We start from the raw sequence: 57,671 nt of genomic DNA on the forward strand, positions 1-57,671 counted from the left end.
CGCGCGCCGTGGCCGTGTTGACGTTCGGCATCATCGCGGGCTGCACGCACCCGGCGAGCATCAGCATCTTGCGCGCATGCTTGCGCGTGGGCGGCGCGAGCGGCTTTTCGGGCACCGGAATCTTCGCACGCAGCGTGCGCGGAAGCATGCCGCGCACTTGCTGCCCGAGCTTCATCGCGGGCGTGAAGAGCGTGCTGTTCGGCAGGAAGCTCGCGAGAAAACGGCGCTGGATGCGCTGGCGCATCGGCCGCTCGACCTTCTGCTCGACCACCTTGCGCCCGATCTCGACGAGCTTGCCGTACTGCACGCCGGACGGACATGTGGTCTCGCAGTTGCGGCACGTGAGACACCGGTCCAGATGCGTCTGCGTGCTGCGCGTGGCGGGCGCGCCCTCGAACATCTGCTTCATCAGATAGATGCGCCCGCGCGGTCCGTCGAGTTCGTCGCCGAGCAGTTGATACGTCGGGCAAGTCGCCGTGCAGAAGCCGCAGTGGACGCACTTGCGGAGAATCGCGTCGGCTTCGTCGCCATCGGCGGTGCCGCGGATGAAATCGGCGAGATTGGTTTGCATTGCGTGTTGCTCGGTTCGGCTAAAAATCGGGATAAAGCCGGGCGCGGTTGAAGATGCGCGCCGGATCGAACGCGGCCTTCAACCCGCGGTGAATCTTCATGAGCGGCGCGGGCAGCGGCGTGAACACGCCCGCGTTGCGGTCGTAGGCGGAGCCCGCGCGAAAGATCGTCGCGTGGCCGCCGGCCTGCTTCGCGCTGATGCGCACGGTCTGCGGATCGGTGTCGGTGATCCACCAGCGTTGCGCGCCGCCCCATTCCATGAGTTGCGCGCCCGGCAGATGCAGCGGCTCCGCAATCGACGGCAGCGCGAGCCGCCAGAGCGCCGAGCGCGGCTCGATCACGGCGAAGAACGGGTCCGTCTGTTCGCGCAGGCCGACCCAGAAGCGGTCCGCTTCGACCGCATCCACCACTTCGCCGCCGAGCGAATTGCGCGCGGTCTTCACGGCCGCTTCCGCGCCCGCGAGACGCAGCGCGAGCGTGCCGTCGCGCCACGCGCTGCCGCTGATCGGCAGCGGATGGCCGCCCCATTCGTTGAGCTTGCGCACGCCGTCGGTGGCGTGCATGTCGAATTTGAGCGTGGCTTCGGCGACGGGACGCGGCAGCACCTTGACCGACAATTCGAGAATGAGCCCGAGCGTGCCGAGCGATCCTGCGAGCAGCCGCGCGACGTCGTAGCCCGCGACGTTTTTCACCACTTGCCCGCCGAAGCGCAGCACTTGCCCGCGTCCGTTCAGCACGGCCGCGCCGAGCACGAAATCGCGCGCCGCGCCGGTCCACGCGCGGCGCGGTCCGGCAAGACCCGCCGCGATGCAGCCGCCGAGCGTCGCATTGCGGCCGAAGTGAGGAGGCTCGAAGGGCAGCATCTGGCCATGTTCTCGTAACGCAGCCTCTATTTCAGCAAGGGGTGTTCCGCTTTTCGCAGTAATGACGAGTTCGGCCGGATCGTACGAAATGATCCCGCGATAGGCGCGCGTGTCGAGAATCTCTCCCTGGAGCGTCTGGCCGTACCAGTCTTTCGTGCCGCCGCCGCGAATGCGCAGCGGCGCGCCGGTCTCGCTGGCCCGGGCGATCCGCTCCGACCAGGCGGCGACGATGTCGTCCTGTTCCATGGTGTCCCGCTCTTGTAATCCGCTTTTCGTATGGCTTGCGCTACGCCTGTCCGGTCGATTGTACCGGCCGCTTAACGCAGCCGTACCCGGACAAACGTGGATAGCGAAACGCGCGGCGAGCGCGGCGGCCGGTCAGAAGCGCGGCAGTTCGGGATGCGGCAGGAGGCCGCCGCGAATATGCATCTTCCCGTACTCGGCGCAGCGGGCGCGCGTGGGAATGGCCTTGTCGGGATTGAGCAGGCGCAACGGATCGAACGCGCGCTTGACCGCGTGAAACGCGTCGCGCTCTTCCGGCGAAAACTGCACGCACATCGAATTGATCTTCTCGATGCCCACGCCATGTTCGCCCGTCACCGTGCCGCCCAGTTCCACGCAGGTTTCGAGAATGTCGGAACCGAACGCTTCCGCGCGATGCCATTCGTCGAGATCGTTGCCGTTGAAGAGAATGAGCGGATGCATGTTGCCGTCGCCCGCATGGAACACGTTGATGCAGCGAAGCGCGTACTTCTTCTCCATTTCTTCGATGCGCGCGAGCAGCGGCCCGATGGCGCGGCGCGGCACCGTGCCGTCCATGCAGTAATAGTCGGGCGAAATGCGGCCTGCGGCGGGAAACGCGTTCTTGCGGCCGGACCAGAACTTGAGCCGCTCGGATTCGGAGCGCGAAATCTGGATGCGCGTCGCGCCGTGCTCGCGCAGCACGGCGGTCATGCGGACGATTTCCTCGGCGACTTCGTCGTAGGTGCCGTCGGATTCGCACAGCAGAATGGCGGCCGCGTCGAGGTCGTAGCCCGCGTTGACGAACTCTTCGACGGCGCGCGTCGCGGGCTTGTCCATCATTTCGAGACCGGCCGGGATGATGCCCGCCGCGATGATCGCCGCGACGGCGTTACCGCCTTTGACCACGTCGTCGAAGCTCGCCATGATGACCTGCGCAGTCTGCGGCTTCGGAATCAGCTTGACGGTGACTTCCGTGACGACGGCGAACATGCCCTCGCTGCCGATCAGCACCGCGAGCAGATCGAGCCCCGGCGCATCCGGCGCGAGCGAGCCGAATTCCACGATGTCGCCTTCCATCGTCACGGCGCGCACGCGCAGCACGTTATGCACGGTGAGGCCGTACTTCAGGCAATGCACGCCGCCCGAATTCTCGGAGACGTTTCCGCCGATGGTGCAGGCGATCTGCGACGACGGGTCCGGCGCGTAGTACAGCCCGTAAGGCGCGGCGGCTTCCGAGATCGCGAGATTGCGCACGCCGGGCTGCACGGTGGCCGTGCGCGCGTACGAATCCACTTCGATGATGCGCCGGAAGCGCGCCAGCGACAGCACGATGCCGTGGCGAATCGGCATGGCGCCGCCGGAGAGCCCGGTGCCCGCGCCGCGCGGCACGATCGGCACGCCTAGCCGCGCGCAGATCTGCACGACGCGCTGCACCTGCGCTTCCGTTTCAGGCAGTACGACCGCGAGCGGCAGACGCCGGTAGGCGGCGAGACCGTCGCATTCGTAGACGGACGTGTCCTCGTCGCGAAACAGCAGGCAATGCGTGGGCAGCACGGCCATGAGCGCCTGCACGACTTCGCGCTGACGCTCGGCGAGTTGTTCTTCCGTGAGCGCGGGCGCGTCCTCGTGCGGCAAATTCGGCGAGAATTCCGGCGCGGCGGCGTCGGAGAACTCGGGCTTGAGTTCGTCGGGTGCGTTCATGTCTCCTCCCGGCGCCTGAACATGACGGCGCGTATTCGATAAAAGTCTCTGACGCGGCGACACCCCATGTTGCGCGCTCGTGGCTTCTTCGTCCACCGGGCGCGCGGGATGCAGCGGCGCGCTTACCGCGTGAACGCGAAGATCTTGCCCGGATTCATCAAGTTTTTCGGATCGAGCGCGTGCTTGATGGACCGCATCACGTCGATGCCGTCTTCGCCGTGCTCGTCGATCATGAAATCCATTTTGTGCAGCCCGACGCCGTGCTCGCCCGTGCACGTTCCGCCGACTGCCAGCGCGCGCTCGACAATGCGGCGGTTCAGGCGCTCGGCTTCGTCGCGTTCCTCGGGCTTCGTGGGATCGAGCAGCATCGCGACGTGGAAATTGCCGTCGCCGACGTGTCCGACGATCGGGCACGGCAGCGACGAGCCGAGCAAGTCCTTCTCCGTCTCTTCGACGCATTCCGCCAGACGCGAAATCGGCACGCAGACATCGGTCGTCACGGCGCGGCAGCCGGGCTTCAGTTGCAGCATCGCGAAATAGGCGTTGTGACGCGCGGTCCACAGGCGGCTGCGGTCTTCGGGACGCGTCGCCCATTCGAAGCCGGTGCCATGGTTCTGCGCGGTGATCTCCTGCACGGTCTGCGCCTGTTCCTTGACGCCCGCTTCCGTGCCGTGGAATTCGAAGAACAGCATCGGCGATTCGCGCAGCGTCAGGTTCGAATGGCGATTGATGGCGCGCACCGCGAGCTTATCGACGAACTCGACGCGGGCGATCGGCACGCCCATCTGGATCGTTTCGATGACGGCGCGCACCGCGTCGCCCATCGACGGAAACGCGCAGACGGCCGCCGAGATGGCTTCGGGCTGCGGATAAAGCCGCACCGTGATCTCCGTGATGACGCCGAGCGTGCCTTCGGAGCCGACGAAAAGCCGCGTCAGGTCGTAACCCGCCGACGATTTGCGCGCGCGTGTGCCGGTATGGATGACGCGACCGTCGGCCAGCACGACGGTCAGCGCGAGGACGTTCTCGCGCATCGAGCCGTAGCGCACGGCGTTGGTGCCCGAGGCGCGCGTCGCCGACATGCCGCCGATGCTCGCGTCCGCGCCGGGGTCGATCGGGAAGAAGAGGCCGGTGTCCTTCAGCGCTTCGTTCAACTGCTTGCGCGAAATGCCGGGCTGCACGGTGGCGGTGAGGTCTTCCGCGTTGATCGAGACGACGCGGTTCATCGCGGACAAGTCGATCGAGACGCCGCCTTGCACTGCGAGCAGATGCCCTTCGAGCGACGATCCGTTGCCGTACGGAATGATCGGCACGTCGTACTCGGCGCACAGCCGGACGATGGCCTGTACCTCTTCCGTGCTGCGCGCAAACACGACAGCGTCGGGCAATTGCGGATCGAATGGGGATTCGTCGCGGCCGTGATGTTCGCGCACGGCCTGGCTCGTGCTGACCCGCTCGGTGAATTGTTGCTTGAGCGCGTCGAGCAGGGCGGCGGGAAACGGCCGGCGGATGGCATGCGGCAAGGCGGGGTGGTTCACGAGCGTCTCCGGCGGATTTTTGTCGATTTCGTGCTTCGGGCCGCATGCGTGCTGTTTGTCGGTTGCACGGCAGGGCGCCGAAATGCTGTCTTATTCTACGCGCGGGACGCTCGCGGCGCGCGGCGTCCCGGGCCAGGAGAGGACGCTGCCTATAATGCTTCGGCAGATTTTCGGCGCGATTCTGGATTCTCTATAACAAAGGAGCAGTGATGGGTAACCGCCTCAGCAAGATCGCGACGCGCACCGGCGACGATGGCACCACCGGACTCGGCGATGGCCGCCGCGTTTCGAAAGACGATGCGCGCATTGCGGCGATCGGCGATGTCGATGAACTGAATTCTTCGTTGGGCGTGTTGTTATGCGAGGCATTACCGCCAGATGTGCGCAACGCGCTCACGCAGGTTCAGAACGATTTATTCGATCTCGGCGGCGAATTGTCGATTCCGGGACATTCAATGATTTCGGATGCACATTTGGCAAGGTTGGATGCGTGGCTCGCGGATTACAACTCGACTTTGCCGCCGCTTAAGGAGTTCATTTTGCCGGGCGGGTCGAGAGCGGCGGCGTTGGCGCATGTTTGCCGCACGGTGTGTCGTAGGGCGGAGCGGGCGATTGTTGCTTTAGGACGTATCGAAGCCGATGCGATTAATGACGCGCCTGGAAGGTATGTTAATCGGTTGTCGGATTTGCTGTTCGTGTTGGCGCGGGTTTTGAATCGGGCGGATGGGGGGCAAGACATTCTTTGGAATCACGCACGAGATTGAGATCGCACGAGCCAAGCCGGCTTGAAACTTCGGCAGAGTCGCACCGATTGCGAAGCGGTGTCGACTCTGTTGGTCAAGATGCAATCAATTGCCGCCAACTCTCTTGAGTCGCCGCTGCTTCACCGCTTCCGCCAATCCTTCGAGCACGCCGACGCTTTCTTCCCACCCGATACAGGCATCAGTGACGCTTTGGCCGTAGGTCAGTTCACACCCTTCCTTCAAATCCTGCCGCCCGGCGACAAGATGCGATTCCACCATGACGCCGACAATCCGCTCATCGCCAGCCGCCAACTGCCGCCCGATATCCGCGCAAACCGGAATCTGATTCTCATGCTTCTTCGAGCTGTTCGCATGGCTGGCGTCGATCATCAATCGCGCCGCTAATCCGGCTTTTCCAATATCGCTGCAAGCGGCATCGACCGAAGCTGCATCGAAGTTCGGCGTTTTACCGCCTCGCAAAATAATATGGCAATCTTCATTGCCAGCGGTCGACACGATCGCCGAATGCCCGCCTTTGGTCACCGAAAGAAAATGATGCGGCTGCGAAGCGGCCTTGATCGCATCCACCGCGATTTTCACGTTGCCATCCGTGCCATTCTTGAAACCGACCGGACACGAAAGCCCCGAAGCCAATTCGCGATGCACTTGCGATTCGGTCGTCCGCGCGCCGATCGCGCCCCACGAAATCAGATCCGCGATGTATTGCGGGCTGATCATGTCGAGATATTCCGTCCCCGCCGGCAGCCCAAGCTCGTTGATATGCATGAGCAGTTCCCGCGCGGCCCGCAAACCGTCGTTGATCTTGAAGCTGTTATCCATATACGGATCATTAATCAGCCCTTTCCAGCCCACCGTCGTGCGCGGTTTTTCGAAATACACGCGCATCACGACTTCCAGTTCGCCCGCAAACCGCTTGCGCTGCTCGATCAAGCGCCGCGCATATTCCATCGCCGCCTTCGGGTCGTGAATTGAACACGGCCCGATGATGACGATCAGCCGGTCATCCATGCCATGCAGAATGCGATGCATCGACTGCCGCGCGTTGAAGATGAGATCGGACACCGGCTCCGTGCACGGAAATTCGCGGATCAAATGCGCGGGCGGGACGAGCTCCTTCAACTCACGGATACGAACGTCATCGGTATTGTGCGGGGGCATGGCGATTCACCAACGGCAATGTTCTGAGCAAAAAATGGAAGGCGAAAAAAAACCGCCAGACTCGCTGGCGGTTTTTCGGGAATTCGGTTTTGCGTATCTGCAACCTACGACTCACCCCTCTCGATCCGCCAGCGGCTTGAGATGCCAAAAGAAATAAAAATAAAACTTGGCGGACAGGGTGAGCACAGGACGCATGGCAAAAAGGTTGACCGTCTTTATAACCTCAAACGGGCGGCGCTGACAAGCGGCCGCGCGTCGAACGCGGGAAATCCGCATCGGCGGGTGCGAACCATTCCGGACGCGCCGGCGCCGATGCGGCAAAACTGCATCAAATCGTGCCGCCCACCGTCATTTTCTCGATGCGCAAAGTCGGCTGACCGACGCCCACCGGCACGCTCTGGCCTTCCTTGCCGCACACGCCCACGCCGCTGTCGAGCGACATGTCGTTGCCGATCATCGTCACGTATTTCAGCGATTCCGGACCGCTGCCGATCAGCGTCGCGCCCTTCACCGGGTACGTGATCTTGCCGTCCTCGATCATGTACGCCTCGGACGCCGAGAACACGAACTTGCCGTTGGTGATATCCACCTGACCGCCGCCGAAATTGACCGCGTACAGGCCGTTCTTGACCGACGCGAGAATCTCCTGCGGGTCCTTGTCGCCGTTGAGCATGTACGTATTCGTCATGCGCGGCATCGGCAGCGCGGCGTACGACTCGCGGCGCGCGTTGCCCGTCACCGGCATCTTCATCAGGCGCGCGTTGAGCGAGTCCTGAATGTAGCCCTTCAGAATGCCGTCTTCGATCAGCGTCGTGCACTGCGTCGGGTTGCCTTCGTCGTCGATATTGAGCGATCCGCGGCGATTCGGCAGCGTGCCGTCATCCACCACCGTCACGCCCTTCGCCGCCACCTGCTCGCCGATGCGGCCCGCGAACGCCGACGATCCCTTGCGGTTGAAATCGCCCTCCAGGCCGTGCCCGACGGCTTCGTGCAGCAGCACGCCGGGCCAGCCCGGCCCGAGCACGACCGTCATCGCGCCGGCCGGGGCAGGGCGGGCTTCCAGATTGACGAGCGCCGCATGCACGGCGTCATCGACGTACTTCGAGAGGATATCGTCCGTGAAATAGCCGTAATCGAAGCGACCGCCGCCGCCGCCCGTGCCGATCTCGCGCCGGCCGTTCTGCTCGGCGATCACCGTGACCGAGACGCGCACGAGCGGCCGCACGTCCGCCGCGAGCGCGCCGTCGCTGCGCGCGACAAGCACGACGTCGTATTCGCCCGCGAGCCCGGCCATCACCTGCGTGATGCGCGGATCGCGGCCGCGCGCCATCTGTTCGACGCGCTCCAGCAATTTGACCTTCGCGTTGGCATCGAGCGAATGCAGCGGATCGGCGGGGACGTACAGGTCGCGGCCCGAGACGCCCGTGAGCGTGCTCGCCGGCTTGATCTTGTGCTTGCCGCCGCCCGCCTTCGCGATGGCCCGCGTGGCGAACGCGGCCTGGCGGATGGAATCGGGCGAAAGATCGTCGGAATAGGCGAAAGCCGTGCGCTCGCCCGAGACGGCGCGCACGCCGACGCCCTGATCGATGCTGAAGCTGCCCGATTTGACGATGCCTTCCTCAAGACTCCACGCTTCGCTGCGCGTGGACTGGAAGTACAGATCCGCGTAATCGACGCGATGCGTGAAAATCTCCGCGAGCGTGCGCGTGATGAGACCCTCGTCGAGGCCGTACGGCGTCAGGAGAACGTCCTTCGCCGTGACCAGATTGCGGATGCCGGGTTCGATGATGTTCATGCGGTGCCTATTGCGTTGATGCAGCGTGTTCGGTGAATTTCGGACAATTCTACTGTCCGCGTCGTTCAGACCATGTGCGGGACCACTTCCGCGCGTTCAAGGCCGTCAAGAAGCCTATTTTCGAGATGCAGGGCGTTCGCGACGCGGGGCCATCGCGCACGAACGCCTAGGCGATCACCCGATGCCGGTACGCCGGCAGGCTCTGCCGCACGCTCGCGATGCGCTCGGGATCGATCGCGCCCGCGACGACGCCCGCGCCTTCCTCGCGCACGGCGACGATTTCGCCCCACGGGTCGATCAGCATGCTATGCCCCCACGTGCGGCGGCCGTTTTCGTGCTTGCCGCCTTGCGCGGCGGCGAGCACGTAGCACTGGTTCTCGATCGCCCGCGCCTTGAGCAGCGTCTCCCAGTGCGCACGGCCGGTGGTGTACGTGAACGCGGAAGGCACCACGATCAGCGCGCAGTCGCCCATCTTTCTGTACAGCTCGGGAAAGCGCAGGTCGTAGCAGACGGAGAGGCCCACGCGCCCGAACGGCGCTTGGAAGGTTCGCACGTCCGCGCCGGGCACGATGCTGCGCGCTTCGTCGAACGATTCCTCGCCCTTTTCGAAATTGAACAGATGAATCTTGTCGTAGCGCGCCACCTGCTCGCCGTCCGGGCCGAAGACGAGCGACGTATTCAGCACGCGCGACGCTTCCGGCGACTTCAGCGGCAGCGTCCCGCCGATCACCCACACGCCATGTTTGCGCGCGGCGTCCGACAAAAACTGCTGAATGGGGCCGTCGCCGGGCGTCTCGCGGATCGCGAGCTTGTCCGTGTCCTTGAAACCCATGAAGCAGAAGTACTCGGGCAGCAGCACCAGTTGCGCGCCGCCTTGCGCCGCCTCGGCGACGAGCCGTCCGGCCTCGGCCAGATTGCGGTCGCGATCCGGCGTGCTCACCATTTGCAGCGCGGCGACCTGGAACGGCCGCACGGTGCTTTCGCTCGATTGTTCGGTCATGTTCGTGGCGCTGGGTTGTCGCTGGTTTGTCGAGAGAGCCCTCCGCACGCTCCGACGAGCGCCTCGCTTTTATTGAGCGACTGACGGACGCGCGACGGCAGCGGGTGATTCGATCTTACCCTGATCGCCATGCAGGCGCTGAACGACCGGCTTGGTCCACGATCCGGTGATCGAATAGTCGACCGCGAAGGCTTTCTTGATCGACTGCGACAGCGCGAGATCGGCGGCGAGCGCGCCGAGACCGAGCAGCGGATTGATGACCGCCGCGCCCAACGCCACCGCGCCCGCGCCGACGGTCGGAATCACCTTGACGCGAAGGTCCTGCGTCTTCTTCGGCAGATCGACCGAGCCGTGCACCTGCACGCGGGCGGGCGGCGTGATCATCGAAAGATCGTCGGTGCGGCCGATGCCGTCCGCGATGCGCGCATTGCCTGTGAGTTTCTCGAACGGCAGCCCCTTGCCGACCACATCCTCGAAATGCAGCGTGAGCAGATTGGCGAGGCTGCGCAGGCTCAGAATGCCGAGCCACTTCGCGGCGGCCGGCGCGCGCAGAATCTGCCCGTGCCGCAGATCGACGGCCACCGTGCCGTCGAGCGTGGGCAGATCGACCGCGGTCGGACCGCCGTTCCAGCCCGCGTGACCGGATACCGAGCCGGTCGCGCCACTGACGGAGTGCGGCACACCGAAGCGGTCCAGGAACTGCCCGCCGTTCTTCACGTCCAGCCTGAAATCGACCGACGTGCGGCGGGGCGTGGCATCGCCGTCGCGTGGCGGCTCAGCGCCCGGCAGCGCGCGCCAGATGGCGTTCGCGGTGAAGGTCGCGTCCGGATTGGCGAGCTGCAACTTGTCGAGCGTCCAAATCGGCTCATCGGCGACTTCTTCGTTGTGCGCATCCACTTCGAGCCGGCCGAGATCGCGGCCCCGAAGAAGGAGCTGATTCACGATCACATCGATGGAGGGCAGGTTGCGCGGCGGCTTGCTCATCGTTTTCTCGCCGGGCGCGTTGTCCACTTTGTCGGGAATCGCCACTTTGTCGAGCCGGGCCTGCACCGCGCCGGGGCCGCCTTTGACCGCGCCGGGCGTAAACGCGACGCTGCCCGCCACCTGATCCGATGCGATGTTCGCGAGCCATTTCCGATCGCTCCATTCCTCGCGCGCGTCGATGGCGATGTGCTCCCAGCGCCGGTCGAGGAGCTTGAGCGCGCCGATGTGCAGCGCGGCGCGGGTCGGGACGAATTGGCGAACGGTGTCGCTCGCGGTCGCGGAGGGCGGGGGAGGCGTCGTTTGAGCCGGCGTCGCGTCCGCGAGCACCTTGCGCCACGCATCGGCGTCGAGCGTCTTCAGGTCCACGTCGGCGGTCACGCCTTCTGCCGGCAAGTCGGCGGGCTTGTTCACGGCGATCGCGCCGCGCACGGCTTGCAAGGTCGCGCGCATGTTCATCGGCGCGGCCGGATTTTCCGGATCGATCTTCACTTCCGCCCGGCCGATGCGCCGCAACTCGTAATGCGCCGCGAGCGGCCCGAGCGTGAGCCGCGCGTCGTGCAGATCCGACGCGGCCCCGGGCGCGGGCGCGAAGCTGAACGTGAACGGCATCGGCGCACCCTTCGCCTTGCCGAACGGCGCGGGCAAGTCGATGCCGACGCCCGTGAGATCCGCTTTCGCCTGCACGTCGGGCAGCGCGTTCTTCGCGCCGCGCACGTGCAGTTCATACGGCGCGGCGCCGTCGATGCGCGTCAGAAGCTGCGTCACCTGCGGCGTCATGCGTCCGTTGAAGCGCGCGGCGGCGTCGGTGCCGATGCGCCCGTTCACATCGAACGCGTAGCTGCCGTCGGGCCGCACGCCGCCTGTCGCGCGCACGTCGCCGCCGAGCAGTTGCGCCGTGAGCGAATCGAGCGTGACGGTCTTCGCCGCGAAGTCCGCGCGGCCGCGCAAATGCGTGAGCGGCGGCAGACTGGCATACGCGACTTCATTGTCGGCAAACGTCAGCGAGCCTTTGTACTCCGTGCGCAGCGGCGGGAGCGGCGGCGGCGGGCGGTAGCGCGGAATGCCGAGCGTGAGCGCGAGCGACGCGTTGCCCTTCGCGTCGAGCTTGCGCGTGGCGTGCTTCGCCATCAGGCCGAGCGAGCTGTTATCGACGTATTGCAGCATGTCGGCGAGCGGGCCGCGCGCCTGGCCGTCGATCCACAGCTTCGTCTCGCGGTTGCCCGTATCGTCGATACGGCCGATCACGCGCGACACCGCGACGCCCTTGTAATGCCCGCGATGAATGTCAAAGCCGAGCTTGTTTTGCGCGAGCGTGAAGGTGCCGTCGATGCCCTCGAACGCGGGCCAGAAATTCGGCAAGCCGTTAGCCATCTTGCGCGGCGGGAAGGGCGTCGGATCGAACTTGCCGCCGGTAAACGGCGCTTCGATGCGAAACACGCCGGCATCCGGAAATTTGGCGTACGGAAAGCGCGTGAGATCGCCGTGCACTTCAAGCGTGGCGTTGCGCGCGACGCCCGCCTGCAACGCGTGGCCGAGGTAGACGCGCACGCGCTCGTTGAGACTCGTCGGGAGGTAGCGCACGAGGTGCGTCGCATTCAGATGCGCGACCTTCGCTTTCAGATCGAGATTGCCGCGCCCGTGTCCCTGATTCCAGTATGCGGCGGTGACTTCGCCTTCGGCGTCGGCGTTCTTCACGCGCAGCGTGTCCAGATGAATGGCGAACGCGCGGCGCAGTTCGCCCGGCGCGATGGCGTCCGCAACGGTCCACGTCGCGTGGCCCTGCAGCGAATCGAAGATGAGGCGCGGGTCGTCGAACGCGCCCGGAATCGTCACGGCCGCGTTCTTCGTATCGATGCTGATGGTGCCTTGCGACTCGTTCGCGTCGACCGCGCCCCACAGGTTTTCGATGCCCGGAATGCCGGCGCGCGGGTGATTGTTGGCGGTCAGTCCCGGCGGCGGCTCCTGCGCCTGCACGCTGATGCCCTGCAACTCGCCCTTGAACGCATAGTGCAGCAGCTTCGCGTCGCCTTTTTCGCGCTGGCGCTTCACTTCTTCTTCGCTGCGCGGCGGCACGCGTTCAGTGTAGATCGTGAAATTGGCGATCTGCCCGCGCGGATTGAAGCGCACGAGCTCGTTCAGCACGCGCGCCGGAACCGGCAGCGCGCGCGTGAATTCAGCGAGGATGCCGAGATCGGCTTCATCGCCCGTCACGCGAAAGAGCAGGCCGACGTTGACCGCCGCCGGGCGATACGTTGCACTGAGCGTCCGCGAGGTCAAAAGGCGCGCGACCGGCGTGCCGTCTTCGAGCGCGGGCTGGCCGAGTTCGGCGCGCAGGTCGGAGAGATTGAGCGTGTACGCGCCGTCCTTCTTGTCGACGGTCCAGCCAAAGCGCGCCACCGGAAGATCGAGTCGCGGCTGCGTCGCCCGCACGCGCAGCGCGATGTTGCCGCCCGCGAGGTCGCCGTTCGCGCTCTGCAACCCCCCGCGCGCGAAGTTGACCCAGATGCGGTTCTCCACGCGGCCGTCGTAGATGGCGAACGGCATCTTCACGTAGCGCCCGAGCGTCGGCAGATCCAGCGGACCGGTCGACACGTACAGGCGGCCGGTCCAGTTCGCGGGCGCGCCCATCGCGCTGAAGGGTTCGTGGCGGAAGTCCGCGCGCAGGTCGAGCGGGCCGTGCAGCACGTCGCCGTCGGGCGGCGCGGCGAGCGCCACGCGATGACGCAGGCCGTCGTTCAGCACGGTGAGCCGCAGCCGCTTGAACGCGATCTCGGGCGCGCCGCGTTGGGCGTCGCGCCAACGCAGCGTGCCGTCGCGCAGCAGAATGTGCTCTTGTCCGAGCAGCCATGTGGTGAAAGCGTTGGAACCCGTGCGATGCGTCGGAACCGGAACGCCCGCGACCGTGACTTCGCCTTTGGCGTTGCGCGCGGCGATTACGTCGGGGCCATCGACGGTCAAATCAGCCAGTTTCGGCTTGAGCGCGACGAGCGAGCGCCACGCGATACTCGCGCTCGCGTGCGGCACCGCGAGCCCCGGCGAGCCGTCGGCGGCGTCGATGCGAAGATTGTCGATGTCGATGGTCGGCTGCATGCCCGACCATCGCGCGGACAGCCGGCCGATGCGCAACTGCGCGTGCATGCGCGTGGAGACGGCTTCTTCGATGCGCGGCCTGAACGAATCGATCTGCGGCAGCACGACATAGCGCAGGCCGAGATAAATGCACGCCACCGCGAAATACAGCACGGCCGCGATGACGAGAACGACTTTGAGAACGCGCGACAGAACGCGCTCGGCGTTGCCGCTGGGCTCGGCTTGTCCAACTTCGGTCGGGTCGACGGATCGTCTGCTGTCGGACATGCTGCGGCTGTTCGGCGATATGGTAGTTTTGCGTGTTCGACGCTGAAATGTAACACAGGGCAAGGCGCGGACATCTGCGGCGTGCGCGCGCCGAACCGCCCGCAAAGGCCCGCTGCGCAAGCCTTCCGGGCGCGCCGCGTGCGCCCGCCCGCGTGCCGAAACACTCGACGCAAAGCAACCTGCGAGCCTAACCATTCATGACCGATGTGACTCTGCGCAGTTCCGGCTACTCCACTTATGCAGCCCGCGCGTATGCCGCGCGCGTCGAACTGGCATCGAACGTGGCGGAGTGGGTGCAGTCGCCCGTCACGCGCGAGTGGATCGAAGCGCGTCTCGACGCGCACTGCGCGCGCTCCTCGTCGAACGGCTCGCTCGACGAAGCCGCGCTCAAGACGGCGCTGCGGCGTCTCCGAGTGGACGTGTTCTGCACCGTGATGGAGCGCGATCTGCGCGGCGCGGCCGATGTCGCCGAAGTCACCGGCGCGATGACCGATCTCGCCGAAGTCACCATTCAGCGCGCGCTCGCCGTGCTGACGGCGGACCTCGAAACGCTGTTCGGCGAACCGCGCGGGCCGAACGGCGAGCGGCTCACGCTCGGCGTCGTCGGCATGGGCAAGCTCGGCGGGCGCGAGTTGAACGCGTCGTCGGATATCGATCTGATCTTTGTCTACGAAGACGACGGCGAAACCGCCGGCGGCACGCGCGCGCCGCTCGCGACGCAGGAATTCTTCACGCGGCTCGGACGGCGGCTGATCGGCGCGCTCGCGGAAATCACGCAGGACGGCTACGTGTTTCGCGTCGACATGCGGCTGCGTCCGAACGGCGATTCGGGGCCGCTCGTGTGCAGTCTCGGCATGCTCGAAGAGTACTTTTACGTGCAAGGCCGCGAGTGGGAGCGCTACGCGTGGATCAAGGCGCGGCTCGTGTCCGAGCGCGAAAGCGAGTCCGCGCAGCGGCTCGCGAAGCAACTCGACGCGATCGCCACGCCGTTCGTCTACCGCCGCTATCTCGATTACGGCGTGATTGCGGCGATTCGCTCGCTGCATCAGCAGATTCGCCAGGAAGCGCGGCGGCGCGCGTCCATGCGACCGGACAAGGCCGACGATATCAAGCTCGGGCGCGGCGGCATCCGCGAAATCGAGTTCAGCGCGCAAGTGTTTCAGTTGATTCGCGGCGGTCAGGCAGCGGATTTTCGTATCCGGCCGACGCTCGCCGTGCTCGAACGCGCGGCGGCCAACGGGCTCATCGCGCCTGCGGTACGCGAAGCGCTCACCGACGCGTATCTCTTCCTGCGCACGGTCGAGCATCGTCTGCAATATCGCAACGACGCGCAGACGCACGCCATGCCCGTGGCCGACGAGGAGCGCGCGCTGCTGGCGTCGTCGCTCGGCTTTGCGGATTACGCCGCGCTCATGACCCGGCTCGACGCGCACCGCGAATTCGTCGAGCAGCAGTTCGACGCCATCTTCGCCGACAAGGTGAGCGGCGAGCGCGGCTGCGGCGTGGCGGACGATTCGGCGGCGTCGTGGATCTGGAGCAGCGCGCTCGCCGACGAATCCGCGCAGGACGAACTCACCGCGCGGCTCATGGAACTGGGTTTCGCGGACCCGGCGCCGGTGCTCGCGCGGCTGACGGGCGTGTGGAACTCGTCGCGGTATGCCGGGCTGCCGGAGCAAAGCCGTGGCCGGTTCGACATCGTCGCGCAGCGCGCGCTCGAAGCCGTGCAGTCCGTCGACGCGGCGCGCCGCGTGGACACCATCGCGCGTCTCTTCGATCTGCTCGAAGCGACGGCGAAGCGCGGCGCGTACCTCGCGTTGCTCACCGAATATCCGGCGGCGCTCGACCGCGTGCTCTCGGTGCTGTCGGGGTCGCGCTGGGCAGCGGGCTATCTCATCCGCCATCCGCAATTGCTCGACGAATTGCTCGACGACGAAGCGATTTCCAGCCCGTTCGACTGGCCCGAATTCCGGCGCGCGCTGAATGCGCGTCTCGCCGCCGCCGAGGACGCCGAGCATCAGATGGACTTGCTGCGCCACGCGCATCAGGCCGAAGTGTTCCGCATTTTGCTGCTGGATCTGGCCGGGCGGCTGACGGTCGAGCACGTGAGCGACCGCTTGTCCGAACTCGCGGACGCGGTGCTCGACGTGACCGTCGAAACCGTCTGGAAGCAGTTCCCGAAGCGGCATCGCGAGACGCCGCGGTTTTCGGTCATCGCGTATGGAAAGCTGGGCGGGAAGGAACTGGGCTACGCGTCGGATCTCGATCTGATCTTTCTCTACGACGACCCCGACGACGCCGCGTCCGACATCTACGCGATGTTCGCGCGCCGCCTGATTACATGGCTCACGGCGGCGACGGGCGCGGGCACGCTGTTCGACGTCGACTTGCGGCTGCGGCCGAACGGCGAGTCCGGCCTGTTGGTCACGAGCCTCGATTCGTTTCGCCGCTATCAGCTACGCGAGGGCGACGCGGCCAATACCGCGTGGGTCTGGGAGCATCAGGCGCTGTCGCGGGCGCGGTTCAGCGCGGGCGATGCCGACATCGGCGCGCAATTCGAAGCGATTCGCGCCGACGTGCTGGTGATGGAGCGCGATGCGGCCGCGCTCGCGCTCGAAATCGTCGCCATGCGCGAGCGCGTGGCGGCGGGGCATCCGAATCGCAGCGATCTGTTCGACCTGAAGCACGATCGCGGCGGCATGGTCGATATCGAGTTCATCGTGCAGTACTGGGTGTTGCTGCATGCGCGCACTCACCGTGAATTTCTGCGCAACGCGGGGAACATCACGCTGCTGAAGATCGCGGCGCGGAGCGGCCTCATTTCGGAGCCCGATGCTGAGACGATCGGCGCGGCGTACCGGTATTACCGCAAGCTCCAGCACACGCTGCGGCTCGACGGCATGGAGAAGGCGCGCGTCGATCCGGCTGTCGTGCGGGCGGAGCGTGAAGCGGTGACGGGGCTCTGGCGGCGCGTTTTTGGTGATGGGATGTGAGCGGCGGGTGTTTGGCGCGTGACAGGCGACGGGATATAAACCGCGCATGCGTGGCGGAATGTGGGCGGCGCGTGCGAGGCCGGTGTCCGGCGTGTCCGGAAGCAGGAGCGCACGCCGCGGCTCGACCGCACCGAGAAATCGCGCGTCGACCCGGCTGGCGTGGGCGTCCTGCGTGAAGCGGTGACGGCGCCTAGCGGCGCGTGTTCGGCGACGCGATGTGAGGGGCGCCTCGTTGGCGCGCGTTCGGACTCGTTCAGCGGTGAGTGCCGGCGATGTCCGCCGCGCGTGTTCGGTGACGGAATGTTGGCGGCCCGTGCTTGGCACGAGAGAGGCGCGCGAGGAGCCTCTGCTTGACACTAAGATGCGTGCGTGGCGGGCGAGTGGCGGCGCAATGTGCGCCGCGCGTGCCTGGCGCGCGGGCGGCGCGTGAGCGGCAGGCGAAAAGCGCGCTTCCGCTCGCTAGATTCACGCCGCCAGCATTTCCTTCGCGTGCTTGCGCGTCGTCGCGGTGATTTCGATACCGCCGAGCATCCGCGCCACTTCCTCGATGCGCTTCGCCTTGTCGAGCGGCGTCACGGTGCTGACGGTGCCGCCGGCATCGTCGGACGACTTCGCCACCTGGAAGTGCTGGTCGCCGCGCGCGGCCACTTGCGGCAAGTGCGTGACGCACAGCACCTGACGGTCGCGCCCGAGCTGATGCAGCAGCCGTCCGACGACTTCCGCGACGCCGCCGCCGATGCCCGTGTCCACTTCGTCGAAAATGAGCGTGGGCGTCGGGCTCGCGGTACTCGCGATCACCGCGAGCGCGAGGCTGATACGCGCCAGTTCGCCGCCCGAGGCAACCTTCGCAAGCGGCCGCAACGCGACGCCCGCGTGACCGGCAACGCGAAACTCGATCTGCTCAAGCCCGTTCGCGCCGCCTTCCGCAAGCGGCACGAGCGCGACTTCGAAGCTGCCGCCCGCCATCGACAATTCCTGCATGCCTTCGGTGACCGCTTTCGAGAGCGACTTCGCCGCCTTCGCGCGCGCCTTCGAGAGCACGTTCGCTTCGGCGAGATACGCGTCTTTCGCTTTCGCGGCGGCGGCGTTCAGCGCGTCGAGATCCGCGGCGGCGTCGAGTTCGGCGAGCTGACGGCGGCGCGTTTCGTGTTCTTCCGGCAGGGCTTCGGGCTGAAGGCGGAACTTGCGCGCCGTCGAATGAAGCTGATCCATGCGCTTTTCGACTTGCGCGAGCCGGTCCGGGTCGAGCTCCAGCCGCTGCGCATAGTGCGACAGCGAGTACGACGCCTCCTGCAACTGGATCTCGGCCGGTTCGAGCGAGGCGAGCACGTCGTTCAGCGCCGGGTCGATGTCGGCGAGAGACCGCAGCTTCGAGATGATTGCGCCGAGTTGCGAGATCATCGCGTCATCGGATTCGGACAGTTCGCCGAGCGCGTTCTGCACGCCGTCGATCAGACTTGCCGAATGCGACAGCCGACGGTGCTCCGCGCTCACTTCCTCCCATTCGCCCGGCTGCGGCGCGAGCTTGTCGAATTCGCTGAGTTGCCAGGCAAGGCGTTCGCGTTCCAGTTGCAGTTCGCGGTCGCGGCTTTGCGCGGCATCGACGGCTTGCTGCGCTTCGCGCCAAGCTCGCCACGCGCGATTCACGGCGGCCGCCGTATCCACGAGACCGGCGTGTGTGTCGAACAATTCGCGCTGAGCGTCGGGCCGCATCAATAACTGATGCGCGTGCTGGCCGTGGATATCCACGAGCATTTCGCCCACTTCGCGCAACTGCGTGAGCGTCGCCGGCGTGCCGTTGATGAATGCGCGCGAGCGGCCGCTCGAATCGATCACGCGGCGCAGCATCACCGTGTCGCCGTCTTGCGAAAGCGCGTGCTCGTCGAGCCAGCGAACCACTTGGGCGTGCGTGCCGAACTCGGCGGTGATGTCCGCGCGCTGCTCGCCGGTGCGCACGACGCTCGCATCGGCGCGCGCGCCGAGCGTGAGGGCGAGGGCGTCGATCAGAATCGATTTGCCCGCGCCGGTTTCACCCGAAAAGACCGTGAAGCCCGAATCGAATTCGATGTCGAGCGCGGCGACGATGACGAAGTCTCGAATGGAGAGATGACGGAGCATGGACGCTTCGGGAAGGGTTCGGCAAAGTTGTGCGGTCAGACAGACGAGTCCTGCGAGGGATGCTCGTTCCAGTGCAGTTTCTTGCGCAGCGTGGCGTACGTGCTGTAGCCGACCGGATGCAGCACCGGCACGGTATGCCGGGAGCGCCGCACCTCGATGGCGTCGTTCAGTTCGACGGCGGTGAACGACTGCATGTCGAAATTCACGTTGACGTCGCGCCCGCCGATGATCTGGATGGTGACCTTGGAGTCGTCCGGCAGCACGATCGGACGATTCGAAAGCGAATGCGGCGCGATCGGCACGAGCACGAAGCCTTGAAGTTGCGGATGCAGAATCGGCCCGGCGGAAGAAAGCGCGTACGCCGTGGAGCCGGTCGGCGTGGCGACGATCAGCCCGTCGGAGCGCTGGTTGTACATGAAGTGGCCGTCCACCGAGACGCGCAACTCCGCCATGCCCGAGAAGCCGCTGCGATTCACGACCACGTCGTTGAACGCGAGCGCGTGATAGATCGGCTTGTCGTTGCGCACGATGCGCGCTTCGAGCAGGCTGCGCTCCTCGCGTTCGAACTGCCCCGCGAGCATTTGCGGCACGCGTTCGCGCATTTCCTTGAGCGGAATGTCCGTGATGAAGCCGAGCCGTCCGTGATTCACCCCGATGAGCGGCGTTCTATACGGCGCGAGTTGACGGCCCACGCCGAGCATGGTGCCGTCGCCGCCGAGAACGACGGCCACATCCGCCCGCGCGCCGATCTCCGCGATGGACAGCGCGGGATAGTCGGTCACGCCGACATCCTTCGCGGTGCCGGCTTCGAACACCACGTCGAAGCCCTGGTTCGCAATGTGCTCCGCGAGCGATCGCAGCGGGGCCTCGATGCCGGGCGTGTTGGTTCGCCCGACCAGGGCGACGGTCTTGAATTGGCCAATTTCCATGCCGGCATTACACCATAGGTAGGAGGCGAAAAGAACCGGGGCCGCTCGGTCTCAGGCAGCCCCGGTTTGTCGCTAGAATGGAGCGGACATTGAACGATCGGCGCGCCGCCGAACGCGGCCCGGAACGGCGCGAGCCCGCGGCGGCAGCCGTCGCCGCGCTTTGACACGTTGCGTTAAACTTTGCCCATGCTAGACCCACGTGCACAAACCCTCCTGAAAACGTTGATCGAGCGTTACATCGCCGAAGGTCAGCCGGTCGGTTCGCGCACGTTATCACGTCACTCCGGCCTCGAACTGAGTCCTGCCACCATCCGCAACGTGATGTCGGACCTCGAGGACCTCGGCCTCGTCGCGAGCCCGCATACGTCGGCGGGGCGCATTCCGACGCCGCGGGGCTATCGCCTGTTCGTCGATACCATGCTGACGGTCGAAGCCCCGCAGGACGAGGCGATGACCACGGCCGTCAAGACGCGCCTGCAAGGCGAGGAGCCGCAGAAGATCGTCGCGGCGGCGGCGAGCGTGTTGTCCAGTCTGTCCTCGTTCGCAGGCGTGATCCTCACGCCGCGCCGCAGTCACATGTTCAAGCAGATCGAGTTCATGCGGCTGTCGGACAAGCGCATTCTGCTCATCATCGTGACGCCGGAAGGCGACGTGCAAAACCGCATGATGGCCACGCAGCGCGACTACTCGCCCTCGCAACTCACCGAAGCCTCCAATTACATCAACGCGCATTTCGCGGGCCTGTCCTTCGACGAAGTGCGCCGCCGGCTGCGCGAGGAAATCGACCAGTTGCGCGGCGACATGACCACGCTGATGCAAGCGGCGGTCGTCGCGAGCACGGCCGAGACCGATCCCGGCGAGACCGTGCTGATTTCCGGCGAGCGCAACCTGCTCGAAGTCGCGGACCTTTCGTCCGACATGGCGCGGCTGCGCAAACTCTTCGACCTCTTCGACCAAAAGACGAGCCTCCTGCAATTGCTGGATGTATCGAGTCACGCGCAAGGCGTGCAGATTTTCATCGGCGGGGAATCGAATCTTGTGCCGATCGAGGAGATGAGCGTCGTCACCGCGCCGTACGAAGTGAACGGCAAGATAGTCGGCACGCTCGGCGTGATCGGCCCGACGCGCATGGCCTACAACCGCGTGATTCCCATCGTCGATATCACGGCGCGCCTGCTGTCGATGTCGCTCAGCCAGCAATAGCACGCCTTTGCAGGCATCTTGCCGCGCCGCCGGACGCGCCGCCACTAGGCCGTTCGGCCGATGCAGCGTGCTGGAACGCGCCGCTATAATGGCCGTCACCTTTCGATGACTTCTGGCCGCCTTGCCCTATGCGTTTCGACCTCGAGTTGCCCTCGCAGCCCAGCGCCTCGCATCGCGTCGCGGTGTTGCTGATCAATCTCGGCACGCCGGACGCGCCCACGCCGCGAGCGGTGCGCAAATATCTCGCGCAGTTCTTGAGCGATCCGCGCGTCGTCGAAATTCCCTCGTTCGTCTGGCAAATCATTCTGCGCGGCATCATCCTGCCGTTTCGCGGGCGGGCATCCGCCAAGAAATACGCGCAGGTGTGGATGCCCGAAGGCTCGCCGTTGCGCGTCTATACGGAACGGCAGGTCGAAGGCTTGCGGCGGCTTTTTGCGGCGAACGACTATCACGTCATCGTCGATTACGCGATGCGCTACGGTACGCCGGGCATCGGCGCCATGCTGAATCAGCTGAAGCTCGAAGGCGCCGATCGCATCCTGCTCGTGCCGATGTATCCGCAGTATTCGTCGTCGACCACGGCAACCGCTTTCGACGACGCCTTCACCGCGCTCAAGCGCGTGCGCAATCAGCCGGAGATCCGCACCATCCGTCATTACGCGGACCATCCCGCGTATATCGCGGCGCTCGCCGAGCAGGTGCGTGACTACTGGCGGCTGCACGGCCAGCCGGACTTCGCCTCGGGCGACAAGCTCGTGCTGAGTTTTCACGGCGTGCCCAAGCGGACCATGGACCTCGGCGACCCGTACCACGACCAATGCCAGTTGACCGGCTCGCTGCTCGCCTCCGCGCTGGGGCTCACGCCGGTGGAATGCCGCGTGACGTTCCAGTCGCGCTTCGGCCGCGCGGAGTGGCTTCAGCCGTACACCGCGCCGACGCTCGCGGAACTGGGCGCGGGCGGTGTCGCGCGCGTGGACGTGTTCTGCCCCGGCTTCACGGCGGATTGCCTGGAGACCATCGAGGAAATTGGCATGGAAGTGCGAGACGAATTCCTGAAGGCGGGCGGCAAGGAGTTCCACCGCATTGCCTGCCTGAACGCGTCGCCGGCGTGGATCAAGGCGTTAGGCGAGATCGCGGCACAACATCTGCAAGGATGGCCTGTACAGGCCACGCAACCGGTGACGGTGGCGGCCTGAAACCGCTCATCGCACGAGAATCACCATGAATTACAAGATCACGACGGAACCGGGCGCGCGCCTGCGCATCGACAAATGGCTGTGGGCCGCGCGTTTCTTCAAGACGCGCTCGCTCGCGAGCGACGCAGTGGAGAAAGGCCACGTGAGGATCGGCGGCGCGAACGTGAAGCCGTCGAAGGACGTGCGCGTGGGCGATATTGTGGAAATCGATATCGAGCGGCTCGTCTGGCAGGTGCAGGTGCTCGGCCTGTGCGACGTGCGCGGGCCCGCTCCGGTAGCGCAGACGCTCTACGCGGAGACGGACGAAGGCCGCACCAGGCGGCTTGCGGAAGCGGAACGGCGCAAGACGTTTCGCGAGCCGGCCGCCGGCATGCAGGGCAGGCCGACGAAGCGCGACCGCCGCATCATCGACAGATTTTCAGGTTCGGATTGAAGAATTCTTCGACCGTCGCGTGAACGCCGCCGTACTCGGTGGTGCGGGCGGTCAGGGCGCCGGACATGCAGATGGTCGTAGTCCCCGCGACGAGCACCAGGGCGACCACCGCGATGGCAAAGGTCAGTTTCATGGTACCCCCGGGAAACGGGAACGGCGGCTGGACGACCGCGCGAGGATCAGGAAATTGGCGACGCGTAAGCGGTTTGAAGCAATCGTAGGATTAGGGTAAACGTGCGTCCTGCGGTGCTTGATCGAAGTGTAGGTGAGCCGCTGCATTCCCTCAATCTCAATTTACGCGATGCGGCGAAACGTCCGTTACCGCTTATTTCGCGCGCGCCGTGACTGGCACACTGACGTTCAATTTTGATCTGACAAACCCTTGAAAACTTTTCCGCTGCCCCAATTTCGGCAGCTAGCGCGAGGAAGCGCGTCGGCCGCTCGATGGCCGGCGGCATTCCCGATCCATCCAATTACGGTAATGACACTCAGCGACATGGAAAACACGCAAGAGAATTCAGCGAGCCAGAACCCCACGCCCGCCGACGAAAACGCGCGCCAGGCCGCCGACTCCAATCAGGCAGGCACACAGGCCGCTGCTTCCGACGGCAACGCCGCGCCGGAAGCTGCCACGAACAGCACGAACGCCACCGAAGCCGCACTTGCCGAGGCGCAAGCCCGCGTGGCCGCGCTGCAGGAAGAATTCCTGCGCGCGAAGGCGGAAACGGAAAACGTACGCCGCCGCGGCCAGGAAGACGTCGCCAAGGCGCACAAGTTCGCCATCGAAAACTTCGCGGAAAATCTGCTGCCGGTGCTCGACAGCCTCGAAGCCGCGCTCGCGGATCAGTCCACAGATGTCGCCAAGGTGCGCGAAGGCGTCGAACTGACGCTGCGCCAGTTGACCGGCGCGCTCGAAAAGGGCCGCGTCGTCGCGCTGAATCCGGTCGGCGAGAAGTTCGACCCGCATCGTCATCAGGCCATCTCGATGGTGCCGGCGGATCAGGAGCCGAACACCATCGTTGCAGTGCTGCAGAAGGGCTACATCATCGCCGATCGCGTGCTGCGTCCGGCGCTCGTCACCGTCGCTGCGCCGAAGTAAGCCCGCGAGGTTCGCGATCATGGCCAACGTGCCCGTCGATTCGACCGCTTTTTCCGTCTTCGACATGCAGGAACTGGACGCCGCCGGCTTCGACGCCGGGCTGGCGTCGGCGGGCGACGAACTGGCCGTCGTGTTCTTCTGGGGCCTCGACTGCTTCAACTGCGAGATCGCGAAGAAAGCGATGCTCGCGCAGCCCGACGCCATTCGCGCGCTCGGGCTGAAGTGGTTTCACAGCAATGTGTACGAGCATCGCGAGCTGGGCCGCCGGTTCATGTTGCATGGCGTGCCCACTTGGTTCTTCTTTCATCGCGGCAAGCGGCTCGGCCGCGCGACCGGCTGGCATGGTCTTGCGCAATTCGAGGCAGCGGTCGCGGCGGCGCGCGAGAAAATCCGCGCGGCGGCAGCAAAGGAATGACGCGAGCCGGAGCGCAAAAAAGTTATAGACCGCATTGCATTCAGGGTCTTGAAAACGAAACCGGCGCTCTTATCTTGCGTACAGGTATGAATTTTGGGCGTTCGGCCCGTTGAATCGGCCGCAAAAGCCGGCGTTCCCCGGCCGCAGCGCCAAAGCGATCAAAGCTAGGAGAGTATAAAAATGGGCAAAATCATCGGCATCGACCTCGGCACCACGAACTCGTGCGTGGCGCTGATGGAAGGCAATCAGGTCAAGGTCATCGAGAACTCGGAAGGCGCGCGCACCACGCCGTCGATCATCGCGTACATGGATGACAACGAGATTCTCGTCGGCGCGCCTGCCAAGCGCCAATCGGTCACGAATCCGCGCAACACGCTGTACGCAGTCAAGCGCCTGATCGGCCGCCGCTTCGAAGAGAAGGAAGTGCAGAAGGACATCGGCCTGATGCCCTACAAGATCGTCAAGGCCGACAACGGCGACGCATGGGTCGAAGCGCACGGCCAGAAGCTCGCGCCGCCGCAAATCTCTGCCGAAGTGCTGCGCAAGATGAAGAAGACCGCTGAAGACTATCTCGGCGAGCCGGTGACGGAAGCCGTCATCACGGTTCCGGCGTACTTCAACGACAGCCAGCGTCAGGCAACCAAGGACGCGGGCCGCATCGCCGGTCTGGAAGTCAAGCGCATCATCAATGAGCCGACGGCAGCCGCGCTCGCGTTCGGCCTCGACAAGGCTGAAAAGGGCGACCGCAAGATCGCCGTGTTCGACCTGGGCGGCGGCACGTTCGACATCTCGATCATCGAAATCGCGGATGTGGACGGCGAAATGCAGTTCGAAGTGCTCTCGACGAACGGCGACACGTTCCTGGGCGGCGAAGACTTCGACCAGCGCATCATCGATTACATCATCGGCGAGTTCAAGAAGGAGCAGGGCGTCGATCTGTCGAAGGACGTGCTCGCGCTGCAACGCCTGAAGGAAGCGGCTGAAAAGGCGAAGATCGAACTGTCGTCCACGGCGCAGACCGAAATCAACCTGCCGTACATCACGGCGGACGCTTCCGGTCCGAAGCACCTGAACCTGAAGATCACCCGCGCGAAGCTCGAAGCACTCGTGGAAGACCTGATCGAGCGCACGATGGAACCGTGCCGCATCGCGATCAAGGACGCGGGCGTGAAGGTCGGCGAAATCGACGACGTGATTCTCGTCGGCGGCATGACGCGCATGCCGAAGGTGCAGGAAAAGGTGAAGGAGTTCTTCGGCAAGGAACCGCGCCGTGACGTGAACCCGGACGAAGCCGTGGCCGTGGGCGCCGCGATTCAGGGTCAGGTTCTGTCGGGCGACCGCAAGGACGTGCTGCTGCTCGACGTGACTCCGCTCTCGCTCGGCATCGAGACGCTCGGCGGCGTGATGACGAAGATGATCAACAAGAACACGACCATCCCGACGAAGCACTCGCAAGTGTATTCGACGGCGGACGACAACCAGGGCGCCGTGACGATCAAGGTGTTCCAGGGCGAGCGCGAGATGGCCGCGGGCAACAAGCTGCTCGGCGAGTTCAACCTCGAAGGCATTCCGCCCGCACCGCGCGGCGTGCCGCAGATCGAAGTGACCTTCGACATCGACGCGAACGGCATTCTGCACGTCGGCGCGAAGGACAAGGCGACCGGCAAGGAAAACAAGATCACCATCAAGGCGAACTCGGGTCTGACGGACGCTGAAATCGACAAGATGGTGAAGGACGCCGAAGCCAACGCCGAGGAAGATCACAAGCTGCGCGAACTGGCCGATGCCCGCAATCAGGGCGACGCGCTGGTCCACAGCACGAAGAAGGCGGTTGCCGAGTACGGCGACAAGGTCGACGCTTCGGAGAAGGAAAAGATCGAAGCCGCGCTGAAGGACCTCGAAGAGGCGCTGAAGAACACGTCGAGCGACAAGGCGACGATCGAAGCGAAGATCGAGGCGCTCGCTACCGCGTCGCAGAAGCTCGGCGAAAAGATGTACGCCGACATGCAGGCGCAGCAAGGCGCGGCGGGTGCGGCCGCCGGTGCGGCCGGCGCGGAAGCGGTATCGGCTGGCACGAGCCAGCAGCATGACGATGTCGTCGACGCCGACTTCAAGGAAGTGAAGAAGGACTAAGCCGCAGAGCGCGTGGATGGCAACGTTCACGCGCTCGCGGTCTTTTCGCGGGCAGTTTCGCGCGAGAAGACCGCGGCAGGACGCGTTGAGCGTCTGACGTGAAACGCGCCTGGCGAGCCGAACGGCTCGACCGGGCACTATGTTTTTTTGGGGCGTCTTGCTGAGAGCCGGTTTTCGGCGAGGCGTCAGAGGTTACGCGCGGGCCGTTTGGTCCGGAGCATTCGAGAGGAACCGTCGCGGTCACTCCGCGGCGGCATGGAACCGACATGGCGAAACGGGATTACTACGACGTTCTGGGCGTTGCGAAGAACGCGAGCGACGACGAGATCAAGAAGGCGTATCGCAAGCTCGCGATGAAGTATCACCCTGACCGCAACCCGGACAACAAGAAGGCGGAAGAGAACTTCAAGGAGGCGAAGGAAGCCTACGAGATGCTCTCCGACCAGCAAAAGCGCGCCGCGTACGATCAATACGGTCACGCGGGCGTCGATCCGAACATGGCGGGCGCGGGCGCGCAAGGTTTCGGCGGCTTTGCCGATGCGTTCGGCGATATCTTCGGCGACATCTTCGGGCAGGCCGCGGGCGGCGCGGCGCGCGGCGGTCGCGGCGGTCCGCAGGTGTATCGCGGCGCGGACTTGCGCTACAGCATGGAGATCACGCTGGAGCAGGCCGCGCACGGTTACGACACGCAAATCCGCGTGCCGAGCTGGGTCAACTGCAATGTCTGCCACGGCTCGGGCGCGAAGCCCGGCACGAAGCCGGAAACCTGCCCGACGTGTCACGGCCAGGGCCAGGTTCGGATGTCGCAAGGCTTCTTCAGCATCCAGCAGACGTGTCCGAAGTGTCACGGCAGCGGCACCTACGTTCCCGACCCGTGCGGCAACTGCCACGGCGCGGGCAAGGTGAAGGAAACGAAGACGCTGGAAGTGAAGATCCCGGCGGGCATCGACGACGGCATGCGCATCCGTTCGGCGGGCAACGGCGAGCCGGGCATCAACGGCGGGCCGAGCGGCGACTTGTACGTGGAAATCCACATCAAGCAGCACTCGGTGTTCGAGCGCGACGGCGACGACCTGCACTGCCAGATGCCGATTCCGTTCACCACGGCGGCGCTCGGCGGCGAGATCGAAGTGCCGACGCTGGCGGGACGCGCGAGCTTCACCGTGCCCGAAGGCACGCAGTCGGGCAAGACGTTCCGACTGCGCGGCAAGGGCATCAAGGGCTTGCGTTCGAGCATTGCGGGCGATCTCTACGTGCACGTGCAGGTGGAAACGCCGGTCAAGCTCACCGAGCAGCAGCGCGATCTGCTGAAGCAGTTCGAGAAGTCACTGACGGAAGGCGGGGCGCGGCATAGCCCGCAGAGCAAAAGCTGGTTCGACCGCGTGAAGAGCTTCTTCGACTGATGCAGTCGATGGTGCAGGCAGGGCAGTGGCGCACGATACGAGCATTGCCATGAAGATCAAAGCACGCAGCGCGGTGTTCGCGCTGCTCGACGATTGCGACGCGACCGCCGAAAGGCGGTCGAGTCGTTTGTACGCGGACTTTTCGCACGAGCATGTGTGCGAGGATGGGCGCGAACTCGATGCTGCTTGCGCCGCCATCGAACGCGATCTGACAAGCGGACTGCACGCAGTCGTCGTCGCGGATTACGAGTTCGGGCGCAACCTTCAGTTCGGCAGCATCGGACGCGGCGGCGACCACGCGCTGCGTGTGCTCATGTTCCGCTCGTGCGCGCCGCTTTCACGCGACGAGGCGAGCGAATGGCTCGCGTCGCAGGATGCCGGAAGCGCCGAGCCGTCGGTGGCGGGCGTCGGCGGCATCGAGCCGAGCATCACGCGCGACGCATTCGATCGTGCGATTGCTGCCATCAAGCACGCGCTGGAAGAAGGAGAGTCGTATCAGGTCAACTACACGTTCCGGCTGAACTTCGATGTGTTCGGCTCGCCGCTCGCGCTGTATCGACGGCTGCGAGAGCGGCAGCCAGTCAGGTACGGCGCTTTGATCGCGATGCCGGACGGGCGCGCGGTCGTGTCATGTTCGCCGGAACTGTTTGTCGAGAAGCATGGCGACGTGCTGCGCGCGAAGCCGATGAAAGGCACCGCGCCGCGCGACTCGGACCCCGCCGCCTTGCGCTGCGATCCGAAGAATCGCGCGGAGAACGTGATGATCGTCGACTTGCTGCGCAACGACATCTCGCGTGTCGCGGCGACGGGTTCCGTGCATGTGCCGGCGCTTTTCACCGTGGAGCCGTATGCGTCCGTGTGGCAGATGACCTCGACGGTCGAGGCGCGCGTGTCGCCCGGCACGTCGTTCGCGGCAATCGTGCGGGCGCTCTTTCCGTGCGGATCGATTACCGGCGCGCCGAAGTACCGCACGATGCAACTCATCGATCAGATCGAAAGCACGCCGCGCGGGCTTTATACCGGCGCGATCGGCTGGCTCGACAGCACCGGCGACTTCTGCCTCTCCGTCGCCATTCGCACGCTGGTGATCGATGCGGCGCAGAACGGCGGCGTGCTCGGCATCGGCGCGGGCATCGTGCTGGACAGCAGCGCCGAGAACGAGTACGAGGAGTGTCTTCTCAAAGCGCGGTTTCTGACCGGCGCGGACCCCGGTTTCGAGCTCTTCGAGACGACGTACGCCATGCGGGACGAAGGCGTGCGTCACTACTCGCGTCACGTTGCGCGACTCGAAGCGAGCGCAGCCTATTTGGGCTTCCCCTTCGACAAGCGCACTCTGGATGCCCAAGTCGCGCAGCAATGCGCGAGCTTCGAAGCGGGCAAGCCTTATCGATTGCGAGTTGCGCTCGACAAGGGCGGACGCCTTACGCTGACGAGTGCGCCGCTCGCGCCGTTGTCGTCGAATACGGTGGATGTGCTTCTCGCCGCGGACCGAGGCTTCGCGCCTCAATCATCCGGCGATGTATTGCTTCGCCACAAAACGACGCGCCGCGCCGACTACGACCACGCATGGAAAGCCGCCGAAGCCGAAGGCGCGTTCGACATGCTGTTCACGAACGAGCGCGGCGAGTTGAACGAAGGCGGCCGTTCGACCGTGTTCCTGAAGCTGGACGGAAAGTGGTGGACGCCGCCCTTAAGCGCAGGCGTGCTGCCGGGCGTCATGCGGGCGGTGCTGATGGAAGAGCTCGGCGCGTCGGAACGCACGCTGACCGTGCGAGACGTCGACCGCGCCGAAGGCTTGCTTCTCAGCAATGCGCTCCGCGGCGCGGTCAAGGCGCAGCTCAAACGCTAAAGCGGATCACCACTCGGCGACGCTGCCATCCGCGTGACGCCACACCGGATTGCGCCAGCGGTGCCCGACCTTCGCCATCTCGCGCACCTTCTCCTCGTTGACTTCGATGCCGAGTCCCGGCCCTTGCGGAATCGACACCATGCCGTCGTCGTACTTGAAGACCTCGGGATTCCTGATGTAGTCGAGCAGATCGTTGCCCGTGTTGTAGTGAATGCCGAGACTCTGTTCCTGGATGAACGCGTTGTAGCTCACGGCATCGATTTGCAGGCAGGTCGCGAGCGCAATCGGTCCGAGCGGGCAATGCAGCGCGAGCGCGACATCGTAGGCTTCCGCCATCGACGCGATCTTGCGGCATTCCGTCAGCCCGCCCGCGTGCGACGCGTCGGGCTGGATGATATCGACATAGCCGCCCGCGAGAATGTGCTTGAAGTCCCAGCGCGAATACAGCCGCTCGCCGAGCGCAATGGGCGTGCTCGTCTGATTGACGATATCGCGCAGCGCCTCGACGTTCTCGGAGAGCACCGGCTCCTCGATGAACATCAGCTTGAACGGATCGAGTTCTCTCGCCAGCACCTTGGCCATCGGCTTGTGCACGCGGCCATGAAAGTCCACGCCGATGCCCACGTTCGGGCCGACCGCCTCGCGCACCGCGCGCACGTTGTCGATCACGCCTTGCACCTTGTCGAACGTGTCGATCATCTGCAATTCTTCGGAGCCGTTCATCTTCACGGCCTTGAAGCCACGCTCGACGACGGCGCGCGCGTTGTTCGCGACATCGCTCGGACGATCGCCGCCGATCCACGAATACACCTTGATCTTGTCGCGCACCTGGCCGCCGAGCAGCGCGTGGATCGGCACGCCGTGATGCTTGCCGAGAATGTCCCACAGCGCCTGATCGACGCCCGCAATCGCGCTCATGCCGATCGGGCCGCCGCGATAGAAGCCCGCGCGATACATCACTTGCCACAAGTCTTCGATATGGCGCGGGTCTTTGCCGATCAGATAGTCCGCGAGTTCGTCCACGGCGGCGGCCACCGTGTGCGCGCGGCCTTCAACGACGGGCTCGCCCCAGCCGGTAATGCCTTCGTCGGTTTCGATCTTGAGGAAGCACCAGCGCGGCGGAACGATAAAGGTTTCGAGTTTCGTGATTTTCATGTGAGCGTCTCCTGCAAGGGTCTCCATAGTAGCAAAAAGCAGCGTGTCTGGTCGTATTAATAGTACTATTGGCGGCAGACGCGCTTGGGGCGTCGAAGGCGTTCGAGCATAATCACGCCCGAATCAACGAGACGAAGAGGAGTGGATCATTCACCGCGATTTGCATGGCCGCGTGGCGCACGAACTGGGCATGGCCATTCTGCGAGGCGACTTCCCGCCCGGCTCGCCGTTGCCGCGCGAAGCGGATCTCATCGAACGCTTCGGCGTGAGCCGCACCGTGCTGCGCGAGGCGCTGCGCACGCTGACATCGAAAGGACTCGTCGAATCGCGGCCGAAGGTGGGCACGCGGGTGCGCCCGAAGGACGCGTGGAATCTGCTCGACGCCGACATGCTGGACTGGTATTCGCGCGTCGCGCCGCCCATGCTATTTGCGTTGAAGCTCCAGGAAATGCGCGAAATGATCGAGCCGTATGCGGCCGCGCTCGCCGCCGGCAACCACGAGCCGAGCACGCTGGAACGGTTGGAACGCGCGCATCGCGCGATGACGGAGGCGCGTAACGTCGACGAATGGGTGCGCGCCGACCTCGACTTTCACTTATGCGTGCTGGCCGCGTGCAGCAACGAGTTGCTGGTGCCGCTGGGCGCGTTGATCGCGCGCACGCTCGAAGGCCAGTTGCGCCTGAATGCGAAGCGCGCCGACGTGTTCAACGCGTCGCTGGCCGAACATACGGCCGTGTTCGATGCCATCGCCGCTCGCGACGCCGCTGCCGCGCGGCGGGCGATGGCCGATCTGCTCGGCGTGACACGCGACCGTATCGAAGGCTGACGGCAGGCGAAAAAAAACGCGCGGCGACGAGAATCGCAGCGCGCTTGCTTTGCCGGTTGAATCAGCGATCAGGAATGCTTTTCGATCAGCTCGACCTTGTAGCCATCCGGATCTTCCACGAAGGCGATCACCGTCTTGCCGCCCTTCACGGGACCGGCTTCGCGCGTGACCTTGCCGCCCGCTTCGCGAATGCGGTCGCACGCCTCGGCAGCGTTATCCACTTCGAGCGCGATATGGCCGTAAGCCGTGCCCATCTCGTACTTCTCGACGCCCCAGTTGTACGTCAGTTCCAGCACGCTGTTCTCGCTCTCGTCGCCGTAACCGACGAATGCGAGCGTGTACTTGTATTCCGGGTTCTCGCTCTGACGCAGCACTTTCATGCCGAGAATACGCGTATAGAAATCGATGGAACGCTGCAGGTCGCCGACGCGCAGCATCGTGTGGAGGAGTCGCATGGTGGGGGTCCTGTTGTGATGAACGGCGGCGCAAAGCCGCGATTGCGGGTATGCGAAATTGTACCGTTCGCTCAGACCGCGTGCTTACAGCGTCGGCAGCAGGTCCGGCGGATGGTGCTTCAACGTATGCCGCGCCTCGCGGAACTCCGGAAAGATGGATTCGACGGTGCGCCAGAAACGCGGGCTGTGGTTCATCTCGCGCAAATGCGCAAGCTCATGCGCGACCACGTAATCGATGATCGACATCGGAAAGTGAATGAGCCGCCAGTTGAGGCGAATCTTGCCGTCGCTCGAACAACTGCCCCAGCGCGTCGCCGCCGACGACAACGCATACGCGCGAAATTCGACGCCCAGCTTCTGCGCATACACCGCGAGCCGCTCGCCGAAGATGCGCTTCGCTTCGCTTTGCAGCCAGCTTTGCACGCGGTCCTTGATCTGCTGCGCGTCGGCGAGCGCGGGCAGGGCGAGCGCGAGCACGTTGGTCTCGGCATCGAAGGAAAGCGCGCTCGCGGCCGCGTTCAGCGACACGCGAATCGTCTTGCCGAGAAACGGGAACTCCGCGCCGTCTTTCCATTCGATGCGCGGCAGCGCGCGTTCCTCGACGCGCGTTTGCCACTCGGCCAGCTTGCGCAAAATCCAGCTTTGCTTGTCGACGATGGCGCTTTCGATATCCGCGATCGTCACCCAGCGCGGCGCGGTGATGGTGAGTCCGGTCGCGTCGATGCAAAAGCCGATGGTGCGACGCGCCGACCGCTTGAAGCGGTAATCCAGCGCGCGCGCGCCGAGCACGATGCGCCGCAGCCGCACGCCTTCGGGCAGCGGCGCGGGCTTGGTCGAATCGGGAGACGGAAGCTCGCCGCGCAGCGGCGCGGGCGCGCCGGCGGGCGCATGCTCGAACGGAAGATCGAGTTGCAGTGTATCGAGCGCGACGGCGGGGCGCTGTCGCGAGGGAGTCTTCTGCATCGGCTCGGCTTTGCGCTCGCGGCGCAGGAATGACGACAGGAACGAATAAGGCACGCCGCGGCTCTGACTTTCGAGTGCGAGGCCGCGTCAGCGGCCCGCGCCCGCAGCGCCGGCTCGATGCGGCTCGTCGCCCGGCGCGGCATAAGCGAGCGGATCGATACGGCGCATCTCCGTTTCGATCCAGCTCTCGACGCGCGCATTCACTTCTTCGGGCGTGAGTCCGGCGGTATCGATGGGCTTGCCGATCGACACCGTGACTATACCCGGATATTTCATGAACGAATTGCGCGGCCAGACGTGCCCCGCGTTATGCGCGATGGGCACGACAGGCGCGCCCGTGGCCACCGCGAAGCGCGCGCCGCCCGTCTTGTACTTGCCTTGCGCGCCGACGCGCGTGCGCGTGCCTTCCGGGAACATGATGACCCACGCGCCTTCGTCCATGCGCGCGCGGCCTTGCCGCGTCACCGAAGCGAATGCGTCGCGGCCCTGCGAACGGTCGATGTGCACCATCTTCAAGAGACCGAGCGCCCAGCCGAAAAACGGCACGTACAGCAGCTCGCGCTTGAACACATAGCAGAGCGGGCGCGGCATCAACGCGGGAAACGCGAGCGTTTCCCAAGCGGATTGATGCTTCGACAGCAGCACGGCGGGACCATTCGGCAGATTCTCCATGCCTTCCAGGGTGTAGCGAATGCCGACGAGATACCGCAGCACGACGATTGTCGACTTGCACCAGCCCGCCGCCATCCAGTAGCGGTTGTGCGCGCGCATGAACGGAAACGCGATGAAGCAGGCGGTCGCATACGGCACCGTGTACACGACGAAGTACAGCATCAGCAGCAGAGAACGGATGAAGCGCATGAAGTCCCGAGAGTGCGTGACAAAGAGCGGTCAGTCGTGGTGCCGCGCGAGAAAGTCGAGCGCGAACGCGCGCAAGTCCTTGTGAACTCGCGTGCCTTCGGGCAGGTTGCCTTGCGCGAGCGTTTTCTCGCCCTTGCCGGTCAGCACGAGATGCACCGGAAAGCCGAGCGCCGCGCCCGCCTGAAGATCGCGCAGGGCATCGCCGACGACGGGCGTGTCTTCCGGATCGATCTCGAAACGGTCGATGATCTGCTGCAGCATGCCGGGCTTCGGCTTTCTGCAATCGCACTCGTCTTCGGCCGTATGCGGACAGAAGAAAATCGCGTCGATGCGCCCGCCGACCGCCGCCGCCGCGCGGTTCATCTTCTGGTGCATGGCGTTGAGCGCGGCCATGTCGAAGAGACCGCGTCCGATGCCCGACTGGTTCGACGCGATCGCCACGCGGTAGCCCGCCTGATTCAGCCGCGCGATGGCTTCCAGACTGCCGGGAATGGCGACCCATTCGTCCGGCGACTTGATGAACGCGTCCGAATCGACGTTGATGACGCCGTCGCGGTCCAGAATCACGAGTCGTCTATTCATGACTTACGCCGCGAGCTTGGAGATGTCGGCCACGCAGTTCATCTGCTGATGCAGCGCGCCGAGCAGGGCGAGGCGGTTGTTTCTGAGCGCCGCGTCTTCTGCGTTCACCATCACGTCGTTGAAGAACATATCGACGCTCTCGCGCAGCGCGGCAAGCGCGCTCAACGCTTCCGTGTAGTTGCGCGCGGCGAGCTGGCTTTGCACGCGCGGCGTCACGCTTTGAATCTGCGCGTACAGATTCTTCTCGGCCGGCTCGACGAGCAACTCCGGATTCACCGACGAAGGCGCGCCTTGCTCCGACTTCTTCAGAATGTTCGTGATGCGCTTGTTGGCCGCCGCGAGCGATGCCGCTTCCGGCAGCGCCGTGAATTCACGCACGGCGTCGAGACGCGCGACGATATCGTCGAGTCGCGTTGGATTCAGGCTGAGAACGGCCTCGATGTCATTGGCTTCGAAGCCGCGTTCGCGCAACAGGCCACGCAGGCGATCCAGGAAGAACGCATACACGGCTTCCGTCGAATCCGCGACTTGCGGCATGCCAGCGAACTGGCGCTGCGCAGCGGCGACGAGATCGCGCAGGTCGACCGGCAGCTTCCTTTCGAGCAGAATGCGCAGCACGCCGAGCGCATGACGGCGCAGCGCGAACGGGTCCTTTTCGCCCGTCGGCGCGAGGCCGATGCCCCAGATGCCGACGATGGTTTCGAGCTTGTCCGCGAGCGCGACCGCCGAGCCCACGCCCGTGGACGGCGTGTCGTCGCCGGAGAAGCGCGGCTGATAATGCTCCGAGCACGCGAGCGCGACTTCTTCCGGCTCGCCGTCGTGACGCGCGTAGTACGTGCCCATCGTGCCTTGCAGTTCGGGGAACTCGCCGACCATGTCGGTCAGCAGGTCCGCCTTCGCGAGACGCGCGGCGCGGCGCGTGAGCGCGGCATCGACGCCGATCATCGGCGCGATTTCGCCCGCAAGCGCTTCGAGACGCTGCACGCGTTCGAGCGTCGAGCCGAGCTTGTTGTGATAGACCACGTTTGCAAGCAGCGGCACGCGCTCTTCGAGGCGCTTCTTCTTGTCCTGCGTGAAGAAGAACTTCGCATCCGCGAGACGCGGACGCACCACGCGCTCGTTGCCTTCGATAATCTCGGCGGGCGTTTGCGTATCGATATTCGACACGATCAGAAAACGCGAGCGCAGCTTGCCGTTCTGGTCCGTGAGTGCGAAATACTTCTGGTTCGTCTGCATCGTGAGGATCAGACATTCCTGCGGCACTTGCAGGAATTCCTCGTCGAAGCGGCACTGATACACGACCGGCCATTCGACCAGCGCGTTCACTTCGTCGAGCAGCGATTCGGGCATCACCACGCGATCTTCGCCCGCAAACGCCTGCAATTGCGTGCGGATGGATTCGCGGCGGTCATCGAAATTCGCGACCACATGCGCCTTCGTGCGCAGCGTTTCGGCGTAGTCGTCGGCGCTCGGAATGGCGATGAAACCCTGCGACAGGAAGCGATGGCCGATAGTCGTATCGCCCGCATCGACGCCGAGCGCGCTCACCGGCACGACGTCGCGGCCGTGCATGGCGACAAGGCGCTGCACCGGACGCACGAATTGCACGTTGGTGCCGTCCGGGCGCTGGTACGTCATGACCTTCGGAATCGGCAGCTTGGTCAGCGTTTCGTCGAGCGCGGCTTGCAGACCGTCGGCGAGCGTCGCGCCGGGCGCGGCGTAGCGCAAGAAGAAGGCTTCCGCTTTGCCGTCCTGCGCGCGTTCGAGTTCAGCGAGCGGGAAGTCGGGGAAACCGAGCGCGGCGAGTTTCTTCGCGAGCGGCGGCGTGGGATTGCCTTCCTTGTCGAGCGCGACCGAGACCGGCAGCACTTTTTCGCGGACCTGCTTCTCGGGCGCGACATCGCGCACGTTTCGGATCAACACGGCGAGGCGGCGGGGCGTTGCGTACTGCTCGAACGATACGGCGCCTTCGATCAGGTCGCGGGCGGCAAGCCGTTCGACGATGCCTTCAGCGAACGCGGTGCCGAGACGCGCGAGGGCTTTCGGCGGAAGTTCTTCGGTGAGCAGCTCGACGAGCAGGGAAGCGTGATTGGATTGCGTCATTGTTCTGTCTTGCCTCGTCAGACCTGATCGTTGTTGCGCGTATCGCCCGGCGGCGCGCTTTCCACCTTCAGCGGCGGCGCCCAGGCCGGGCGCGCGGCTTCCTGCTGATCGGTGACGAGTTCGGCGGCGGCGTGCACCGGATTGCCGAGCATCGGGAAACCGAGACTTTCGCGGGAATCGTAATAAGCCTGCGCGACGAGACGCGAGAGCGCCCGAATGCGGCCGATATACGCCGCGCGCTCGGTCACGGAGATCGCGCCGCGCGCATCGAGCAGATTGAACGTATGGCCGGCCTTCAGCACGAGTTCATACGCCGGCAGCGCGAGCTTCGCCTCGATCATCTTCTTGGCTTCGGCTTCGTAGCTGTTGAAGAAGGTGAAGAGCAGATCGACGTTCGCGTGCTCGAAGTTGTAGGTGGACTGCTCGACTTCGTTCTGGTGATAGACGTCGCCGTAGGTCAGGCGGCGCAGCACCTTGCCGTTCGGGCCGTCTTCTTCCCACTCGGTCCAGACGAGGTCGTACACGTTCTCCACTTTCTGCAAATACATGGCGAGGCGTTCGAGACCATACGTAATCTCGCCGAGCACGGGCTTGCAGTCGAGGCCGCCTACCTGCTGGAAGTACGTGAACTGCGTCACTTCCATGCCGTTGAGCCACACTTCCCAGCCGAGTCCCCATGCGCCGAGCGTCGGGTTCTCCCAGTCGTCCTCGACGAAGCGCACGTCGTTCTGTTTCAGATCGAAGCCGAGGGCTTCCAGCGAGCCGAGATACAGATCGAGGATGTTCTCAGGCGCGGGCTTGAGCACGACCTGATACTGATAGTAGTGCTGCAGGCGGTTGGGGTTCTCGCCGTAGCGGCCGTCTTTCGGGCGGCGCGACGGCTGCACGTAGGCCGCGCGCCACGGCTCGGGACCGATCGCGCGCAGAAAGGTGTGCACGTGCGAGGTGCCCGCGCCGACTTCCATGTCGATGGGCTGGAGAAGCGCGCAGCCCTTGTCGTTCCAATAGGACTGCAGCGTCAGGATGATTTGCTGAAAGGTGAGCATGGTTGCCTTTGATACGGACCGGGCGCGCGCCGATAAAACGCGCGGCTCCGAGGCTCGGCCGAAGTGCTAAAACCTTGAATTTTAGCTGGAACGGGGGGCCGGCGGGACTTTTTGGGAAGCAGGGCGCTTGACCGGGCTGCGCGCCTGTGCGTCATTGCAGCCCGTGTTGCGCGCATGAGCAGCGTTGCGATCCACGCGTCAGACCCGGCGTTTCTTCCCCGGCGCAAACGCGAACCCGACCGCCAGCAACAGCAGCGACACCACGATCACCGTCGCATTACCGCTCGTCACATACGGCGTGCGCCCTGACGTGCCCTGCACGCGCGCTTCGAGCACGCCGGTGGTAAACGTCGGCAGTCGCGACACGACATCGCCATTGGCCGCGATCACGGCGGTCATGCCCGTGTTCGTCGCGCGCAGCGTCGGCCGGCCGGTTTCGATCGAACGCATGCGCGCGATCTGCAAATGCTGATCGAGCGCGATGGTGTTGCCGAACCACGCGAGATTCGTCGAGTTGACGAGAATGCCCGCGGGCGTTTCCTGTTCGCGCAGCGTGCGCGCAATCTCTTCGCCGAAGATGTCCTCGTAGCAAACATCGACGGCGACCGGCTGGTTATGCACGAAGAACGGCTTCTGCGTGACAGGACCGCGCGCGAGGTCGCCGAGCGGAATGCCCATCAGATTCACGAACCAGTGAAAGCCGAGCGGCACGAATTCACCGAACGGCACGAGATGATGCTTGTCGTAACGGTAGACGTCGTTGATGCCCGGCGTGATGCCGAAGAGGCTGTTCGTGAAATCGGTCGGGCGTCCGTCCGGCTGAATCGTGACGCCGATCGCGCCGAACAGAATCGACGAGTTCGTGCTGTCCGCGAAACTGCGGATCGCGCTCGCGAATGCCGGCGGCACCTGAACGGCCAGCACCGGCAGCGCGGTCTCCGGCGTGACGATCAGGTCGGCCGGCTTCTCGGTGATGAGCCGCTTATACAGCGCGAGCGATTCGTCGACGCCCGCCTGCTCGAACTTCATCTCCTGTTTCACATTGCCTTGAAGCAGACGCACGTTGAGCGGCGCGTTCGCAGGCGTGGTCCATTGCACGAGCGACAGCAGCATGCCCGCGACGATCAGCGCGAGCGCCGTCAATGCGGGCGCCAGCGCGCGCCGCCGCATCCCGGGAAAGGCGTACACCGCCTGCACGATGCACGCGGCCACGAACGCGAGCACCCACGCGACGCCATACACGCCGGCGAGCGGGCCGAAGCCGGCGAGCGGGCCGTCCACCTGTGCATAGCCGCTCGCGAGCCACGGAAAGCCGGTGAATACCAATCCGCGCAGCCATTCGCCGAGCGCCCAGGCGCTTGCGAACGCGAATGCGCCGTGCCAGGTGGGCGCGTAGCGAGGCGATGCGTCGATCTCGCGGACGGTGGCGGCGTCTTCATCGCCGAAGCGGGCGCGTCCCGCGACGAGCGACCAGACGAGGCTCGACAACGCCGGATACACCGCGAGATAAAGCGAAAACAGCGCGACCGCCGCGGCGGCGAGCGGCGCGGCCATGCCGCCGTAGTCGTGCATGCTCACATACAGCCACCAGACGCCCGTGACGAAGTTGCCGAAGCCGAAGGCCCAGCCCGTTGCCGCCGCGCTTTTCCAGCCGTTCGTGCGCGAAAGCCACGCAAAAAAGCACGCGAAGATGACGAGTTCGATCCAGCCGCCGTGCGGCGTCGGCGCGAAAGACAGCGTGTTCGCCGCGCCGAGCACGGCCGCGACAAGGTAATGCCAGAACGGAAGCGCACGCGTTGCAGCCGAAGCGGACACGTCGCGTTGACGAGAGAAGGAGCGAAACGGCGAATCGGCCATGGATTGCTAGGTCGGCGAAAGCGAAAGGGTGATTTTTGAAGCGGCGGGCAGCGCGCGGGCCGCAGATCAGTCGCGCAGCTCGCTCTCGTCGTCGCCGGGCTGACGCGGCTGCTGCGTGAGATTGGGCACGCGCCGCACGAGCAGCACGTGAACCTGGCGGGCGTCGCCGCGAAGAATCTCGAACACGAAGTCGTCGATACGCACCTTCTCGCCACGATGCGGCACGCGCCCGAACCGGTGCGTGACGAGCCCGCCGATGGTGTCCACTTCCTCGTCGGAGAAGTCGGTGCCGAATTCTTCGTTGAACTGTTGAATGCCCGTCAGCGCGCGCACGCGGAACTTGCCGTCCGGCGACGCGATGATATTGCCGGTTTCCTCGTCGAAGTCGTATTCGTCCTCGATGTCGCCGACGATCTGCTCAAGCACGTCCTCGATGGTGATGAGGCCCGCGACGCCGCCGTATTCATCGACGACGATCGCAATGTGATTGCGGTTCACGCGGAAGTCGTGCAGCAGCACGTTCAGGCGTTTCGACTCGGGGATGAACACGGCGGGGCGCAGCATGCCGCGCACGTCGAACTCTTCTTCGGCGTAGTAGCGCAGCAGGTCTTTCGCGAGCAGCACGCCGATGATGTTGTCGCGGTTGCCCTCATACACCGGATAGCGCGAGTGCGCTTTTTCCAGCACGAAGGGAATGAATTCGACGGGGGTTTCCGCGATGTTGATGGCGTCCATCTGGGCGCGCGGAATCATGATGTCGCGGGCGCAGAGGTCGGACACCTGAAAGACGCCTTCGATCATCGAAAGCGAATCGGCGTCGAGCAGGTTGCGCTCGTGGGCGTCCTGCAGCACTTCGAGAAGCTCGTCGCGCGACTCGGGTTCGTGCGAGATGAAATCGGTCAGACGCTCGAGCAGCGAGCGCTTTTCCTGCGGTTTGTCGGCGTGGCGTCGACTGGGATAGGGTTCGTTCATAGCGGAGCGCCCGGGAAGACCCGGGCGCGAATTAACAGAAACTTAAGCATACACCAAGGTAAAACGCAGCCTGCGTGGTGCGGCGCGCTTAGCGAAACGCTCCACGATGCTAGCCGATCGATATGCAAAAAAGGTGTCAGGCGGGCATCGTTAGCCATTCGGCCGACCCCTTCGTGGAACGCCGCGATGGTCATTGCGTTGCCTGACAACGTCGGAGCAGCGCCTCGAGCGCGCGGTCCGGCATGCCGCATTCGCGCAGGGCTTCGACCGTGCGGCTCACGTAATCGAGCGTGGTGCCGTATCGGCCGCTCGCGCAGCCGAACACCGTGCGGATGACCGGATCGGCCAGCTTGCCCGTGTACGACGTGGCGTCGCGGCGCATGACGAACGCGAGCGCCTGCACGCGTCGTCCGTCGATGAGCGTGCACGGCAGCCATGCCGGACGATACGAGGCCATCGACATCTCGCGTCGCCACAGCACGTCGAGATGTGCTTCCGTGTCCGGCCCGCCGAGGCGGAACGCCATGCCGGTGCAGGAGCCGCCGCGATCGAGCGCGAGCACGAGGCCCGGCTGCTCCGGCGTGCCGCGATTCACGCGCGACCACAGATACAGCCCGCGATGATAGCCATGCACTTTGCCGCGCACTGCTTCGAGCGTCGGCAGACCGGGATTCCAGATGAGCGAGCCATAGCCGAAGAGCCACAGGTCCGACGCGCGGTCCCAATGCGAAAGCGCCGCTTCGCGCGATGCGGCGAGTTCCTCATCGGTGAGAAGCGGCGTGTCGAGTAGCGCGGGCGGATAGTCCGGGCAAGGCTGCGGCGGATCGACCGGCGGGCTCTCAATAGTGGGCGTGGACTCGGGTGTCTTGTCGTTCACGGTGCGGACGGGGCAGCGGATCGGCGGAAGTCAGACCAATGGCGCGTAGGGATCGGGGAAGCCGAGAGACTGCATGATATCCGTCTCGATGGATTCCATCTCTTGCGCTTCGCTTTCGACCTCGTGGTCGTAACCCTGCGCATGCAGCGTGCCGTGCACGATCAGATGCGCGTAGTGCGCGGCGAGCGGCTTGCCTTGGTCGCTCGCCTCGCGTTCGACCACCGGACAGCACAAAATCAGATCCCCCGAGACGGGATCGTCTTCGGATTCCGCATACGCGAAGGTCAGCACGTTCGTCGCGTAATCCTTCTGCCGATACGTGCGATTCAACATGCGGCCTTCTTCTTCGTCGACGAAGCGGACCGTCAACTCGGCGTCGGCAAAGAGCGACGCCTTGATCCAGCGGGCGACCGTCGCGCGGGGCAGCAGCGCCTTGTGCGACGGAAACGCCTTTGCAGCCGGGAACTGCAGGTTCAGCGTGAGGCTCGGCTTCATGCAGGTTTTTGCGACTGCTGCGCCGCGCGCGCTGCCTCGGCGAGCGCGGCGTCTTTTTGCGACTGCGCGTCGTAAGCCTCGACGATGCGCGCGACGAGCGGATGCCGCACCACGTCTGCCGACGTGAAATGCGTGATGGCGATGCCGCGCACTTCCGACAGCACGTGCTGCGCTTCGATCAACCCGCTCTTGTGGCCGCGCGGCAGGTCCACCTGCGTCGTGTCGCCGGTCACGACCGCCTTCGAGCCAAAGCCGATACGCGTGAGGAACATCTTCATCTGCTCGGGCGTGGTGTTCTGCGCCTCGTCCAGAATGATGAACGCGTGGTTCAGCGTGCGGCCGCGCATGTAGGCGAGCGGCGCGATCTCGATCATCTGGCGCTCGAACATCTTCGCGGTCTTGTCGAAGCCCAGCAGATCGTAGAGCGCGTCGTAGAGCGGGCGCAGGTACGGATCGACCTTTTGCGCGAGATCGCCGGGCAGAAAGCCGAGCCGCTCGCCTGCCTCGACGGCCGGACGCGTCAGCACGATGCGCTTGACCTGATCGCGCTCCAGCGCATCCACGGCGCAGGCGACGGCGAGATACGTCTTGCCCGTACCCGCCGGCCCGATGCCGAACGTCACGTCGTGCGCGACGATCTGCTTCAGATATTGGCGCTGCATGGGCGTTCGGCCACGCAGGTCGGCACGGCGTGTGTACAGCGTCGGGCCGTGGTCTTCGTCCTCGCCGAGATCCATCGTGGCGCTGGGCTCGTCGAACGGGTGATCGGGGTCGCCGCGGAAACGCGGGTCATTTTGACCGTCTTCGTCGCCGTTCCGGCCGGCTTCTTTCGCTAGCCGCGCCGCATGGCTTGCCTCGACGAGCGCGAGTTGAATATCGTCGACGGAAATCGGATCGCGCGCGCGGTTGTAGAAGTTTTCGAGCGCTGCGAGCGCCACTTTGGCGCCCCGGCCACGAATCGAAATCTTGTGCCCGCGTCGCGACAGCGTCACGTCGAGCGCCTGTTCGATCTGTCGGAGATTTTCGTCGAGCGGGCCACAGAGGTTCGCGAGCCGCGCGTTGTCCTCGCGTGGAGCGGTGAATTCGAGATGCTGCTGGGGAGCGTTCTTCAAGGCGGGGTGGGTGTCCTGTCCGGTCTCGTAGGATTAATTGGCAAGCTCGGGGGCGGCCGTCTCGGGTGCGAGCACGAGCGCGCCGCGCAGCGAATGCGGATACGCGTGATTGATCTCGACGTCGATCATCTGACCGATGAGTCGCGCATGCGAAGCGAGCGGCGCCGGGAAATTCACGACGCGGTTGTTCGCCGAACGTCCGGCGAGTTCACCGGGGTCTTTGCGCGACGGGCCCTCGACCAGGATGCGCTGCACCGTGCCGACCATCGAATTGCTGATTCTCACGACGTTTTCCTCGATCGTCGCCTGCAAATGCTGCAAGCGCCTGAGCTTGACCTCGCGGGGCGTGTCGTCATGCAGGTTTGCAGCCGGCGTGCCTGGTCGCGGGCTGTAAATGAACGAGAAGCTCGTGTCGTAACTCATTTCCTCGACGAGCGCCATCATCTTCGCAAAATCGTCCTCGGTTTCGCCGGGGAAGCCAACGATAAAGTCCGTCGACAGCGACAAATCCGGGCGAATCGCCCGCAGTCGCCGGATGACCGACTTGTATTCGAGCACGGTGTAGCCGCGTTTCATCGCCATCAGAATGCGGTCGGAGCCGTGCTGCACCGGCAAATGAAGGTGCGAAACCAGCTTCGGCACCTTCGCGTAGGTGTCGATGAGGCGCTGCGTGAATTCCTTCGGGTGCGAAGTCGTGTACCGAATGCGTTCAATGCCCGGTACGTCCGCGACGTACTCGATGAGCGTCGCAAAGTCGGCGATTTCGTGCGCCCCGGCCGTCAATGCGCCCCGGTAGGCGTTCACGTTCTGGCCGAGAAGCGTCACTTCGCGCACGCCTTGATCGGCGAGGCCGGCGATTTCGGTCAGCACGTCGTCGAGCGGGCGCGACACTTCCTCGCCTCGCGTGTAAGGCACGACGCAATAGCTGCAGTATTTGCTGCACCCTTCCATGATCGAGACGAACGCGCTCGGGCCCTCGACGCGCGCCGGCGGCAGATGATCGAACTTTTCGATTTCCGGAAAGCTGATGTCGACCTGCGCGCGTCCTGTGGCGCGCCGCTTGTCGATCATGGCCGGCAAGCGATGCAGCGTTTGCGGTCCGAAGACGATGTCGACGTAAGGCGCGCGCGCCACGATCGACGCGCCTTCCTGACTCGCGACGCAACCGCCGACGCCGATCAGCAGGTTCGGATTCGCTTCCTTCAGTTCGCGCACGCGGCCGAGGTCAGAGAACACTTTTTCCTGCGCCTTCTCGCGCACAGAGCATGTATTGAAGAGAATGACGTCCGCGTCTTCGGGCGTGTCGGTCTTGACGAGTCCTTCCGCGGCACCGAGCACGTCGACCATTTTGTCGGAGTCGTACTCGTTCATCTGGCAGCCGAAGGTCTTTACGTAAACTTTCTTGGTCATGAATGGTCGCCGGTCGCAGTGGTTAACCTGGGGGCGTTTTGAGAACGGATGGAATTGAGCGGTTTTGCGCGAAACTGCGCGCCTTTCGCTTGACGTTAGCCGCATATTATAGCCCGCAGCGCCCTCGGACGCTCGCCCGCCGGTAGAGCGGTGCCGCGCTGCGGTCAGGCGGTCGGCTTGCATCAGGCATCCGCCCAGGCCTTCGCCGCAGCGACCGCTCGCCGCCATCCAGCGAGACGAGGCTCGACATGGGACGCCGGCATCGACGGTGTGAACCGCCGGTCCAGCTGCCATTGCGCTTTCAGTTCTCCGACGTCCTTCCAGTAGCCCACCGCGAGCCCGGCCAGATAGGCTGCGCCGAGCGCGGTGGTTTCCGCGACGCGCGGGCGCACCGTATCGACGCCCAGCGTGTCGGCCTGGAACTGCATCAGCAAGTCGTTGGCGCACGCGCCCCCGTCCACACGCAATTGCGCGATGGGCAGGCCCGAGTCTGCTTCCATAGCTCGCAACACGTCGAGCGATTGATAGGCGATGGATTCGAGCGCCGCCCGCGCGATGTGGCTCGACGTTGTGCCGCGCGTGACGCCGAACAACGTTCCGCGCGCACGCGCGTTCCAGTGCGGCGCGCCGAGCCCGGCGAAAGCAGGGACGAGATACACGCCGTCGCTGTCAGGCACGGCGCGCGCCAGCGCTTCGACCTCGCTCGCGCGCCGGATGAGCCCGAGTCCGTCCCGCAGCCATTGCACGACTGCGCCAGCGATGAAGATGCTGCCTTCGAGCGCATAGTCGACGCGATCCCCGATTTGCCACGCAATCGTCGTCACGAGGTTGTTGCGAGACTCGATCGGTTTGTCGCCCGTATTCATGACAAGGAAGCAGCCCGTGCCGTACGTGTTTTTCACCATGCCGCTTTCCGTGCACATCTGGCCGAAGAGCGCGGCGTGCTGATCGCCCGCGATGGACGCGATCGGGATTTCGGCGGCGAGCAGACTGCCGTGCGTTGATCCGTACACCTCCGATGACGCGCGCACTTCCGGAAGCATGCTGCGCGGAATGTCGAAGGCGTCGAGTAGTTCGTCGTCCCAGCGGCGCGCGTGTATGTCGAAGAGCATGGTGCGCGACGCGTTCGTGATATCGGTGATGTGCATGCCCCGGCGCGTGAAGTTCCAGACGAGCCAGCTGTCCACGGTTCCGAACGCAAGCCGTCCCTGCCTGGCTTTGTCCCGCGCGCCTTCGACGTTATCCAGAATCCAGCGGATTTTCGTTGCGGAGAAATAGGCGTCGATAGGCAGGCCGGTTTTCGCGCGGACCATCGGCTCGAGGCCGCGCGCCTTCAGTTCATCGCAGAGCGCGGCGGTGCGGCGGTCCTGCCAGACGATCGCGTTGTACACCGGCTTGCCGCTCTCGCGATCCCAGACGATGGTGGTCTCGCGCTGGTTGGTGATACCCAGCGCCGCGATGGACGATGCGCTCAGTCCCGCGCGCGTCACGGCTTCGGCCGCGACGCCCGCCTGCGTCGACCAGATTTCCTGCGGATCGTGCTCGACCCAGCCGGCACGAGGATAGATCTGCTGAAATTCCTTCTGAGCGACGGACACGATATTCCCGCTCCTGTCGAACAGCATGGCGCGCGAGCTCGTCGTGCCCTGGTCGAGCGCGAGGACGATTTGATCCTGCATGGTCATCTCCGAGGTTGAGCGGGCATCGGCCATGCGAAGTCCGCATGCGCAATCTATCGGAGGCGCGGCATGCGGACAACCTGGCCGAATGGCATAAGCAAAATGGACGGTCCATGCTCGCCGTGATTCGGCCTATGCCATTCGGCCGAGTGGCAAGGACGCGGCGATCGTCCGATACTGGCGGCTCAATCGAGCGATGGGTGACTGCAATGCGAAAGTGGATCGCGACGGGCACGGTTGCGGCAGCCGTACTGGCCGGCTGCGTAACGACGCCTGGTCTGGAGGGATCGTTCGGCGCGCCGTCTTTCGGCGCGCTTCAGGACATGTGCGGGATGGCGTCGACGGATTGGGGCGCCGACGCGCAGTCCGTGTACTCGGCCTTCTTCGACGCGTACGTCGCCGAGCGGCGCGGCGCGTTATCGAAAGATCGCTTCTGTGCGTTTCAGGCCGGGATCGCGGAACGGCACCGCGCGTATGTCGCGAATCCGGGTCCGGCAGCGCAGAGCGCATGGGCCAACTTCCTGCTGGATCAGCGCGCTCAGGCGCTGAGTTGGCGAGCGGCCGTCGATCCGACGTTGCGAGGGGGATGAGGTTTGGGAAGGGACGCGGCCGGCGGCACGCGTCCCGTGCGCTGCTACGAGAACCGCTTGAAGGCCTTGATGGTGGAATCGCCGGTTGCGGTGAGCCGCCATTGCTGTCGGCCGGAGGCGAGTTGTTCGAGCTGGACGAGCTGGCGTTCGAGCAGGGCGTCGAGTTCCTCGCGTTCCATGTCGACTTGATGGGGCGCTTCCTGAACCAAAAGCAGCGTGGCAAATTCGTGCGGACTCAGCATCGTGTTCTCCATGACGACCGAAACGCAAGACCGCCCACGGCGGCGGACTTCTCGCTTCGAAACGTTGCGCGGGAAAACTGCAACTGCCGGGCAGCCCGTTGTGCTTCTTACATGCGCTGCCGGGAATTCGGATTGTAGGCAAGCGTCTGAGGAGTGCCAATCATACCGGTGAAAATTTCGGCTTTGACTTTTGGCCGCTGCGAAAGCGGTTGGTCGGAGCGGCCGATTTGCAGAATCAACGTGAAGACCGTGCTGCACTGCACACTGTAAGGACACGGCACAAACTCATGCGGTCGTTTCATTAATCTATACGATAAATGAATTTGTTCCGGCTTACAGTGGCAATGCAATATGCTTCTTTTGTCGCATCAACGATTCACTGTCAGTGTGCCCTGCACGCGTGTAGCCGCCCGTAACCCGGATTTCATTCATGAACCGCTTCAATTGGCAGAACCCGTATCCCACCCCGCGCCTTCCGGTATTCGCACGAAACATTGTTTCGACCTCGCATCCGCTCGCCGCGCAAGCCGGTCTGCGCATGCTGTGGAAAGGCGGCAACGCCGTCGACGCGGCCATCGCGGCAGCGGCGGCCATCACTATCGTGGAACCGGTATCGAACGGTCTGGGCGGCGACGCGTTCGCGCTGGTGTGGGACGGCAGCAAGCTGCACGGGCTTAACGCGTCGGGCGTGGCGCCGGCGGCATGGAACGTCGACTATTTCCGCGACAAGTATGGCGAAGAAAACGGCATGGCACGCCAGCCGAAGCGTGGGTGGGACACCGTGACGGTCCCCGGCGTCATCGCCGGATGGGAAGCGTTGCATGCGAAATTCGGGTCGCTGCCGTTCGCCGATCTGATGGAGCCGGCAATCGAAATCGCGGAGCGCGGTCATGCGGTGGCGAGCATCGTCGCGTACAAATGGGCGGCTGCCGTGCCCGAAATGAAAGATCAACCCGGCTTTGCGAATGTGTTCATGCCGCACGGCCGCGCCCCCGAAGTGAGCGAGCTCGTGCGCATGCCGGGTCACGCCAATACGTTACGCGCGCTCGCAGAACACGGCCCGCGCGCATTCTACGAGGGCGAAGTCGCCGAACGCATCGCGGCGTTCGCTCGCGAGGGCGGCGGCGCAATGACGCTGGACGACCTGCGTAACTATCGCGCGGAGTGGGTCGAGCCGATCAGCAAGGACTATCGCGGCTACACGGTCCATGAGATTCCGCCGAACGGGCAGGGAATCGCGGCGCTCATCGCGCTCGGTATCCTCGACAAGTTCGATGTCAGCGCGCTGACGGTCGATCGAATCGAGTCGCAGCATCTGCAAATCGAAGCCATGAAGCTTGCGTTCGCCGACGTCTATCGCTATGTCGCCGATCCGCGCTCGATGGAAGTCACGCCGGAGCAGATGCTCGACGACGCCTACCTCACCGAGCGCGCGAAGCTTATCGACCCGGCGCGAGCCACGCAGTTCGACTTCGGCATGCCGAAGGCGGGCGGCACCATCTATATGTCGGTGGCCGACGAGCGCGGCATGATGGTGAGCTTCATCCAGTCGAATTACATGGGCTTCGGCTCGGGTGTGGTCGTGCCGAATACCGGCATCTCGTTGCAGAACCGTGGCTGCGGCTTCTCGATGGACCCGAAATCGGCGAACGTCGTCGAGGGCGGCAAGCGCCCGTTCCATACCATCATTCCGGCATTTCTCACGCAGGACATCGGCGGCCGCCGCGACGCGGTGATGAGCTTCGGCGTCATGGGCGGGGACATGCAGCCGCAAGGGCATCTGCAATCCATCGTGCGCATGCTCGACTACGGTCAACAGCCGCAGGCGGCTTGCGACGCGCCGCGCTGGAAAGTGAACCGCGATTTCACCATCGACATCGAGGCTACGCTCGATCTCGAGACGGCTCGCGCGCTCGAGGGCATGGGCCATACGATCAAGTCCATCGACGATCCGTACATGGACTTCGGTTCCGGGCAGTACATCTGGAAGCTGGACCGCGACGATCCCGACCGCGGTTACGTCGCAGCGAGCGACAGCCGCCGCGACGGCCTCGCTGCCGGCTTCTAGCCGCGCTACGGCTGCCTGCGCTCGCGCGCGGACAGCCGACCCTCACCTGAATGTTCGCCTTCGCACTGCCCGCGCGCCGTGCGAACGGTGGCGCACGTCCGCGCATTGCTTAAACGAGCCGAGAGCACGAGATGACGCAACGAGGAAAGATGATGAACGAAGAGGCTCACGAAACGCCGCTTGCAGGCCGCGCTGCCGTTGCCGTTGCCGATGGCGGCGACGTTTCGCGCCCGCCGTCCGCCGCGCTGTCGAAGGCGATGGTCCGCCGCATCGTGTTTTCGTCGTCGGTCGGCAATGCGCTCGAATGGTTCGATTTCCTCGTCTACGGCTATTTCGCGGCGATCATCGCGAAGGCGTTCTTCCCATCGCATGACGAATGGCTTTCCACGATGCTCGCCATCGGCACCTTCGGCATCTCGTTTCTGATGCGTCCGCTGGGCGCGATCGTGCTCGGCATCTACGCCGATCGCAACGGCCGCAAGGCCGCGCTGACGCTCGCCATTCTGCTGATGATGATCGGCACGCTGACCATGGCGGCGATGCCGTCGTATCAGCACATCGGCATTGCCGCGCCGCTCTTGATTCTGCTCGCGCGGCTGATTCAGGGCTTCGCGGTGGGCGGTGAGTTCGGCAGCGCGACGGCGTTCATGGTGGAGCATAGCGAAGCGCGGCGCGGCTATTACGCGAGCTGGCAGTTCGCGAGTCAGGGGCTCGCCGCGATCATGGCCGCCGCGTTCGGCTCGCTGTTGACCGCGTGGCTGCCGCAACCGCAACTCGAGTCGTGGGGCTGGCGCATTCCGTTCGTGTTCGGCCTGCTGATCGGGCCGGTCGGCTATTACATCCGCTCGCACCTCGACGAAACGCCGGAGTTCCTCGCGTCCCGGCCGGCGCGCACCGACGCGCGGGCGCCGGGCGTCTCGTTCTCGAATCAGTGGATCAATTTGCTGCTCGCGGTCGGTATCGTCGCGCAATCGACGGTCGGCGTGTATGTGCTGCAACTCTACATGCCGATGTACGCGGTGAAGCAACTGCATCTGCCCGCCACGGCGTCGTTCGCCGTGGTCGTGCTCAACGGCGGGCTGCAGTTCATCTTCTCGCCGGTCATGGGCGCGCTGTCCGACCGGCTCGGGCGCATTCGCATCATGCTCGGCACCTCGATCATCATGGGCGTCGCCATCTATCCGATGTTCGCGTGGCTCCAGGCTTCGCCGACCGTCCTTTCGCTCGTCGTGCTTCAGTCGGCAGCAGGCATCCTGAAAGCCGCGTATTCCGGTCCCATGCCCGCGCTGATGTCCGAGATATTCCCAACGCGCGTGCGCTCGACAGGCTTGTCCATCGGCTATGCGCTCGGCGTGACGCTCTTCGGTGGATTCGCGCCGACCATCGTCGAGGCGTTCATTCACGTCACCGGCGACAAGCTCGCGCCGAGCTACTACGTGCTGCTCGCGGCCATTCTGTCGGGTATCTCGCTCGCAATCGTCGCGTGGCGCATGCGCGGCGGCGCGCGACACGCTGCATAGCGTCTGCTTCCTGTGAACTAGCTTACGACGGCGGCTTCGGCCGCCGTTGCGCTTTTCGACGCGCCTCGCGCATCCATCGCGGGCGGCATGCTTCCTGCTCTATGCTGCGCCACCCAAGCCGCGCATCGAGACGTAGAAAATTGACGCACGGCAAGGCGCGCATGGAACCGCGCAGCGCGGCGCAAGTCTGTCCCCATGTCTGCAAACTCGTTGCAGGACGGCTAAGATGAAAAAGCACAAGCCGCTAACACTTTGATTTGAAGACGCTGGGACGACGTTCGCAGCGTCGTATGAACCTCGACCGTCTTTTTTGGCCGGTGGCGCGTTCAGTTCAGCCAGGGAGCGCGATACATGCATACAGATAGCACCCACGTGATGCCGTGGCGCATCGAAGATATCGATCTGAATCGGATCGACCGACAGAAGGCGGCGTCCAACGAACATCTTCTCTTGTTGCTTTGTGCCTGCTCGTTCATCGAGAGCGGCACCGACCTTTATACGAGCAACCTTAGCACCTACTTTCGCGACGATCCGGAAATCGCGGCGTGGCTCAACAACGAGTGGGAGCCCGAGGAGATGCAGCACGGCCGCGCGCTGAAAACGTACATCAACCACGTCTGGCCGGAGTTCGACTGGGACACGGCCTTCAAGAACTTCTTCGCCGAATATTCGCTGACGTGTTCCTACGAGCAGTTCGAAAAAAAGCGCGCGCTCGAGATGGTGGCGCGCTGTGTCATCGAGACGGGAACGGCCACGCTGTATCGAGCCATCAACGAATGTTCAGACGAGCCGGTGCTCAAGGAGATCACGGACAACATCCGCGTCGACGAAGTGCGCCACTACAAGCATTTCTTCCGCTTCTTCAAGAAGTGGAACAAGATCGAAGGCAATGGCCGCCTGGCCGTGCTCGGCGCGCTGGTGCGTCGCGTGGCCGAACTGAAGAGCGAGGACTCGGAGATCGCGCTGCGGCACGTCTTCGCCATTCGATACCCGGAGCGCGTCAAGGATTCGACCTACAATCGCGAACTCTTTGCGCAGGTCAATGCGTTGGTTCGGAGAAACCTGTCGGCCGATCAGTGCATCAAGATGCTTCTGAAGCCGCTGGATCTGCCCGCGCGCATCCAGCCGGGCGTTCATTATCCGCTCGCGAAAATCACGCAACTCTTCTTCCGCTAACGCTCGACGCGTGCGGCGGCGTCATGCCGTTTCACGCAACGAGCCTACGTCAATGACCGACTCCACCGCAGCGAAGACGCTCTCCTTGCAGACCGTCTTCGACGAATGGCCCTCCGATCTGCGCGCGTTGTTCGACGGTACGCTGACAGGCGCGCCAAGCGGGTTCACGGCGTCGCTGTCCGCCGTGGACGACGGAGGGCGCATTCGCACCGCCCTGTTGAGCGCGGGGGAACTGCTCGCCCCGGACGCGCGCACGCTGTGTTTCTCATTGTGGCCGTCGTCGCGTACGGCGCGGGCAATCGCGTCGGGCGCAAGCGCAACGCTCGCTTTCGTTTTCGACGAGGCGTTCCATCAGGTGCAGATCGACGCGCGGCGCGTCGCGCTCGACGACGTGCCGCTCGCGTGCTTCGTCGGGACGATTGAAAGCGGGGAGATTCAGCGCGTGCCGTACGCGCGGCTGACAGGCGGCATCACGTTCGAACTGACGGACACCGAGCAGGTCATCGCGCGCTGGCGCGAGCAACTGGACTGGCTGAAGCAGGCGGCGAGCGCCGCTGCATGATTGCTTGTTGATTCTTTCGCGAGCCGCACGCGCTGGCGGCTCGCTTTCCAGATGATGTCGCCGACGCTCAGCGCCCGCGTCCGCCGGTGCGCATGCCGTCGCGGCGCGCGCCGCCGTTGTCGTTGCGCGACTTGCCGCCGAGCAGCGCGCCGGGGTTGCCTGCTTTGGCGCGCGGGGCCGGAGCGTGGCCGGCTGCGTGCGCGGCTTCGGGACGGCGGGGCGCCGCCTTGACGCCTGCGTTGGCGTGCCCGGCGGGTTTAGCGCCGGCCGGCTTCGAGCTGCGGCCGTCGCGCTGACCCTGACCGGCGCTGTTGCCCGCTTTCGGCGCACGCGCCTGATCCTGCGATCCGCCATGCGCGCGGCCACCTTCGCGCGGACCGCCGCGCCCCTGGCTGCGGCGTTGAATCGGCTCGGGTTTCGCGTTCGGGTCCGGCTCGAACCCGGCAATCACTTCTTGCGGAATCGGCCGCTTGATAAGGCGCTCGATGTCCTTCAGCAATTGCAGTTCGTCGACGCACACGAGCGACACCGCTTCGCCTTCCGCGCCCGCGCGTCCCGTGCGGCCGATGCGGTGCACGTAGTCTTCCGGCACGTTCGGCAGATCGAAGTTGACCACGTGCGGCAACTGGTCGATGTCGATGCCACGCGCCGCGATATCGGTCGCGACGAGCACCTGCAACGTCTGATCCTTGAATTCGGCGAGCGCCCGCGTGCGCGCGGACTGGCTCTTGTTGCCGTGAATGGCGAGCGCGCTGATGCCGTCCTTCGTCAGTTGCTCGGCGAGACGGTTCGCGCCGTGCTTCGTGCGCGTGAAGACGAGCACCTGAAACCAGTCGTGCTGGCGGATCAGATGCGTGAGCAGCTCGCGCTTGCGATCACGGTCCACCGGATGGATCTTCTGTTCGATGCGCTCGGCCGTCGTGTTGCGGCGCGCGACTTCGATCAGCGCGGGCGAATCGAGCAGGCTGTCGGCGAGCGCCTTGATTTCATCCGAGAACGTGGCCGAGAACAGCAGGTTCTGGCGCTTCTGCGGCAGACGCGCGAGCACGCGCTTGATGTCGTGAATGAAGCCCATGTCGAGCATGCGGTCGGCTTCGTCGAGCACGAGAATTTCGAGCTGCGAAACGTCGATCGTCTTCTGCTGCATGTGATCGAGCAGACGGCCCGGCGTCGCGACGACGATATCCACGCCACGGCGCAGCGCGTCGATTTGCGGATTGATGCCCACGCCGCCGAACATCACGGTGGAGCGCAGCTTCAGATACTTGCCGTAAGCGCGCACGCTTTCTTCGACCTGCGCCGCGAGTTCGCGCGTCGGCGTGAGGATCAGCGCGCGCACCGGGCGCTTGCTGCCGGCCGCGGCCGGCGCCATTTGCGAGAGACGTTGCAGGATGGGCAGCGTGAAGCCCGCCGTCTTGCCGGTGCCCGTTTGCGCGCCGGCGAGCAGGTCGCCGCCTTTCAGGACCGCCGGAATGGCCTGAAGCTGGATAGGAGTGGGATTCGTGTAGCCGAGTTCGTTGACTGCGCGAAGGAGAGGTTCTGACAGACCGAGTGAATCAAAAGACATAAATAGATGTTCGAATCGTTGTGGCGAACGGCGTGCAGGCGGCTGGCAACAGCGGCGATGATGTACGACGCTCGCAATGAATCGGGCGGCGGCCTTGGTGCGCGGTCCTGGACCGCCTGGCTGTGCCGCAAGGTTCGACGCGCTATCAAGACACGCCGGCTGGCTGTAAGTTGCATCGCGTTGCTTCGCGATGCGGGCGCTTTGCCCCGTTCAAGGCTCACGCGACATAGCGCGCGACGCTCACGAACTGACACAGACTGCCCGCCAGCACGAACAGATGCCAGATACCGTGGCCGTGCCGGATGCGCTCGTCGTTGATGAAAAACCAGATGCCGGCGGTGTAGATCAGACCGCCTGCCACCAGCCACGCAGTGCCTGCGGGCGGCAGCGCCGTCAAGAGCGGATGAACGGCTACGAGCGCGAGCCAGCCCATCAACACGTACAGCACCATCGAAACGCTGCGGGTTCTTCGCCCGAGCGTGAGTTCCTGCGTGATGCCGAGCACAGCAAGCCCCCAGCTCACGCCAAACAGCGACCAGCCCCACGGGCCGCGCAAGGTCACCAGTGTATAGGGTGTGTAGCTGCCGGCTATCAACAAGTAGATGGCCGAGTGGTCGCACTTTTGCAAGACCGCTTTCATGCGCGGCGTGCGCGCACAGTGGTACAGCGTCGAGATCAGGTACAGCGCGCACAGCATGGCGCCGTAGATGGCGAAGCTCACGACCTTGTAGGCGTCGCCATCGAGCGCGCCCATCGTCACGAGCGTCGCGAGTCCCGCGACGGACAAAATGACGCCGATCAAATGGCTGATGCTGTTAAAACGCTCGCCTGCGTGCATGACCGATTTACCAAAGACAAGGGGCGCAGCCCCAACATGAAGGCTGCGCCCCGTGCGTATTGTACGCTGTCTTGCGCGAATGTCAGTCGAGCGGCGCCGAACGCAGGTTGCTCACCTGTTGCGGCGACACCGGCGTGCCGTGGTTGCCCCACGACATACGGATGTACGTCACGACCGCGGCCACTTCCGTATCCGACAGCGACTGCGCGAACGGCGGCATGCCGTGCGGCATCGGATTGCCGTCGGTGCTCGGCGGGTAGCCGCCGTTGAGCGTCATGCGGATAGGGTTGACGGCCGACGGCATCTGGATCGACTGATTGTTCGCGAGCGGCGGGTACGCGGGCGGCTTGCCGAGACCGTTTTCCGCGTGACACTTCGCGCAGTTCTCGGTGTAGACCTTCTTGCCCATGGTGAGCAGCTCGCCGCCGAACTTCTCGGACGTTTCCAGTTGCAGCGGTTCCGGCGCTTCCTTCTTCTGCGGGATCGACTTGAGATACGTCGAGATCGCGTTGATGTCCGCGTCGGTCATGTACTGCAAGCTGTTGTGGACCACTTCGGCCATCGGGCCGAACACCGCGCCGCGCTGCGACACGCCGCTCTTCAGCAGGTCGTTGATGTCCTTGATGTCCCAGTCGCCGAGACCGGCTTCCTTGTTCGACGTGAGCGACGGCGCGTACCAGTTTTGCAGCGGAATCAGGCCGCCCGCGAACGCGGCGGAGTTGACCGGGCCGCCCATCGCGTTGATCGACGTATGGCACATGCCGCAGTGCCCGAGGCCTTCCACGAGATACGCGCCGCGATTCCATTCGACCGATTTGGTCGGGTCCGGCTTGTACTCGCCTTCGCTGAAGAACAGCGTGCGCCAGCCGATCAGCAGATTCCGGTTGTTGAACGGAAAGCGCAGTTCATGCGGACGGCTCGGCTCGGAAACCGGCGGGACCGAACGCAGGTAGGCGTAGATCGCGTCGGAGTCGGCGCGCGTCACCTTCGTGTAGCTCGTGAACGGGAAGCCGGGGTACAGCAGGCTGCCGTCCTTCGAGCGGCCGGTGTGCATCGCGCGATAGAAGTCGTCGGAGGTCCACTTGCCGATGCCGTACTTGTCGTCCGGCGTGATGTTCGGCGTGAACATGGTGCCGAAGGGCGTCGCCATGGGCAGGCCGCCCGCGAACTGCTTGCCGCCGCGCACCGTGTGGCACGCGATACAGTCGCCGGCGCGGGCGAGATATTCGCCGTGCTTGACGAGCTCGGCCTGGTTCGCCGGGGTCGCCGCGACCGCGCCGCCCGAATGGAGGTTGTCGCCGCCCGACCAGAGGACGGCGCCGGCTGCGACGGCTGCCACCACGACAGCCGAGGAAAGTGCGAACAGGGACTTGCGTTTCATTGTGTTGTCGCTCCAGACGCCTTATTGCGGTTCGCTGCCGCAGACGAGCGGCATCTTCAACGAGCCAGCGGGCGCGGGCACCGGGTTGGCGGGTGCGGTTTGCGTGGAGAGCCATGCGGCGACGGCGGTCACGTCGTCATCCGACAGGCGCGAAGCGATCTGCTGCATGCAGTCGGGCGCCTTCGCGTGGCGCGTGCCCGACTTCCATGCGCCGACCTGCGCGCTGATGTAGTCCGAATGCAGGCCGACGAGACCCGGGATGGCCGGCTGCATGCCGGTCAGCGCCTTGCCGTGACATGCCGCGCAGGCGGGAATGTTCTTCGACGGATCGCCGTTCAGCACGATCTGCGAGCCGCGCGCGAGCGTCGTGCCCGACACGTTCGTCTTCGCGGGCGGCGGATACGGCGGACGCTGCTGCGAGAAGTAATTCGCGATCTGATGAAGGTAGTCGTCCGAGAGATACGTGACGAGGTAGTTCATCGGCGGGTACTTGCGCCGCCCTTCGCGGAAGTTCTGGAGCTGGTTGTACAGATAGTCGGCGGGCTTGCCGGCAAGACGCGGGAAGTAGTCATTGTCCGTGCCTTCGCCGTGCACGCCGTGACATGCGGTGCAGCCTTGCACGCGGGCTGCCATGGTATCCGGCGCGATAGGCTGGTTTTGCGCCTGGGCAAGCGCCTGGCCCGCGCTGAGAACGCCGGCGCTGCCGATCAGTGCCAGGGCGAGCAGCGGACGGAAAATGCGTCTTGAAAACACGCGACACTCCATGAAATTCGGGGACCTGCCGAGCTTCGTGCGGCTCGGTGCGAAGGTGGCGAACCACGGCCACGCGTACGGTGGCGGAGGGTGGCGGACCACAGCCACAGCGGCTCGTTGAGCCTCTGATGCGACGCGGAATTCTATCATCGATGCCTGATGGTGACTATTTGACACAACTTTTCGGGCGCTCTGAGGCGGAATCGCGACAAAATGCCGCGCGACGGACAAGAACTTTGACATTGCATTGAATTCGTTGCTTATCAACAAAGAGTCGACACAAGCGTCATCGCGTGGCGCCGAAGTCCGTAGCGTCCGATGCAATGCGCGCTCGGGTTTGCGTGCGTTCGTTTAGACTTCGCGAGCCGCTTTTCTTGCCGACGCACCGATGACCCGCCCGGATCTCCTCACAGCAATTCCCGTTCACGCCTCGACGGCCGCCGCATCATGACCGGCGGTTCGTTGTCGTTTCTGCAGATGATGTTCGCCGCGCTGTCGGATGTGGCGTTCGCGTGCGCGCTCGGCGGGGTGCTGCTGGGCGCGTGGCTGCATCGCGAACGGGCAGCTGCTGCGGTGTCGCCGGCGCAGCGCGGCGGGCGGCGCGCTGCGCGTGTGGGCATCGCGGCGGCGCTCGCGTTCGTGCTGTGCGGCTTCGTTTCGCTGTGGCTGGAGTCGGCCGCGATGAGCGGCACGTCGATCGCCGATGCGGGTTCGTCGCTCTGGCTCGTCGCGAGCGCGACGCACGCGGGCATCGGCTGGGCGGTATCGGTCGCGGGCGGCGTGCTGCTCGCGCTCGCCACGGCGACGAGCCGTCCGTTGGGCGCTGCGCGCGTGGCCGTC

General features: G+C 64.7%; 47 protein-coding genes (2 of these 47 cut by a window edge). 17 read left to right on the forward strand and 30 right to left on the reverse strand.

Annotated features, from left to right (window positions below; genetic code table 11):
- From glcF to NCR37_RS02080, 4 genes are all read right to left on the reverse strand, one after another.
- Window positions 1–571, reverse strand: the 5' portion of a protein-coding gene (gene glcF / locus NCR37_RS02065; protein WP_250471297.1) for a glycolate oxidase subunit GlcF. 656 nt of this gene lie to the left of the window's left edge; only the first 571 of its 1,227 coding nucleotides appear in the window; it begins with the start codon at window positions 569–571; the stop codon falls past the left edge of the window.
- A 19-nt stretch (window positions 572–590) separates the two neighbouring features.
- Window positions 591–1,679, reverse strand: coding sequence for a glycolate oxidase subunit GlcE (gene glcE, locus NCR37_RS02070; RefSeq protein ID WP_250471298.1), 1,089 nt, complete (start codon window positions 1,677–1,679; stop codon window positions 591–593).
- A gap of 132 nt (window positions 1,680–1,811) precedes the next feature.
- Window positions 1,812–3,377: an FAD-linked oxidase C-terminal domain-containing protein gene (locus NCR37_RS02075; RefSeq protein ID WP_250471299.1), complete on the reverse strand. Its 1,566-nt coding sequence runs from the start codon at window positions 3,375–3,377 to the stop codon at window positions 1,812–1,814.
- 122 nt (window positions 3,378–3,499) lie between these two features.
- On the reverse strand, window positions 3,500–4,915 hold the full coding sequence (locus NCR37_RS02080; RefSeq protein ID WP_250471300.1) for an FAD-binding oxidoreductase: 1,416 nt from the start codon (window positions 4,913–4,915) through the stop codon (window positions 3,500–3,502).
- 209 nt (window positions 4,916–5,124) lie between these two features.
- Here NCR37_RS02080 and NCR37_RS02085 point away from each other — a divergent pair, with 209 nt between their 5' ends.
- Window positions 5,125–5,679, forward strand: coding sequence for a cob(I)yrinic acid a,c-diamide adenosyltransferase (locus tag NCR37_RS02085; protein ID WP_250471301.1), 555 nt, complete (start codon window positions 5,125–5,127; stop codon window positions 5,677–5,679).
- Between the two features lie 84 nt (window positions 5,680–5,763).
- Here NCR37_RS02085 and aroG read toward each other — a convergent pair whose 3' ends face one another.
- The 4 genes from aroG to NCR37_RS02105 all read right to left on the reverse strand — a co-directional run bounded on the left by aroG (window position 5,764) and on the right by NCR37_RS02105 (window position 13,973).
- Window positions 5,764–6,837: a 3-deoxy-7-phosphoheptulonate synthase AroG gene (gene aroG / locus NCR37_RS02090; RefSeq protein WP_250471302.1), complete on the reverse strand. Its 1,074-nt coding sequence runs from the start codon at window positions 6,835–6,837 to the stop codon at window positions 5,764–5,766.
- A gap of 328 nt (window positions 6,838–7,165) precedes the next feature.
- Entirely contained in the window at window positions 7,166–8,632 is a 1,467-nt protein-coding gene (gene tldD, locus NCR37_RS02095; protein WP_250471303.1) for a metalloprotease TldD, read from the reverse strand.
- Between the two features lie 166 nt (window positions 8,633–8,798).
- On the reverse strand, window positions 8,799–9,632 hold the full coding sequence (locus tag NCR37_RS02100; protein ID WP_250471304.1) for a carbon-nitrogen hydrolase family protein: 834 nt from the start codon (window positions 9,630–9,632) through the stop codon (window positions 8,799–8,801).
- A 69-nt stretch (window positions 9,633–9,701) separates the two neighbouring features.
- A complete protein-coding gene (locus NCR37_RS02105) occupies window positions 9,702–13,973 on the reverse strand; it encodes a YhdP family phospholipid transporter (protein WP_250471305.1) in 4,272 nt (1,423 codons plus the stop codon).
- Window positions 13,974–14,170: 197 nt separating this feature from the next.
- On the opposite strand from NCR37_RS02105, the gene glnE reads away from it, so the two are divergent.
- A complete protein-coding gene (gene glnE / locus NCR37_RS02110) occupies window positions 14,171–16,963 on the forward strand; it encodes a bifunctional [glutamate--ammonia ligase]-adenylyl-L-tyrosine phosphorylase/[glutamate--ammonia-ligase] adenylyltransferase (protein WP_250471306.1) in 2,793 nt (930 codons plus the stop codon).
- Window positions 16,964–17,428: 465 nt separating this feature from the next.
- On the opposite strand, the gene recN is transcribed toward glnE, so the two are convergent.
- Both recN and NCR37_RS02120 read right to left on the reverse strand, forming a co-directional pair.
- Complete coding sequence (gene recN / locus NCR37_RS02115; protein WP_250471307.1) at window positions 17,429–19,081, reverse strand: DNA repair protein RecN; 1,653 nt, start codon at window positions 19,079–19,081, stop codon at window positions 17,429–17,431.
- Window positions 19,082–19,116: 35 nt separating this feature from the next.
- Window positions 19,117–20,010 carry an NAD kinase gene (locus NCR37_RS02120; protein ID WP_175939497.1) on the reverse strand — a complete coding sequence of 298 codons (894 nt, stop codon included), beginning with the start codon at window positions 20,008–20,010 and terminating at the stop codon, window positions 19,117–19,119.
- Window positions 20,011–20,196: 186 nt separating this feature from the next.
- Between NCR37_RS02120 and hrcA the strand changes: the two genes are divergently transcribed.
- The 3 genes from hrcA (at window position 20,197) to NCR37_RS02135 (ending at window position 22,842) form a co-directional block, all read left to right on the forward strand.
- Entirely contained in the window at window positions 20,197–21,213 is a 1,017-nt protein-coding gene (gene hrcA / locus NCR37_RS02125; RefSeq protein ID WP_175939498.1) for a heat-inducible transcriptional repressor HrcA, read from the forward strand.
- A gap of 128 nt (window positions 21,214–21,341) precedes the next feature.
- Window positions 21,342–22,409 (forward strand): ferrochelatase, encoded by a 1,068-nt coding sequence (gene hemH / locus NCR37_RS02130; protein WP_250471308.1) that lies wholly within the window; start codon window positions 21,342–21,344, stop codon window positions 22,407–22,409.
- Between the two features lie 25 nt (window positions 22,410–22,434).
- Window positions 22,435–22,842, forward strand: a complete 408-nt coding sequence (locus NCR37_RS02135; RefSeq protein ID WP_250471309.1) for an RNA-binding S4 domain-containing protein — start codon at window positions 22,435–22,437, stop codon at window positions 22,840–22,842.
- On the opposite strand, the gene NCR37_RS02140 is transcribed toward NCR37_RS02135, so the two are convergent.
- Window positions 22,814–22,975, reverse strand: coding sequence for a hypothetical protein (locus NCR37_RS02140; RefSeq protein WP_175939501.1), 162 nt, complete (start codon window positions 22,973–22,975; stop codon window positions 22,814–22,816). The genes NCR37_RS02135 and NCR37_RS02140 overlap by 29 nt on opposite strands.
- A gap of 363 nt (window positions 22,976–23,338) precedes the next feature.
- Between NCR37_RS02140 and grpE the strand changes: the two genes are divergently transcribed.
- The 5 genes from grpE (at window position 23,339) to pabB (ending at window position 29,741) form a co-directional block, all read left to right on the forward strand.
- A complete protein-coding gene (gene grpE / locus NCR37_RS02145) occupies window positions 23,339–23,941 on the forward strand; it encodes a nucleotide exchange factor GrpE (RefSeq protein WP_250471310.1) in 603 nt (200 codons plus the stop codon).
- A gap of 19 nt (window positions 23,942–23,960) precedes the next feature.
- Window positions 23,961–24,356, forward strand: a complete 396-nt coding sequence (locus NCR37_RS02150) for a thioredoxin family protein (RefSeq protein ID WP_250471311.1) — start codon at window positions 23,961–23,963, stop codon at window positions 24,354–24,356.
- 180 nt (window positions 24,357–24,536) lie between these two features.
- Window positions 24,537–26,489 (forward strand): molecular chaperone DnaK, encoded by a 1,953-nt coding sequence (gene dnaK / locus NCR37_RS02155; RefSeq protein WP_250471312.1) that lies wholly within the window; start codon window positions 24,537–24,539, stop codon window positions 26,487–26,489.
- A 266-nt stretch (window positions 26,490–26,755) separates the two neighbouring features.
- Window positions 26,756–27,892 (forward strand): molecular chaperone DnaJ, encoded by a 1,137-nt coding sequence (gene dnaJ, locus NCR37_RS02160; protein WP_248321245.1) that lies wholly within the window; start codon window positions 26,756–26,758, stop codon window positions 27,890–27,892.
- Window positions 27,893–27,941: 49 nt separating this feature from the next.
- Window positions 27,942–29,741: an aminodeoxychorismate synthase component I gene (gene pabB, locus NCR37_RS02165; protein ID WP_250471313.1), complete on the forward strand. Its 1,800-nt coding sequence runs from the start codon at window positions 27,942–27,944 to the stop codon at window positions 29,739–29,741.
- A 6-nt stretch (window positions 29,742–29,747) separates the two neighbouring features.
- Here the strand turns inward: pabB and dgoD are convergent, their stop codons facing one another.
- A complete protein-coding gene (gene dgoD / locus NCR37_RS02170; protein ID WP_250471314.1) occupies window positions 29,748–30,896 on the reverse strand; it encodes a galactonate dehydratase in 1,149 nt (382 codons plus the stop codon).
- A 145-nt stretch (window positions 30,897–31,041) separates the two neighbouring features.
- Between dgoD and NCR37_RS02175 the strand changes: the two genes are divergently transcribed.
- Window positions 31,042–31,722 carry a FadR/GntR family transcriptional regulator gene (locus NCR37_RS02175; protein WP_244848823.1) on the forward strand — a complete coding sequence of 227 codons (681 nt, stop codon included), beginning with the start codon at window positions 31,042–31,044 and terminating at the stop codon, window positions 31,720–31,722.
- Window positions 31,723–31,790: 68 nt separating this feature from the next.
- On the opposite strand, the gene gloA is transcribed toward NCR37_RS02175, so the two are convergent.
- From gloA to glpK, 13 genes are all read right to left on the reverse strand, one after another.
- Window positions 31,791–32,177 carry a lactoylglutathione lyase gene (gloA, locus tag NCR37_RS02180; protein ID WP_175939508.1) on the reverse strand — a complete coding sequence of 129 codons (387 nt, stop codon included), beginning with the start codon at window positions 32,175–32,177 and terminating at the stop codon, window positions 31,791–31,793.
- Window positions 32,178–32,261: 84 nt separating this feature from the next.
- A complete protein-coding gene (locus tag NCR37_RS02185; protein ID WP_250471342.1) occupies window positions 32,262–33,140 on the reverse strand; it encodes a M48 family metallopeptidase in 879 nt (292 codons plus the stop codon).
- Window positions 33,141–33,227: 87 nt separating this feature from the next.
- The gene (locus NCR37_RS02190; protein ID WP_250471315.1) at window positions 33,228–34,001 is read right to left on the reverse strand and encodes a lysophospholipid acyltransferase family protein; all 774 of its coding nucleotides are present in this window, start codon (window positions 33,999–34,001) and stop codon (window positions 33,228–33,230) included.
- Window positions 34,002–34,031: 30 nt separating this feature from the next.
- Complete coding sequence (gene gmhB / locus NCR37_RS02195; RefSeq protein ID WP_250471316.1) at window positions 34,032–34,583, reverse strand: D-glycero-beta-D-manno-heptose 1,7-bisphosphate 7-phosphatase; 552 nt, start codon at window positions 34,581–34,583, stop codon at window positions 34,032–34,034.
- 3 nt (window positions 34,584–34,586) lie between these two features.
- Window positions 34,587–36,686, reverse strand: coding sequence for a glycine--tRNA ligase subunit beta (gene glyS / locus NCR37_RS02200; RefSeq protein ID WP_250471317.1), 2,100 nt, complete (start codon window positions 36,684–36,686; stop codon window positions 34,587–34,589).
- Between the two features lie 17 nt (window positions 36,687–36,703).
- Window positions 36,704–37,732 (reverse strand): glycine--tRNA ligase subunit alpha, encoded by a 1,029-nt coding sequence (glyQ, locus tag NCR37_RS02205; protein ID WP_250471318.1) that lies wholly within the window; start codon window positions 37,730–37,732, stop codon window positions 36,704–36,706.
- A 198-nt stretch (window positions 37,733–37,930) separates the two neighbouring features.
- Window positions 37,931–39,589, reverse strand: coding sequence for an apolipoprotein N-acyltransferase (gene lnt / locus NCR37_RS02210; RefSeq protein ID WP_250471319.1), 1,659 nt, complete (start codon window positions 39,587–39,589; stop codon window positions 37,931–37,933).
- Between the two features lie 66 nt (window positions 39,590–39,655).
- Entirely contained in the window at window positions 39,656–40,561 is a 906-nt protein-coding gene (locus NCR37_RS02215; RefSeq protein ID WP_250471320.1) for a CorC family transporter, read from the reverse strand.
- A 190-nt stretch (window positions 40,562–40,751) separates the two neighbouring features.
- On the reverse strand, window positions 40,752–41,438 hold the full coding sequence (locus NCR37_RS02220) for a gamma-glutamylcyclotransferase (RefSeq protein WP_502800470.1): 687 nt from the start codon (window positions 41,436–41,438) through the stop codon (window positions 40,752–40,754).
- Between the two features lie 30 nt (window positions 41,439–41,468).
- Window positions 41,469–41,933 (reverse strand): rRNA maturation RNase YbeY, encoded by a 465-nt coding sequence (ybeY, locus tag NCR37_RS02225; protein WP_250471321.1) that lies wholly within the window; start codon window positions 41,931–41,933, stop codon window positions 41,469–41,471.
- Complete coding sequence (locus tag NCR37_RS02230; protein ID WP_250471322.1) at window positions 41,930–43,045, reverse strand: PhoH family protein; 1,116 nt, start codon at window positions 43,043–43,045, stop codon at window positions 41,930–41,932. The genes ybeY and NCR37_RS02230 overlap by 4 nt, the downstream gene beginning before the upstream one ends.
- A 33-nt stretch (window positions 43,046–43,078) precedes the next feature.
- On the reverse strand, window positions 43,079–44,455 hold the full coding sequence (miaB, locus tag NCR37_RS02235; protein ID WP_250471323.1) for a tRNA (N6-isopentenyl adenosine(37)-C2)-methylthiotransferase MiaB: 1,377 nt from the start codon (window positions 44,453–44,455) through the stop codon (window positions 43,079–43,081).
- Between the two features lie 182 nt (window positions 44,456–44,637).
- Entirely contained in the window at window positions 44,638–46,134 is a 1,497-nt protein-coding gene (gene glpK / locus NCR37_RS02240) for a glycerol kinase GlpK (protein ID WP_250471324.1), read from the reverse strand.
- A gap of 209 nt (window positions 46,135–46,343) precedes the next feature.
- On the opposite strand from glpK, the gene NCR37_RS02245 reads away from it, so the two are divergent.
- Window positions 46,344–46,724, forward strand: coding sequence for a hypothetical protein (locus tag NCR37_RS02245; protein ID WP_250471344.1), 381 nt, complete (start codon window positions 46,344–46,346; stop codon window positions 46,722–46,724).
- A 44-nt stretch (window positions 46,725–46,768) separates the two neighbouring features.
- Here NCR37_RS02245 and NCR37_RS02250 read toward each other — a convergent pair whose 3' ends face one another.
- The gene (locus NCR37_RS02250) at window positions 46,769–46,966 is read right to left on the reverse strand and encodes a hypothetical protein (protein WP_250471325.1); all 198 of its coding nucleotides are present in this window, start codon (window positions 46,964–46,966) and stop codon (window positions 46,769–46,771) included.
- Between the two features lie 430 nt (window positions 46,967–47,396).
- Between NCR37_RS02250 and ggt the strand changes: the two genes are divergently transcribed.
- From ggt to NCR37_RS02270, 4 genes are all read left to right on the forward strand, one after another.
- Entirely contained in the window at window positions 47,397–49,034 is a 1,638-nt protein-coding gene (ggt, locus tag NCR37_RS02255) for a gamma-glutamyltransferase (protein WP_250471326.1), read from the forward strand.
- Window positions 49,035–49,291: 257 nt separating this feature from the next.
- Complete coding sequence (locus NCR37_RS02260; protein WP_250471345.1) at window positions 49,292–50,554, forward strand: MFS transporter; 1,263 nt, start codon at window positions 49,292–49,294, stop codon at window positions 50,552–50,554.
- A gap of 351 nt (window positions 50,555–50,905) precedes the next feature.
- Window positions 50,906–51,730 carry a ferritin-like domain-containing protein gene (locus NCR37_RS02265; RefSeq protein WP_175939523.1) on the forward strand — a complete coding sequence of 275 codons (825 nt, stop codon included), beginning with the start codon at window positions 50,906–50,908 and terminating at the stop codon, window positions 51,728–51,730.
- A gap of 52 nt (window positions 51,731–51,782) precedes the next feature.
- Window positions 51,783–52,292 (forward strand): hypothetical protein, encoded by a 510-nt coding sequence (locus NCR37_RS02270; RefSeq protein ID WP_250471327.1) that lies wholly within the window; start codon window positions 51,783–51,785, stop codon window positions 52,290–52,292.
- Window positions 52,293–52,359: 67 nt separating this feature from the next.
- On the opposite strand, the gene NCR37_RS02275 is transcribed toward NCR37_RS02270, so the two are convergent.
- The 4 genes from NCR37_RS02275 to NCR37_RS02290 all read right to left on the reverse strand — a co-directional run bounded on the left by NCR37_RS02275 (window position 52,360) and on the right by NCR37_RS02290 (window position 56,843).
- Complete coding sequence (locus NCR37_RS02275) at window positions 52,360–53,859, reverse strand: DEAD/DEAH box helicase (protein ID WP_250471328.1); 1,500 nt, start codon at window positions 53,857–53,859, stop codon at window positions 52,360–52,362.
- A 217-nt stretch (window positions 53,860–54,076) separates the two neighbouring features.
- Entirely contained in the window at window positions 54,077–54,697 is a 621-nt protein-coding gene (gene trhA / locus NCR37_RS02280; RefSeq protein WP_250471329.1) for a PAQR family membrane homeostasis protein TrhA, read from the reverse strand.
- An 82-nt stretch (window positions 54,698–54,779) separates the two neighbouring features.
- Window positions 54,780–56,078 carry a c-type cytochrome gene (locus NCR37_RS02285; RefSeq protein ID WP_250471330.1) on the reverse strand — a complete coding sequence of 433 codons (1,299 nt, stop codon included), beginning with the start codon at window positions 56,076–56,078 and terminating at the stop codon, window positions 54,780–54,782.
- Window positions 56,079–56,099: 21 nt separating this feature from the next.
- On the reverse strand, window positions 56,100–56,843 hold the full coding sequence (locus NCR37_RS02290) for a c-type cytochrome (protein ID WP_175940592.1): 744 nt from the start codon (window positions 56,841–56,843) through the stop codon (window positions 56,100–56,102).
- Between the two features lie 435 nt (window positions 56,844–57,278).
- Here NCR37_RS02290 and NCR37_RS02295 point away from each other — a divergent pair, with 435 nt between their 5' ends.
- Window positions 57,279–57,671 carry the beginning of a CopD family protein gene (locus tag NCR37_RS02295; RefSeq protein WP_250471331.1) on the forward strand. 540 nt of this gene lie beyond the right edge of the window, so 393 of the gene's 933 nt are visible here — the first part of the coding sequence; the start codon lies at window positions 57,279–57,281; the stop codon falls past the right edge of the window.

Origin of the sequence: Caballeronia sp. GAFFF1, assembly GCF_023630705.1 — a bacterium.
Lineage (GTDB): Bacteria > Pseudomonadota > Gammaproteobacteria > Burkholderiales > Burkholderiaceae > Caballeronia.

Bases quoted from the DNA above. Each gene is read 5' to 3' on its own strand.
- NCR37_RS02075 (WP_250471299.1), bottom strand. From the start codon at position 3,377: ATGAACGCACCCGACGAACTCAAGCCCGAGTTCTCCGACGCCGCCGCG.
- gmhB (WP_250471316.1), bottom strand. From the start codon at position 34,583: ATGAATAGACGACTCGTGATTCTGGACCGCGACGGCGTCATCAACGTC.
- NCR37_RS02245 (WP_250471344.1), top strand. From the start codon at position 46,344: ATGCGAAAGTGGATCGCGACGGGCACGGTTGCGGCAGCCGTACTGGCC.
- NCR37_RS02100 (WP_250471304.1), bottom strand. From the start codon at position 9,632: ATGACCGAACAATCGAGCGAAAGCACCGTGCGGCCGTTCCAGGTCGCC.
- tldD (WP_250471303.1), bottom strand. From the start codon at position 8,632: ATGAACATCATCGAACCCGGCATCCGCAATCTGGTCACGGCGAAGGAC.
- NCR37_RS02150 (WP_250471311.1), top strand. From the start codon at position 23,961: ATGGCCAACGTGCCCGTCGATTCGACCGCTTTTTCCGTCTTCGACATG.
- NCR37_RS02120 (WP_175939497.1), bottom strand. From the start codon at position 20,010: ATGGAAATTGGCCAATTCAAGACCGTCGCCCTGGTCGGGCGAACCAAC.
- NCR37_RS02265 (WP_175939523.1), top strand. From the start codon at position 50,906: ATGCATACAGATAGCACCCACGTGATGCCGTGGCGCATCGAAGATATC.
- glnE (WP_250471306.1), top strand. From the start codon at position 14,171: ATGACCGATGTGACTCTGCGCAGTTCCGGCTACTCCACTTATGCAGCC.
- NCR37_RS02185 (WP_250471342.1), bottom strand. From the start codon at position 33,140: ATGCAGAAGACTCCCTCGCGACAGCGCCCCGCCGTCGCGCTCGATACA.
- glyQ (WP_250471318.1), bottom strand. From the start codon at position 37,732: ATGCTCACCTTTCAGCAAATCATCCTGACGCTGCAGTCCTATTGGAAC.
- NCR37_RS02290 (WP_175940592.1), bottom strand. From the start codon at position 56,843: ATGGAGTGTCGCGTGTTTTCAAGACGCATTTTCCGTCCGCTGCTCGCC.
- NCR37_RS02215 (WP_250471320.1), bottom strand. From the start codon at position 40,561: ATGAACGAACCCTATCCCAGTCGACGCCACGCCGACAAACCGCAGGAA.
- NCR37_RS02190 (WP_250471315.1), bottom strand. From the start codon at position 34,001: ATGCGCTTCATCCGTTCTCTGCTGCTGATGCTGTACTTCGTCGTGTAC.
- hrcA (WP_175939498.1), top strand. From the start codon at position 20,197: ATGCTAGACCCACGTGCACAAACCCTCCTGAAAACGTTGATCGAGCGT.
- NCR37_RS02250 (WP_250471325.1), bottom strand. From the start codon at position 46,966: ATGCTGAGTCCGCACGAATTTGCCACGCTGCTTTTGGTTCAGGAAGCG.
- trhA (WP_250471329.1), bottom strand. From the start codon at position 54,697: ATGCACGCAGGCGAGCGTTTTAACAGCATCAGCCATTTGATCGGCGTC.
- grpE (WP_250471310.1), top strand. From the start codon at position 23,339: ATGGAAAACACGCAAGAGAATTCAGCGAGCCAGAACCCCACGCCCGCC.
- NCR37_RS02270 (WP_250471327.1), top strand. From the start codon at position 51,783: ATGACCGACTCCACCGCAGCGAAGACGCTCTCCTTGCAGACCGTCTTC.
- glyS (WP_250471317.1), bottom strand. From the start codon at position 36,686: ATGACGCAATCCAATCACGCTTCCCTGCTCGTCGAGCTGCTCACCGAA.
- dgoD (WP_250471314.1), bottom strand. From the start codon at position 30,896: ATGAAAATCACGAAACTCGAAACCTTTATCGTTCCGCCGCGCTGGTGC.
- gloA (WP_175939508.1), bottom strand. From the start codon at position 32,177: ATGCGACTCCTCCACACGATGCTGCGCGTCGGCGACCTGCAGCGTTCC.
- NCR37_RS02135 (WP_250471309.1), top strand. From the start codon at position 22,435: ATGAATTACAAGATCACGACGGAACCGGGCGCGCGCCTGCGCATCGAC.
- NCR37_RS02285 (WP_250471330.1), bottom strand. From the start codon at position 56,078: ATGAAACGCAAGTCCCTGTTCGCACTTTCCTCGGCTGTCGTGGTGGCA.
- dnaJ (WP_248321245.1), top strand. From the start codon at position 26,756: ATGGCGAAACGGGATTACTACGACGTTCTGGGCGTTGCGAAGAACGCG.
- NCR37_RS02085 (WP_250471301.1), top strand. From the start codon at position 5,125: ATGGGTAACCGCCTCAGCAAGATCGCGACGCGCACCGGCGACGATGGC.
- NCR37_RS02275 (WP_250471328.1), bottom strand. From the start codon at position 53,859: ATGTCTTTTGATTCACTCGGTCTGTCAGAACCTCTCCTTCGCGCAGTC.
- glcE (WP_250471298.1), bottom strand. From the start codon at position 1,679: ATGGAACAGGACGACATCGTCGCCGCCTGGTCGGAGCGGATCGCCCGG.
- NCR37_RS02140 (WP_175939501.1), bottom strand. From the start codon at position 22,975: ATGAAACTGACCTTTGCCATCGCGGTGGTCGCCCTGGTGCTCGTCGCG.
- dnaK (WP_250471312.1), top strand. From the start codon at position 24,537: ATGGGCAAAATCATCGGCATCGACCTCGGCACCACGAACTCGTGCGTG.
- pabB (WP_250471313.1), top strand. From the start codon at position 27,942: ATGAAGATCAAAGCACGCAGCGCGGTGTTCGCGCTGCTCGACGATTGC.
- recN (WP_250471307.1), bottom strand. From the start codon at position 19,081: ATGCTCCGTCATCTCTCCATTCGAGACTTCGTCATCGTCGCCGCGCTC.
- lnt (WP_250471319.1), bottom strand. From the start codon at position 39,589: ATGGCCGATTCGCCGTTTCGCTCCTTCTCTCGTCAACGCGACGTGTCC.
- ggt (WP_250471326.1), top strand. From the start codon at position 47,397: ATGAACCGCTTCAATTGGCAGAACCCGTATCCCACCCCGCGCCTTCCG.
- ybeY (WP_250471321.1), bottom strand. From the start codon at position 41,933: ATGAAGCCGAGCCTCACGCTGAACCTGCAGTTCCCGGCTGCAAAGGCG.
- glpK (WP_250471324.1), bottom strand. From the start codon at position 46,134: ATGCAGGATCAAATCGTCCTCGCGCTCGACCAGGGCACGACGAGCTCG.
- miaB (WP_250471323.1), bottom strand. From the start codon at position 44,455: ATGACCAAGAAAGTTTACGTAAAGACCTTCGGCTGCCAGATGAACGAG.
- NCR37_RS02260 (WP_250471345.1), top strand. From the start codon at position 49,292: ATGGTCCGCCGCATCGTGTTTTCGTCGTCGGTCGGCAATGCGCTCGAA.
- aroG (WP_250471302.1), bottom strand. From the start codon at position 6,837: ATGCCCCCGCACAATACCGATGACGTTCGTATCCGTGAGTTGAAGGAG.
- hemH (WP_250471308.1), top strand. From the start codon at position 21,342: ATGCGTTTCGACCTCGAGTTGCCCTCGCAGCCCAGCGCCTCGCATCGC.
- NCR37_RS02105 (WP_250471305.1), bottom strand. From the start codon at position 13,973: ATGTCCGACAGCAGACGATCCGTCGACCCGACCGAAGTTGGACAAGCC.